General features: G+C 48.2%; 55 protein-coding genes (1 of these 55 only partly in view). 22 read left to right on the top strand and 33 right to left on the bottom strand.

Annotated features, from left to right (window positions below; all coding sequences use genetic code 11):
* The first annotated feature begins 53 nt into the window (after positions 1-53).
* The 5 genes from xseB (at position 54) to dgcS (ending at position 5,386) form a co-directional block, all read left to right on the top strand.
* Positions 54-293 carry an exodeoxyribonuclease VII small subunit gene (gene xseB, locus IE064_RS09680; protein WP_133038125.1) on the top strand — a complete coding sequence of 80 codons (240 nt, stop codon included), beginning with the start codon at positions 54-56 and terminating at the stop codon, positions 291-293.
* A complete protein-coding gene (ispA, locus tag IE064_RS09675) occupies positions 294-1,175 on the top strand; it encodes a (2E,6E)-farnesyl diphosphate synthase (RefSeq protein ID WP_189617630.1) in 882 nt (293 codons plus the stop codon).
* Positions 1,176-1,198: 23 nt separating this feature from the next.
* A complete protein-coding gene (gene dxs / locus IE064_RS09670; protein WP_189617629.1) occupies positions 1,199-3,076 on the top strand; it encodes a 1-deoxy-D-xylulose-5-phosphate synthase in 1,878 nt (625 codons plus the stop codon).
* Positions 3,077-3,205: 129 nt separating this feature from the next.
* The gene (locus IE064_RS09665) at positions 3,206-4,336 is read left to right on the top strand and encodes a patatin-like phospholipase family protein (RefSeq protein WP_189617628.1); all 1,131 of its coding nucleotides are present in this window, start codon (positions 3,206-3,208) and stop codon (positions 4,334-4,336) included.
* A gap of 171 nt (positions 4,337-4,507) precedes the next feature.
* On the top strand, positions 4,508-5,386 hold the full coding sequence (dgcS, locus tag IE064_RS09660; protein WP_189617627.1) for a diguanylate cyclase DgcS: 879 nt from the start codon (positions 4,508-4,510) through the stop codon (positions 5,384-5,386).
* A gap of 44 nt (positions 5,387-5,430) precedes the next feature.
* Here the strand turns inward: dgcS and IE064_RS09655 are convergent, their stop codons facing one another.
* Positions 5,431-6,882 carry a RimK family ATP-grasp domain-containing protein gene (locus tag IE064_RS09655; RefSeq protein ID WP_133038120.1) on the bottom strand — a complete coding sequence of 484 codons (1,452 nt, stop codon included), beginning with the start codon at positions 6,880-6,882 and terminating at the stop codon, positions 5,431-5,433.
* Between the two features lie 67 nt (positions 6,883-6,949).
* On the opposite strand from IE064_RS09655, the gene IE064_RS09650 reads away from it, so the two are divergent.
* A complete protein-coding gene (locus IE064_RS09650; RefSeq protein WP_189617626.1) occupies positions 6,950-8,053 on the top strand; it encodes a GNAT family N-acetyltransferase/peptidase C39 family protein in 1,104 nt (367 codons plus the stop codon).
* A gap of 32 nt (positions 8,054-8,085) precedes the next feature.
* On the opposite strand, the gene tilS is transcribed toward IE064_RS09650, so the two are convergent.
* From tilS to rpsB, 17 genes are all read right to left on the bottom strand, one after another.
* A complete protein-coding gene (gene tilS, locus IE064_RS09645) occupies positions 8,086-9,474 on the bottom strand; it encodes a tRNA lysidine(34) synthetase TilS (RefSeq protein WP_229799946.1) in 1,389 nt (462 codons plus the stop codon).
* The gene (dnaE, locus tag IE064_RS09640) at positions 9,474-12,947 is read right to left on the bottom strand and encodes a DNA polymerase III subunit alpha (protein WP_189617624.1); all 3,474 of its coding nucleotides are present in this window, start codon (positions 12,945-12,947) and stop codon (positions 9,474-9,476) included. Before dnaE ends, tilS begins: the two co-directional genes overlap by 1 nt.
* Before the next feature lie 85 nt (positions 12,948-13,032).
* Positions 13,033-13,650, bottom strand: a complete 618-nt coding sequence (gene rnhB / locus IE064_RS09635) for a ribonuclease HII (RefSeq protein WP_189617623.1) — start codon at positions 13,648-13,650, stop codon at positions 13,033-13,035.
* Positions 13,647-14,801, bottom strand: coding sequence for a lipid-A-disaccharide synthase (gene lpxB / locus IE064_RS09630; RefSeq protein WP_189617622.1), 1,155 nt, complete (start codon positions 14,799-14,801; stop codon positions 13,647-13,649). Before lpxB ends, rnhB begins: the two co-directional genes overlap by 4 nt.
* Before the next feature lie 13 nt (positions 14,802-14,814).
* Entirely contained in the window at positions 14,815-15,585 is a 771-nt protein-coding gene (lpxA, locus tag IE064_RS09625; protein ID WP_189617621.1) for an acyl-ACP--UDP-N-acetylglucosamine O-acyltransferase, read from the bottom strand.
* Positions 15,582-16,043, bottom strand: a complete 462-nt coding sequence (gene fabZ / locus IE064_RS09620; RefSeq protein WP_133038113.1) for a 3-hydroxyacyl-ACP dehydratase FabZ — start codon at positions 16,041-16,043, stop codon at positions 15,582-15,584. Before fabZ ends, lpxA begins: the two co-directional genes overlap by 4 nt.
* 32 nt (positions 16,044-16,075) lie before the next feature.
* Complete coding sequence (gene lpxD, locus IE064_RS09615) at positions 16,076-17,101, bottom strand: UDP-3-O-(3-hydroxymyristoyl)glucosamine N-acyltransferase (protein ID WP_189617620.1); 1,026 nt, start codon at positions 17,099-17,101, stop codon at positions 16,076-16,078.
* 3 nt (positions 17,102-17,104) lie between these two features.
* Entirely contained in the window at positions 17,105-17,599 is a 495-nt protein-coding gene (locus IE064_RS09610; RefSeq protein ID WP_165900084.1) for an OmpH/Skp family outer membrane protein, read from the bottom strand.
* A 62-nt stretch (positions 17,600-17,661) separates the two neighbouring features.
* Positions 17,662-20,145, bottom strand: coding sequence for an outer membrane protein assembly factor BamA (gene bamA / locus IE064_RS09605; protein ID WP_189617619.1), 2,484 nt, complete (start codon positions 20,143-20,145; stop codon positions 17,662-17,664).
* Between the two features lie 31 nt (positions 20,146-20,176).
* Entirely contained in the window at positions 20,177-21,559 is a 1,383-nt protein-coding gene (rseP, locus tag IE064_RS09600) for a sigma E protease regulator RseP (RefSeq protein WP_189617618.1), read from the bottom strand.
* A 16-nt stretch (positions 21,560-21,575) separates the two neighbouring features.
* A complete protein-coding gene (gene ispC, locus IE064_RS09595; RefSeq protein WP_189617617.1) occupies positions 21,576-22,763 on the bottom strand; it encodes a 1-deoxy-D-xylulose-5-phosphate reductoisomerase in 1,188 nt (395 codons plus the stop codon).
* Between the two features lie 5 nt (positions 22,764-22,768).
* On the bottom strand, positions 22,769-23,626 hold the full coding sequence (locus IE064_RS09590; RefSeq protein ID WP_133038108.1) for a phosphatidate cytidylyltransferase: 858 nt from the start codon (positions 23,624-23,626) through the stop codon (positions 22,769-22,771).
* Positions 23,627-23,646: 20 nt separating this feature from the next.
* Positions 23,647-24,462, bottom strand: coding sequence for an undecaprenyl pyrophosphate synthase (uppS, locus tag IE064_RS09585; RefSeq protein ID WP_229799944.1), 816 nt, complete (start codon positions 24,460-24,462; stop codon positions 23,647-23,649).
* Between the two features lie 95 nt (positions 24,463-24,557).
* On the bottom strand, positions 24,558-25,079 hold the full coding sequence (gene frr / locus IE064_RS09580; protein WP_242695048.1) for a ribosome recycling factor: 522 nt from the start codon (positions 25,077-25,079) through the stop codon (positions 24,558-24,560).
* Between the two features lie 65 nt (positions 25,080-25,144).
* Entirely contained in the window at positions 25,145-25,873 is a 729-nt protein-coding gene (gene pyrH, locus IE064_RS09575; RefSeq protein ID WP_189617615.1) for a UMP kinase, read from the bottom strand.
* Between the two features lie 70 nt (positions 25,874-25,943).
* Positions 25,944-26,819, bottom strand: coding sequence for a translation elongation factor Ts (gene tsf, locus IE064_RS09570; RefSeq protein WP_189617614.1), 876 nt, complete (start codon positions 26,817-26,819; stop codon positions 25,944-25,946).
* Positions 26,820-26,946: 127 nt separating this feature from the next.
* The gene (gene rpsB / locus IE064_RS09565; RefSeq protein ID WP_133038103.1) at positions 26,947-27,675 is read right to left on the bottom strand and encodes a 30S ribosomal protein S2; all 729 of its coding nucleotides are present in this window, start codon (positions 27,673-27,675) and stop codon (positions 26,947-26,949) included.
* A 367-nt stretch (positions 27,676-28,042) separates the two neighbouring features.
* On the opposite strand from rpsB, the gene map reads away from it, so the two are divergent.
* From map to dapD, 3 genes are read left to right on the top strand one after another with little or no spacing between them, the layout of a single operon-like run.
* Positions 28,043-28,843, top strand: coding sequence for a type I methionyl aminopeptidase (gene map / locus IE064_RS09560; RefSeq protein WP_133038102.1), 801 nt, complete (start codon positions 28,043-28,045; stop codon positions 28,841-28,843).
* 21 nt (positions 28,844-28,864) lie between these two features.
* Positions 28,865-31,438 (top strand): bifunctional uridylyltransferase/uridylyl-removing protein GlnD, encoded by a 2,574-nt coding sequence (gene glnD, locus IE064_RS09555; protein WP_189617613.1) that lies wholly within the window; start codon positions 28,865-28,867, stop codon positions 31,436-31,438.
* A gap of 14 nt (positions 31,439-31,452) precedes the next feature.
* Positions 31,453-32,277: a 2,3,4,5-tetrahydropyridine-2,6-dicarboxylate N-succinyltransferase gene (gene dapD, locus IE064_RS09550; protein WP_133038100.1), complete on the top strand. Its 825-nt coding sequence runs from the start codon at positions 31,453-31,455 to the stop codon at positions 32,275-32,277.
* 66 nt (positions 32,278-32,343) lie between these two features.
* Here dapD and purU read toward each other — a convergent pair whose 3' ends face one another.
* From purU to IE064_RS09535, 3 genes are all read right to left on the bottom strand, one after another.
* Complete coding sequence (gene purU / locus IE064_RS09545) at positions 32,344-33,180, bottom strand: formyltetrahydrofolate deformylase (protein ID WP_189617612.1); 837 nt, start codon at positions 33,178-33,180, stop codon at positions 32,344-32,346.
* A 98-nt stretch (positions 33,181-33,278) separates the two neighbouring features.
* Positions 33,279-34,784 (bottom strand): PTS transporter subunit EIIC, encoded by a 1,506-nt coding sequence (locus tag IE064_RS09540; RefSeq protein WP_189617611.1) that lies wholly within the window; start codon positions 34,782-34,784, stop codon positions 33,279-33,281.
* Positions 34,739-35,200, bottom strand: coding sequence for a flavodoxin (locus IE064_RS09535; RefSeq protein WP_189617610.1), 462 nt, complete (start codon positions 35,198-35,200; stop codon positions 34,739-34,741). Before IE064_RS09535 ends, IE064_RS09540 begins: the two co-directional genes overlap by 46 nt.
* Before the next feature lie 113 nt (positions 35,201-35,313).
* On the opposite strand from IE064_RS09535, the gene IE064_RS09530 reads away from it, so the two are divergent.
* Complete coding sequence (locus IE064_RS09530; protein ID WP_165900082.1) at positions 35,314-35,481, top strand: hypothetical protein; 168 nt, start codon at positions 35,314-35,316, stop codon at positions 35,479-35,481.
* Positions 35,482-35,492: 11 nt separating this feature from the next.
* Here the strand turns inward: IE064_RS09530 and truC are convergent, their stop codons facing one another.
* On the bottom strand, positions 35,493-36,302 hold the full coding sequence (gene truC, locus IE064_RS09525; protein ID WP_189617609.1) for a tRNA pseudouridine(65) synthase TruC: 810 nt from the start codon (positions 36,300-36,302) through the stop codon (positions 35,493-35,495).
* The gene (locus IE064_RS09520) at positions 36,280-36,597 is read right to left on the bottom strand and encodes a YqcC family protein (RefSeq protein ID WP_189617644.1); all 318 of its coding nucleotides are present in this window, start codon (positions 36,595-36,597) and stop codon (positions 36,280-36,282) included. Before IE064_RS09520 ends, truC begins: the two co-directional genes overlap by 23 nt.
* A gap of 104 nt (positions 36,598-36,701) precedes the next feature.
* On the opposite strand from IE064_RS09520, the gene IE064_RS09515 reads away from it, so the two are divergent.
* The 3 genes from IE064_RS09515 to IE064_RS09505 all read left to right on the top strand — a co-directional run bounded on the left by IE064_RS09515 (position 36,702) and on the right by IE064_RS09505 (position 39,101).
* Positions 36,702-37,715: a DUF3549 family protein gene (locus IE064_RS09515; protein WP_189617608.1), complete on the top strand. Its 1,014-nt coding sequence runs from the start codon at positions 36,702-36,704 to the stop codon at positions 37,713-37,715.
* Positions 37,712-38,089 carry a DUF3301 domain-containing protein gene (locus IE064_RS09510; protein ID WP_189617607.1) on the top strand — a complete coding sequence of 126 codons (378 nt, stop codon included), beginning with the start codon at positions 37,712-37,714 and terminating at the stop codon, positions 38,087-38,089. The genes IE064_RS09515 and IE064_RS09510 overlap by 4 nt, the downstream gene beginning before the upstream one ends.
* 781 nt (positions 38,090-38,870) lie before the next feature.
* Positions 38,871-39,101, top strand: coding sequence for a DUF2789 domain-containing protein (locus tag IE064_RS09505; RefSeq protein WP_189617606.1), 231 nt, complete (start codon positions 38,871-38,873; stop codon positions 39,099-39,101).
* Between the two features lie 3 nt (positions 39,102-39,104).
* Here IE064_RS09505 and IE064_RS09500 read toward each other — a convergent pair whose 3' ends face one another.
* Positions 39,105-39,467 carry a DUF3192 domain-containing protein gene (locus tag IE064_RS09500; RefSeq protein WP_133038092.1) on the bottom strand — a complete coding sequence of 121 codons (363 nt, stop codon included), beginning with the start codon at positions 39,465-39,467 and terminating at the stop codon, positions 39,105-39,107.
* 153 nt (positions 39,468-39,620) lie between these two features.
* Between IE064_RS09500 and IE064_RS09495 the strand changes: the two genes are divergently transcribed.
* Both IE064_RS09495 and IE064_RS09490 read left to right on the top strand, forming a co-directional pair.
* Entirely contained in the window at positions 39,621-39,959 is a 339-nt protein-coding gene (locus IE064_RS09495) for a hypothetical protein (RefSeq protein ID WP_189617605.1), read from the top strand.
* Positions 39,959-40,732: a Zn-ribbon-containing protein gene (locus tag IE064_RS09490; RefSeq protein WP_133038090.1), complete on the top strand. Its 774-nt coding sequence runs from the start codon at positions 39,959-39,961 to the stop codon at positions 40,730-40,732. Before IE064_RS09495 ends, IE064_RS09490 begins: the two co-directional genes overlap by 1 nt.
* Positions 40,733-40,735: 3 nt before the next feature.
* Here the strand turns inward: IE064_RS09490 and syd are convergent, their stop codons facing one another.
* Positions 40,736-41,383 carry a SecY-interacting protein gene (syd, locus tag IE064_RS09485; RefSeq protein ID WP_133038089.1) on the bottom strand — a complete coding sequence of 216 codons (648 nt, stop codon included), beginning with the start codon at positions 41,381-41,383 and terminating at the stop codon, positions 40,736-40,738.
* A gap of 59 nt (positions 41,384-41,442) precedes the next feature.
* Between syd and queF the strand changes: the two genes are divergently transcribed.
* The gene (queF, locus tag IE064_RS09480) at positions 41,443-42,300 is read left to right on the top strand and encodes an NADPH-dependent 7-cyano-7-deazaguanine reductase QueF (protein WP_189617604.1); all 858 of its coding nucleotides are present in this window, start codon (positions 41,443-41,445) and stop codon (positions 42,298-42,300) included.
* A gap of 39 nt (positions 42,301-42,339) precedes the next feature.
* On the opposite strand, the gene IE064_RS09475 is transcribed toward queF, so the two are convergent.
* Positions 42,340-42,573, bottom strand: coding sequence for a hypothetical protein (locus tag IE064_RS09475; protein ID WP_189617603.1), 234 nt, complete (start codon positions 42,571-42,573; stop codon positions 42,340-42,342).
* A 348-nt stretch (positions 42,574-42,921) separates the two neighbouring features.
* Here IE064_RS09475 and IE064_RS09470 point away from each other — a divergent pair, with 348 nt between their 5' ends.
* Together IE064_RS09470 and IE064_RS09465 are read left to right on the top strand one after the other, a co-directional pair.
* Complete coding sequence (locus tag IE064_RS09470) at positions 42,922-43,905, top strand: DUF4382 domain-containing protein (protein WP_189617602.1); 984 nt, start codon at positions 42,922-42,924, stop codon at positions 43,903-43,905.
* Positions 43,906-44,120: 215 nt separating this feature from the next.
* Positions 44,121-44,612 (top strand): glutathione peroxidase, encoded by a 492-nt coding sequence (locus IE064_RS09465; RefSeq protein WP_189617601.1) that lies wholly within the window; start codon positions 44,121-44,123, stop codon positions 44,610-44,612.
* Between the two features lie 970 nt (positions 44,613-45,582).
* Here IE064_RS09465 and ubiT read toward each other — a convergent pair.
* The gene (ubiT, locus tag IE064_RS09460) at positions 45,583-46,101 is read right to left on the bottom strand and encodes a ubiquinone anaerobic biosynthesis accessory factor UbiT (protein ID WP_189617600.1); all 519 of its coding nucleotides are present in this window, start codon (positions 46,099-46,101) and stop codon (positions 45,583-45,585) included.
* A gap of 139 nt (positions 46,102-46,240) precedes the next feature.
* Between ubiT and ubiU the strand changes: the two genes are divergently transcribed.
* Together ubiU and IE064_RS09450 are read left to right on the top strand one after the other, a co-directional pair.
* Complete coding sequence (gene ubiU / locus IE064_RS09455) at positions 46,241-47,242, top strand: ubiquinone anaerobic biosynthesis protein UbiU (RefSeq protein WP_189617599.1); 1,002 nt, start codon at positions 46,241-46,243, stop codon at positions 47,240-47,242.
* 10 nt (positions 47,243-47,252) lie between these two features.
* Positions 47,253-48,101, top strand: coding sequence for a U32 family peptidase (locus IE064_RS09450; RefSeq protein WP_189617598.1), 849 nt, complete (start codon positions 47,253-47,255; stop codon positions 48,099-48,101).
* 2 nt (positions 48,102-48,103) lie between these two features.
* Here IE064_RS09450 and IE064_RS09445 read toward each other — a convergent pair whose 3' ends face one another.
* On the bottom strand, positions 48,104-48,790 hold the full coding sequence (locus tag IE064_RS09445; protein ID WP_189617597.1) for a DUF998 domain-containing protein: 687 nt from the start codon (positions 48,788-48,790) through the stop codon (positions 48,104-48,106).
* Between the two features lie 536 nt (positions 48,791-49,326).
* Here IE064_RS09445 and IE064_RS09440 point away from each other — a divergent pair.
* Both IE064_RS09440 and olsF read left to right on the top strand, forming a co-directional pair.
* Complete coding sequence (locus IE064_RS09440; RefSeq protein ID WP_189617643.1) at positions 49,327-50,607, top strand: YjiH family protein; 1,281 nt, start codon at positions 49,327-49,329, stop codon at positions 50,605-50,607.
* A gap of 161 nt (positions 50,608-50,768) precedes the next feature.
* The gene (gene olsF / locus IE064_RS09435) at positions 50,769-52,481 is read left to right on the top strand and encodes a bifunctional ornithine lipid synthase OlsF (protein ID WP_189617596.1); all 1,713 of its coding nucleotides are present in this window, start codon (positions 50,769-50,771) and stop codon (positions 52,479-52,481) included.
* 41 nt (positions 52,482-52,522) lie between these two features.
* Here olsF and IE064_RS09430 read toward each other — a convergent pair whose 3' ends face one another.
* The 5 genes in view from IE064_RS09430 to IE064_RS09410 are tightly spaced (at most 1 nt apart) and all read right to left on the bottom strand, a layout consistent with a single transcriptional unit that may run on beyond the window.
* Positions 52,523-52,813, bottom strand: a complete 291-nt coding sequence (locus tag IE064_RS09430; protein ID WP_133038080.1) for a TapY2 family type IVa secretion system protein — start codon at positions 52,811-52,813, stop codon at positions 52,523-52,525.
* Entirely contained in the window at positions 52,810-53,217 is a 408-nt protein-coding gene (locus IE064_RS09425; protein ID WP_189617642.1) for a type IV pilin protein, read from the bottom strand. Before IE064_RS09425 ends, IE064_RS09430 begins: the two co-directional genes overlap by 4 nt.
* Positions 53,207-56,770, bottom strand: coding sequence for a pilus assembly protein (locus IE064_RS09420; protein WP_189617595.1), 3,564 nt, complete (start codon positions 56,768-56,770; stop codon positions 53,207-53,209). The genes IE064_RS09425 and IE064_RS09420 overlap by 11 nt, the downstream gene beginning before the upstream one ends.
* Complete coding sequence (locus IE064_RS09415; protein ID WP_133038078.1) at positions 56,767-57,219, bottom strand: pilus assembly PilX family protein; 453 nt, start codon at positions 57,217-57,219, stop codon at positions 56,767-56,769. The genes IE064_RS09420 and IE064_RS09415 overlap by 4 nt, the downstream gene beginning before the upstream one ends.
* A gap of 1 nt (position 57,220) precedes the next feature.
* Positions 57,221-57,671, bottom strand: partial view of a PilW family protein gene (locus tag IE064_RS09410; RefSeq protein ID WP_133038077.1) — the 3' end only. The gene runs 497 nt beyond the window's last position; the window shows 451 of its 948 coding nt (coding positions 498-948); its start codon lies off the right edge, out of view; it ends in the stop codon at positions 57,221-57,223.

Below are 57,671 nucleotides of genomic sequence, written 5' to 3'. Positions count from 1 at the left end.
CCGATTCAGATAGCTGGTATACTCTGTCGCAGTGTAAATCCAAGGAAACCAACGTGGCTAAAAAACCTGAAAACCTCAGCTTTGAAGAGTCCTTGAACGAGTTAGAGCAAATAGTAACCGAACTGGAACAGGGTGATGTGTCTCTGGATGATGCGCTGAAACAGTTTGAACGTGGTATCAGTCTGGTACGCGGCAGCCAAAGTAAACTGGAACAGGCGCAACAGAAAGTTGCCATCCTGCTGGCGGATGATCCCCAGGCACCGCTGAGTCCATTTGATGTCGAGGAACAATAATTGCTAACGGAAGCCATCAATCGCTGCCAGCAACGGATCAACCAGCATCTGAGCTCGATTTTCGACGCCATTCCTGAAAACGAACCACGATTAAAAGCTGCCATGCGCTATGGTGTACTGTTGGGAGGCAAACGGGTTCGGCCATTTTTAGTATATTCAGTGGGCGAAATGCTCGGGCTCAAAGCCGAACAACTTGATGACTGCGCGGCAGCAATTGAGTGCATTCATGCCTATTCACTGATCCATGACGATTTACCCGCCATGGATAATGATGAATTGCGCCGAGGTCAACCTACTGTTCACGTTGCCTTTAATGAAGCGACAGCGATTCTGGCCGGCGATGCTTTACAAACGCTGGCATTTGAGCTGATAAGTCGAAACGATTCAGGGTTTAACGCATCACAGCAGTTGCAGATGGTGCAGGTGCTAGCCAAAGCCTCTGGCTATCTTGGTATGTGTGGCGGTCAAGCCTTGGATCTGGCGGCAACCGATCATGAGATACCACTTGCCGAGTTGACTCGGTTGCATCGGTTAAAAACTGGGGCGCTCATCAGTTGTGCAGTAGAGTTAGCGGTTATTGCCGCTGATATTGCCGATACCGAAAAACGCCAGTTAATGATTTATGCCGATGCCATTGGCCTGGCATTTCAAGTGCAGGACGATATTCTGGATATCATCGGCAGCACAGAAGAGTTAGGCAAACCTCAAGGCTCCGATACTCGCGCCAATAAAAGCACTTACCCCAGATTACTGGGACTGGAAGGGGCAAAAGCCACCGCCGAGAAACTGCTGCAAGAGGCACTATCGGCCATAGGCAATTTGCCCTACAATAGCCGACTAATTGCTGAATTCGCGCGCTATATTATTGAGCGGCGAGTATAAAACTAGAGACAAAGTAGCTCCCTATGAGTCTGGATATCACTCAATTTCCGGTATTGGCACAGGCCAATACACCCGAAGAGTTGCGCCAGTTGCCACAGGCCTTGTTGCCGCAACTAGCAGACGAACTCAGGGCTTTTTTGCTGCAATCTGTAGGGCAGTCCAGTGGTCATTTTGCTTCTGGACTGGGTACTGTAGAGTTGACCGTAGCACTGCATTATGTGTACAACACCCCGTTTGACCGGTTGGTGTGGGATGTCGGTCACCAGGCGTATCCACATAAAATCCTCACAGGACGTCGGGATCAAATGCACACCATTCGTCAGAAAGGTGGCCTGCATCCATTTCCGTGGCGCGGTGAAAGCGACTATGACACCTTCAGTGTTGGCCATTCCAGCACATCGATTTCAGCAGCACTGGCAATGGCTATCGCGGCTGATAAAGAGCAAGCTGGCCGCCGGGTAGTGGCGGTGATAGGCGACGGCGCCATGACCGGTGGTATGGTGTTCGAAGCCATGAATCATGCCGGTGATTTGCATAAAGATATGCTAGTGGTGCTCAACGATAACGAGATGTCTATCTCGGAAAACGTAGGAGCACTCAACAAGCATCTGGCGCAATTAATGTCTGGCCGCTTCTACTCCAGTATTCGTGAAGGTAGCAAAAAAGTGCTGCAAGGTATGCCCGTCATCAAAGAGATGGCGCGGCGTACTGAAGAACATCTGAAAGGTATGATGGTTCCTGGCACTTTGTTTGAAGAACTCGGTTTCAATTACATCGGCCCCATTGATGGCCATGATGTCAATGCACTGGTAGAAACGTTGCGCAATATGCGTAATCTCAGTGGTCCGCAGTTACTGCACATCATGACCAAAAAAGGCAAGGGGTATGAACCGGCCGAGAAAGATCCTATCGGTTGGCATGCAGTGCCAAAATTTGATCCCAGCCAATTCCGCAAGCCTGCAGCGCAGGCAGGTTTACCCTCTTTCTCTGAAGTTTTTGGTAAATGGCTGTGTGATATTGCTGCCCTTGATGACAAAGTCGTTGGCATTACTCCGGCCATGCGTGAAGGTTCCGGCATGGTGGAGTTTTCCCAAAAGTTCCCAGAGCAATACTTTGATGCGGCAATTGCTGAACAACATGCTGTGACCTTGGGTGCAGGCTTCGCCTGTGAAGGCTACAAGCCAGTAGTGGCGATTTACTCCACTTTTTTGCAACGTGCCTATGATCAAGTAATCCATGATGTTGCCCTGCAGAAACTGCCGGTACTGTTTGCTATCGATCGTGGTGGTATAGTCGGGGCCGATGGCCCAACACACCAAGGCGCCTTTGACATGAGTTACCTGCGCTGTATTCCTAACATGGTTATCATGGCGCCCTCTGATGAAAATGAATGTCGGCAGATGCTCTACACTGGCTATTGCTATCAAGATGGCCCCACCGCCGTACGCTATCCCAGAGGCAGTGCGACTGGAGCTCATCAAGAGGAACAAATGACGGCCCTAGCAATTGGGAAAGGGGTTCTGAAACGCCAAGGTAAGAAGCTGGCAATTATCAACTTCGGTACCACACTAGCAACCGCGCTGGACGTTGCAGAAACGTTAGATGCAACGGTTGCTGATATGCGTTTTGTTAAACCGTTGGATGAAGCCTTATTATCGCAACTGGCTACCACACATGAGCTACTGGTAACCCTTGAGGAAAACGCCATTATTGGCGGTGCCGGCAGCGGTGTACTGGAGTATCTGGCGAGGAAACAGTTATGTAAGCCAGTGCTGCAGTTAGGTCTGCCTGATGAATTTATCAAGCATGGTAGCCCCCAAGAAATTTTGGCAGAGCTGCAACTGGACAGTCCAGGGGTATTAGGGCAAATCAAAGCCTTCATGGATCAACATCAGAGTTAAAGCATAAAAAAGCCAACCAACTAAAAAGGTTGGCTTTTTTATGTCATCCGTCCACCTGTCCTGATGCTTTAGCGCTATAGTTAAGCAAACAAAGCATAATAATGCGCGATGACGATTAGGTGACGGGGAATGGCAGTAAGGGAAAACTGTGCATTAATGTTAGGCGGTGGTGGGGCCAGAGCCGCTTATCAGGTCGGTGTACTAAAAGCACTAGTACAGCTATATCCCCGCAATCATGGTATTCCTTTTAATGTCATATGCGGGACATCTGCAGGTGCGATTAACGGTACCGCCATGGCCACACACGCGTCCTGCTTCCACTTAGGCGTAAAAAAACTGGAGTGGATCTGGCGGCATCTGCATACCAGCCGCATATACAAGGCTGCTATTCCTGGAGTACTGCAACACTTAGGCGCAATGTTGCTTAAAGGGATACAGACTGACTTGGCCAATACAGATGCGGGCAGTTTGCTGGACAATTCACCACTGCGCGATTTGCTGAATGAGCTTATTAACTTTGAACGCATTGACCGTAATATCCAAAACGGTCACCTCACCGCCATCAGTATTGATACTTCCTGTTATAACACCTCACAATCCGTGAGTTTTTTTCAAGCCAGCAGTGAAATAGAAAACTGGCAACGATCACGGCGCAGCGGCTTGCGCACTCGGCTGAATACTGAACATTTGATGGCGAGTGCCGCAATTCCGATGGTGTTCCCGTCGATTCGGCTAGGTAAATGGTATTACGGTGATGGTTCCGTACATCAGCTCTCCCCTTTGTCCTGCCCTATTCATCTTGGTGCCGATCGCATCATGGTGATAAACCTAGAAAGTCCGCACAAGCAACAACCAAAGGATCTGGAATACCATCCCAAGACAGCCACCATTGCTGGTCACCTGTTGGATACCATTTTCTCCGATACCCTGAACAGTGACATGGAGCGCCTTACCCGCGTTAATGGCACGTTAGCGTTGATCCCGCCCACCAGCCGCGAATTATTGAGCCTACGCAATATTGATACTTTAGTAATCAAACCCAGCGAAGATTTGAGTGATATTGCTAAACGCTATTACATGGAAATGCCATTCGCCATTCGGCGGCTGTTAGGGTTAATTGGTATCAACAGCCAATCAGATACCAGCATAGTGTCTTACCTGCTGTTTGAGAAAGCCTATACCGGAGCTTTGATTGATTTAGGTTACAAAGATGCCATGAGTAATCTGGAGGAGATTAAACGCTTTTTTAATCTCGGCTGATCCGTTTTCTGCCAGTCAAATTGGCTTATCGAAGTCAAAATTCTGACACGCCATTTATTTCATAAGTCCGCGCACCTACTCAGGCCAGGGAAATAATGGTAACGGATAAAAAAGGCACAAACTTTGCTTATACAAGTTCAATTACCTGTCAGCAGTAGTGGAGTAATCCATTTGGACTATATCAGCAATATTGGTGGTCATCGCGACTCACTGGAATCTTGGCACGATGACACACGTCATGTCACTGCCCAGCCCGATCCATTACAACTGTTGCAGAAACTCCACAGTAGCCTCGATCCGCGGACAGTTTTTGCCTGCTATGGCAAACAACTATTACAGTATCTGCCGCTTAGTGGCATTTACTGTAAGTTCGGTGAACTGGAACTACGTTGGGGACGCTTGAAAGGTATCAAGCTGATGCATGAAGTCCCCGTCGGTGACGCAGAAGCTGAACTGGAGTATTACCTACAAATGCCGCTCAGTATCGGTGAAATGCTGGTGCTACAGCAATTGGAGCCGCTACTCTCCCAACCCTTAAACAACGCCGTGCGCTATCAACAGATGGCATCGCAGGCGATGTTCGATGCATTAACAGGGTTAGGTAACCGCCACTTCTTTGGCCAGGCATTTCGGACCGTACTTGCGAGAGCACAGCGCAGTCGCAATCAGGTAAGCCTGTTGCTGTTGGATCTGGATAACTTTAAACAGCTCAACGACCAGATGGGCCACCATTATGGCGATAAGGCGCTGGTCAGATTCGGAGAAATTATTCGCCGCAGCATTCGCCGCTGCGACCAACCCTTCCGCCTCGGTGGTGATGAATTTGCCATATTGGTAGAAGGCGATGTTTCCGCGGCGGTCAGCATTGCAAACCGGATATTGCAATATATGCAGACTGAAACACTGTTCAATCAGCAAAATGTCACTTGCAGTATGGGGATTGGTGCCTGGCAACCCCATTTGAACCAGGATCAATTGTTCAATAACACAGATGCCGCGCTTTACCGGGCAAAGAGTGCCGGCCGTAACGGCTATGCGCTGGCCGAGTAAAGCACATAAAGGCGCCGAATGACGCCTTTATGTATCTGGGTCAGTTACAAGCCGCGCAGCTGAATTCTGCGCAGGAACTCGGTCATAATCCGATCGTACAGTAAATCGCCATAGAACAGATCTTCAATGCCGTGATCAATACTAGGATTGTCATTGATTTCAATCACATATGCTTGACCATCCACTTCTTTTAGATCGACTCCATAAAAACCAGAGCCAATCAGATTGGCAGATTTCAATGCGGTATCAACTATCTGAGCCGGTACACGTTTAAGGTCCTGGGCATCGTAACTTCCACTGCTGAATTTGCCATCTTTGTGATGTTCATATATCTGCCAGTGACCACGACTCATATAGTAGCGACAAGCATATATTGGCTGTCGATTTAGTATGCCAATACGCCAATCAAACGGCGTTGGCAAATATTCCTGCGCCAAGATTAGAGTGCTGTGTTCGAAAATACGTTTAGCTTCCGCCCGTAAACTATCGATATCTTTGACCTTAACCACGCCAAGGGAAAACGCACCATCGGGTACCTTGAGTACCGCAGGCAAACCTATCTGCTCCAGCAAGGTTTCCTCCCAGTGCGGGTCTGACTCATTGAGGATCAGACTCTTGGGGACTGAAATCTTGTGATTCAGCAACAATTCTGTCAAAAATACCTTGTTGGTACACTTCATAATGGATTCCGGATCATCCATGACCACGAGTCCCATTTGCTCGGCATTTTTGGCAAAACGGTAAGTAAAATTACTGATATTAGTGGTCGCCCGAATAAAGAGTCCGTCAAACTCACCCAGACGACTCATATCACGGCGTCCCAGTAACTGCATATCCATGCCAATACGGTTAGCCGCCTTGATGAAACGTTTGATGGCGCTATTATTGGATGGCGGCATTTTTTCATGCTCATCCACCAGCATCGCCATCTCATAACGATAGGATTTTTTGCGTTTAGGTGCGCGCCATACTTTTCGAGAAAAGGCCTCCAGATATATCGCAAACAGATCTTGCTCTGGATCGGTTAATTCCTGGAATGGAAAGGGGGCGATATGACTGACTTGCCATTTATCGCCCCCTTTAACCAGTTCCACATCCAGCACAGGTACGTTAAAGCGTTCAAAAATCTTGTGTCCAATCCGTTCCAGTTCCTCGCGCTCGCTGTGACCAAAAAACAGCTTAAATCGCAGACGGGTCTGTTCTGGCGACAGTCGGTCCAGTCCCGACTGTGGCAAACTGAAGAATCTGTCCTGTGACAGATCATTAATCGTCATCACTGAGGGGATCACCCGATGTCCTCTGGCTTCCGCCATCAGCGAGCAATAATATCCGGTAGTGAGATAATCATAACTGCGGCACAAATTCAGTACCTGCACACTGTTGTTATCGGTAAACGCCCCCATATTAAGATAATCGTTTACCGTTACCATACTGTCACTGGGCAGATAAGGTCGCCAGTCACTGGCGTCGTCAGTTACGATAAGCAGTTGTGCCATAAATAATTGTTGCCTCCCATATTGGTTGGGGATTAAATATCAGAAGTTTGTCTTCTATCTAAACATCATGGAAATACGTGCCGCTACACAGGCCGAACTTTCAGCGCTCGATCAACTGGAACTCTCCGCCTTCAGCGGTGACCGCATCAGTCACCGCCAAATGAAACGTTTTATTCAATCAACTCATGCGCGGCTGTTTGTCGCTATGGACAACGGTCTACTTGCGGGTTATGCCCTGTTGCTGTTTCACCGAGGAACTAACCTTGCAAGGTTGTATTCCCTAGCAATTGATGCCAAATGGCGTGGCCAGGGACTTGCACAGCAGCTAATGCATGAGTGTGAACAAGAGGCCATTCATAAAGGCTACATTACGTTACGCCTGGAGGTGCGCAATGACAATATTGGCGCCCGCCGACTGTATGAAAAATTAGGCTATAAGGTGTTGAAAGCACTGGTGCATTATTATGACGACCTAGCCGATGGTGTGCGAATGCACAAACGGCTGGATCCACCAGGCCCGAGTACCGTGTTAAAGATGCCCTTGTATGCGCAAACCACAGCATTCAGTTGTGGTCCTGCCAGTCTGTTAATGGCTTTTGCCGCCTTAAAAGCTGAGGCAGTTCCAAGCCGTATGGAAGAACTGCGGCTATGGCGTGAGGCCACCACCATTTTTATGACCAGCGGTCATGGCGGTTGTTCGGCACATGGACTAGCATTATCCGCACTAAGACGTGGTTTTGGCGTGAAGCTGTTCAGCCGTTCTGAGTCAGTACCTTTCATCGATGGCGTACGTGATCGCAATAAAAAGGCGGTGATCCAGCTGGTTCATGAAGATTTCTGTCAGCAACTACAGGCGCGCGGTATTAGCGCCCAGACTCGCGCCCCGTCGCCGGAGGAATTGCGAAAATTTTTGGCTCAAGGTGCGGCAGTGTTGCTGATGGTGAGTAGCTATCGTTTCAGCGGCGAAAAGGGCCCCCATTGGATAGTGCTGAGTGGCTGTAATAATCAGTTTTTCTTTTTCCACGATCCCAACGTAGAAAAAGCACGTGATGCCATTGGCTCCACTTATGTCCCCATCAGTGACGGTGAGCTATTGCAGGTGATGCGCTATGGGCGCCAGAAACAACTGGCATGTGTGGTGGTATTTCCGCAACTGCCCGAAACCCCTTGAGTTGCGGCGCGAGCCTCTCTAGTAAGCAATGACTAACTGACAGACAGAGTAACGCCTGGCTGCTGCGGCTCTGCCAAGACTCGTGTGTCAACCAATAATCCTGCAATCGCCAGCACCGAACCATCGACAGCGGTCAAGGCTGGTAGTCGAGGACGCAACCAGTATGGCACCTGCGCTTCCTGCCAGATTTTCTTCAGCTCGCGCGCTTTATTGCGGTAATGCGGATGGCACTTAAGGCTACCAGGCAAGCCGTAGCTGAGCGTTAACGGTGCAGCTAATGCTGCCAGTGCGATTCTTGGCCCGACATCGGTTAAACAGCCATTTAGTTGGTGCCAGGGGGGGGGGAGCGGCAAGTTCAGCTTACCCTGCTGCAATGCCTGCCGCTGTTCTAGACTCAGCGGCATCGATGGCGCGACTTCGGGCAGTTCAGTCATCGCATAAATATGACCATAAGCTCGCCGCAACTCCAGTGCTGCAAACTTAAGATGAACTTTGGCGTCGTCATCGCTTTGTAACAGCTGCAGCAATGCTTCATCTAACTGCACCCTAGATGGCAGAGGCAATGCTTGCCGCTCGATGAAGGCGCGCAGCAGTTGCCGTTGCCAACGTTGGGGAAGTTGCCGTAATTCATTAAGTGCCATCACAGGTGTTCCCGTGAACGCACACTTCTGCAGCAAAGGTTGCAGCTTTTCCTGGGTCACTTCATCCAGCAACCGCTGTTGTTCAGCACACAGGGCCGCACTGCGGCTGACGGTAGCCGCTAACTCCGGCCAGCGCATTTTCAGCCGTGGTACGATATCTCGGCGCAGGAAATTACGGTCATAGCGGATATTGTCATTGCTTTCGTCATGCACATAGCTCAGCGATAAGGCGGTTACCCGCGTCAAAATCTGCGCCCGGCCGACATTCAGCAAAGGCCGTAGCTGCCAGTAGTTGTCGGCAAACCGTTGGCAACTGCCCATTGCCGCCAGCCCTTTTGGCCCCTGTCCCCGTTTTAGCGCCAGCAATACAGTTTCCAGTTGATCGTCCTGATGATGTGCTGTTAACAACACATCGCCCGGTGCCATTTGTTGGAGAATCGCCTGATAGCGTGCCCGGCGCGCTTCCGCTTCCACACTTATTCGAGGGCCGAGCTGTAATTGGATCCGCAGGACCCGACATGGCAATGCCACTTTTTTGGCCGAGTCACAACAGTGTTGTGCCCATGTATCTGCGTGTTGGCTCAAACCATGATGTACATGTAGCAGATGAATACGTGAGTGCCACTGAGGAAATTGCGTGGCAAACTGCCCCAGTATGTAGGCCAGATATTCAGAGTCTGCGCCACCACTATAGCCGAGCCAGATAGCACCTGGCGGCGTTGGTAAACCCGCCAATAAGCGCTGTAACTCATCAATAACGGCAGACTCCGACAGTTGCATCAAAACAGGATCCTTACCTTATCGGTACCAAATAATGTCTCTAAAGCCAGCATCAATTCATCAGAGGGATTCACTCGCCAGTCATCAGCCAGTCGTAGCCGCCCCTTGGCATCAGCCATAGTGTAATTGATGAGCAGTGGCACCGTGCCGTTACGCCAAGGCAAAATTGTTTCATATAACTGGTTTAGTCGCTCTTCGGTCAACATGTCGTGTGCCAACGTCAGCTCCAGCGCTGAAGCAAAGTGACTCCGCGCCTCGCCCATATCAATGATCTGTCTGGCCGTCATGCGGTTGCCACCAGAAAAATCATCAAAGCTCACTTCGCCTTCACAGATGAGAATGCGATCTTTCTCTAGCAGATGGCTGTATTTATCAAACGCTTCGGTAAACAACATCACTTCGAGACGACCGCTTTTATCATCCAACGTCACCAGCCCCATCTTGGAGCCGCGCTTAGTGGTCATCACCCGGCAAGCCACCACCAATCCGGCAACTTTGACCGTTTTACCGCGCTCGGTAGGGTGAATATCTTTCAGACGCCCAGAAGTGTAGTGCTTCAGTTCAGACAGATATTGATTGATGGGATGACCCGTCAGGTACAGGCCCAACGTTTCCCGTTCACCTTCAAGCCAGATTTTATCTGGCCACGGCGCGCATTCGACAAACTGCTGACGGCAATCTTGGGGATCATCGTTGAGCAGGCCAAACATATCATCTTGACCGATGGCGGCGTCTTTGGCATGTTGCTCTGCCGCTTTCATGGCCTCAGGCAAGGTTGCCATCATAGAAGCACGATGCGGCCCTAACGTATCGAGAGCTCCAGCGCTGATCAGCCGCTCCATCACCCGACGGTTAAGTTTCTTCAGATCCACCCGCGCACAAAAATCAAACAGGTCTTTGAACGGGCCGGATTTGCGCGCTTCAATAATCGCTTCAACCGGACCTTCACCAACGCCTTTGATAGCACCGATACCATAGACAATATTTTGCTGCTCATCTACGGTGAATTTGAACAGTCCTTTGTTGACATCTGGCGGAAGGATCTTACGACCCATACGTTCACATTCATCCACCAAGGTGACTATCTTGTCGGTGTTATCCATATCCGCCGACATCACCGCTGCCATGAATTCTGACGGAAAATGCACTTTCAGCCATAACGTGTGATAGGACACAATGGCGTAAGCCGCTGAGTGAGATTTGTTGAAACCGTAACCGGCAAATTTCTCCACCAAGTCGAAGATCTTCATCGCCAATTCAGGATCAACGCCCTGACTGATGGCACCTTTACGGAACACATCGCGCTGTTTGGCCATCTCTTCCGGTTTCTTCTTACCCATGGCGCGGCGCAACATATCCGCTCCACCCAGCGTATACCCTGCCAGTGCCTGCGCAATCTGCATTACCTGTTCTTGGTAAACGATAACGCCGTAGGTGGGTTCCAGGATCTCTTTCAGACATTCATGTTCAAAGTCTGGGTGCGGATACGCCACTTTTGCCTGACCGTGCTTACGGGCGATAAAGTCATCCACCATGCCCGATTCCAACGGCCCAGGGCGGAATAACGCCACTAACGCGATCATGTCTTCAATATTGTCAGGTTGCAGGCGTTTGATCAGGTCTTTCATGCCCCGGGATTCTAGCTGGAACACCGCAGTGGTTTCGTAGCGTTTCAGTACCCGGAAAGACTCTGGATCATTCAATGGAATGCTAGCAGTATTGATTGGCGCTTTCCCTTCCCGCAGCATGCGTGGGTTGATCATTTCCAGCGCCCATTCAATGATGGTAAGTGTTCGCAAACCTAGGAAGTCAAATTTCACCAGCCCGGCGTATTCCACATCACCTTTATCAAACTGAGTAACCGGGTTTTTCCCTTCGGAGTCACACAGCAATGGCGAAAAGTCGGTAATGGTTGTCGGGGATATCACCACCCCCCCCGCATGCTTCCCCGAGTTACGGGTGACACCCTCAAGCTTGCGGCACATATCGATCAGGTCTTTAACTTCCTCATCACCATCATAGGCTTCCTGCAAAGCGGGTTCCGCGGCAAAGGCTTTCTCCAGCGTCATCCCGGGTTCCGCCGGGACCAGCTTGGAGATGCGATCCACAAAGCCATAAGGATGCCCGAGCACCCGTCCCACATCGCGGATTACCGCTTTGGCCGCCATGGTACCGAAAGTAATGATCTGCGATACCGCATCACGGCCATACATTTCTGCGACGTGATCAATCACCTCATCGCGCCGGTCCATACAGAAGTCGACGTCGAAATCGGGCATGGAGACACGTTCCGGGTTGAGGAAACGTTCAAACAGCAGGTCAAATTCCAGCGGGTCTAAGTCGGTAATCTTGATGGAATATGCCACTAGCGAGCCCGCACCGGAACCTCGTCCTGGCCCCACAGGAATACCGTGATCTTTGGCCCACTGAATAAACTCCATCACAATGAGAAAGTAACCAGGGAATCCCATCTGGTTGATAACTCTGAGTTCTACATCCAAGCGTTCATCATAGGGTGGCCGCTTAGCCGCGCGGACTGCTTCGTCGGGATATAGAAACTGCAAACGTTCTTCGAGGCCGGTTTTGGCTTTATGTACCAGATAATCCGCCGTAGACATGTCACCGGTGGGAAAATTTGGCAGAAAGTATTCGTGCAACCGTACCGTCACATTACAGCGCTTGGCAATCTCAACACTGTTGGCCAGCGCTTCTGGAATATCGGCAAACAGCTCGCACATCTCGGCTTCAGATTTAAAATACTGCTGTTCACTATATTTTTTCGGACGGCGTGGATCAGCGAGGGTAAAACCGTCATGAATAGCCACGCGGATTTCGTGTGCTTCGAAGTCGGCCTTGTTCATGAACACCACTTGATTGGTCGCTACCACTGGCAAAGCATTGGCGGCGGCGTGCGCCACTGCCAAATGTAAATAGCGCTCTTCATCTTGGCGCCCAGTGCGGATCAATTCCAGGTAATAGCGGTCAGCAAAGTGTTGCTGATAAAAACAGGTCAGCTCGTCCACCTGCTGCTGATTTCCCTTCAGCAGAGCCTTTCCCAAATCGCCCTCACGTCCGCCGGATAAAAGCAAGATGCCAGCATTGTGTTGCAGTAACCAGTCCTGATCGATAGCGGGTCGGTCACGTACGTAACCACGCAGATAGGATTTACTCAGCAGTTGCGTAAGGTTTTGGTAACCTTCATTATTCATTGCCAAGATGGTGAGATGGCAAAACTCATCATCAAACCCAGGAACACACATCCACACGTCAGCGCCAATGATCGGTTTGATACCACTGTCGTTAGCAGCGCTGTAAAATTTCACCAAACCACACATATTGCCTTGATCAGTGATAGCAACGGCGGCCATGTTCTCAGTGACGGTTTTAGCAACTATGGGTTTGACCTTAGCCAGACCATCACTCATAGAAAAGTCAGTGTGAACACGCAGATGTATAAAACGAGGTTCGGCCATAAGTTGGTTGTCTGTTTAACAATCTCTGTGGAATGAATGCCCTGCCGTTATGCTAAAACCTCTTGGCAAGGTCAACAAGTGTGTTTTATTCAAGTCCCAGTGCTAGTCGCACCGGGCGGAAACTACGGCGATGCTCCGGTAGCACGCCATACTGGGCTATTGCCTCAAAATGCACTTTGGTGGGATAGCCTTTGTGAGCGGCAAAACCATATTGCGGAAAACAGCGATCCAGTTCTGCCATCTCCCGATCCCGGGTGACTTTAGCAATGATAGAAGCTGCACTGATGGCAGCAATTAGCCCATCCCCTTTAATCACTGCGGCGGCAGGAATACCAAAATCTGGGGTGCGATTACCATCAACCAAAACTCGCTCAGGCCGCATAGTCAACCCAGCAACGGCACGCTGCATGGCCAGCATGGTGGCGTGCAGAATGTTCAGTTGATCAATCTCAACTGGCGTTGCCGCCCCCACTGCTACACAGAGCGCATTGTCCATGATGAGGTCAAACAGTGCATCGCGCTTCTTTTCACTAAGTTTTTTTGAGTCATTAAGACCCGCTATTGGCCGCTGAGGGTCAAGGATCACTGCCGCGGTTACTACGTTTCCCACCAAAGGTCCGCGCCCAACCTCATCCACACCAGCAACCAGTCCCTGCCCCAAGGCCTGTGCCGCTTCAGCGGATAAATCACGGTAAATCGTCATCGACGCGGCTCCTCTAGTAATGTCACCACGGCATCAGCCGCACGCTCACTGGCGTTTTGCCTGAGCATCTCATGCAATCGGGTAAATTCTGCCATCAAAGGCCGTGGATCCTGATTTAGCTGTGCGCTAACCGCCTCGGCTAGCTTTTCTGGGGTACAGTCATCCTGAATAAGCTCCGGCACCAGCGTCTTGCCGGCGAGCAGATTAGGCAAAGAAAATGTTCGAATTTTTACCAGCCATTTTGCCAGTTGATAGGTTACCGGACTGACCCGATAACCAACGACCATTGGCCGTTTTACCAGCATGGCTTCCAGCGTAGCGGTGCCTGACGCCAGTAAAATACAATCAGCCGCCGCCATCACCTCGCGGGAATGACCATCGACCAGATGTATTTCCAAGTCTGGTGCATATTGTTTCAAAGCGGCCATAAACTGCTCGCGACGCTGTGCGTTGACTAACGGGGTCACAAAACGGATATCAGGAAAACGCTGTTTAATCAGCGTCGCCGCCTCAACAAAAGGCTGAGCCAACATTTTAAGCTCGCCCCCACGGGAACCCGGCAGGATAGCCAGATATTCGGCGTCAGCGTCTAGCGCCAACGCCAACCGCGCCTGCTGTTTATCGCTTTCCAGAGGAATGCTGTCGGCTAACGTATGCCCGACAAAGGTACAAGGCACTTGGTAACGATCATAAAAGGCCTTCTCAAATGGCAACAACGCCAGCACCATGTTGGTCGCCTTAGCAATCTTAAAGATCCTTTTGGGCCGCCAAGCCCATACTGATGGGCTGACGTAATGCACTGTCGGGATGCCCCGCTGTTTCAGTCGCAGTTCAACGCCCAAATTAAAATCTGGCGCATCAATGCCGATAAAACAGTCAGGTTGTAGCTCGCTGAGTTGCTGGATCAGCGATTTACGCAGCTTAAGTAATCGTGGCAGGTGTGACAGCACTTCCACCAGGCCCATCACCGCTAACGCTTCCATCGCGAACAAAGACTCAAAGCCCTGAGCCTCCATACGCGGCCCACCGATACCGACAAAACGGGCATCGGGATAACGCTGCCTGAGCGCGGCGACTAAGCCTGCACCTAAAATATCGCCGGAGACTTCTCCGGCGACCATTGCAAAAATCCGTTGCGAGTGTTGCGTCATAAGCTTAATTGTCTCAGCGGATAATACCCCGCTCTGATGAGGTCACAAAATCAAGGAACAATTTAACTTTGGGTTGGCTAGCCGCATCTTCGGCCAGAACCTCGACAGCCTCAGCGACTGTCATGCTGCTGCGATACAGGGTTTTATATGCCCGCCGCAGCGCTAACTGCTCGTCTTTGGTAAAGCCTCGACGCTTCAGCCCTTCCACATTCAAACCTCTCGGCACGGCTGCCTGGCCGGAAGCCATCACAAACGGTGGCACATCTTGCAGCACCAGCGAATAACCCGCAGTAAAGGCGTGAGCGCCAATATGGACAAATTGATGTACCCCAGTCATACCACCAAGAATTGCCCAATCATCCACATGGCAATGACCGGCAATAGAGGCGTTGTTAGCCATAATAATGTTATCGCCCAGCACACAATCATGCGCCACATGCACATAGGCCATCAGCAAATTATTGGAACCGATACGGGTAACGCCTTGATCCTGCACGGTGCCACGGTGGATGGTCACTGATTCGCGGATGACGTTGTTGTCACCAATTTCCAGTCGAGTTGGCTCGCCAGCGTACTTTTTATCTTGGCAGTCTTCACCCACCGACGCGAACTGGTAGATCTTGTTACCCTTGCCGATAACAGTAGGGCCCTTGATTACAACATGTGAGCTGACCCAGCAGTCATCACCAATTTCTACGTTCGGGCCGACATAAGTCCAAGGGCCAATGGTGACGTTATTGCCAATTTTGGCATCAGGGTGAACAAAAGCTAATTTATCGATCACGAACGAATCTCTCTCCGAGCGCACATAATATCGGCGGAGCAAACTAATTCACCGTCCACGGTAGCTTCTCCGTAAAATACGCCAATTCCACGGCGTTCTTTGATCATTTTGACATCAAAACGTATCTGATCGCCAGGGCCGACCACGCGCTTAAAACGGGCATTATCGATCCCTGCAAAATAGTAAAGCACATTAGGAGAAGGCTTCTCACTCATGGTTTTAAACGCTAACAACCCGGTAGCCTGCGCCATAGCCTCTAGGATAAGCACGCCCGGCATCACTGGCTGGATCGGGAAATGTCCTTGGAAAAAGGGTTCGTTTATAGTGACGTTTTTAATGGCGGTCAGCGTTTCACCTGGCGTAAAATCCAGTACGCGATCGACCAGTAAAAATGGATATCTATGTGGCAAAAATGCCAAAATTTCTTGGATATCCATGGTGTTCAATTCATTAGACACGGGCTCTTTTCCTCGCGCCGTCACAGCGGCGTTTATTCTTCTGTATCCAGCCTTTTTTCCAACTTTCTGACCCGTTGGAACAACTCGTCCAACTGCCGGAAACGGACGGTATTTTTACGCCACAGACGGTTATCCATGGCCACAGTGGCGGAAGAGTATAACCCAGGTTCCTTAACATCGTTAGTGATGTTGGTTGCACCCGAGAGATGAACCCCATCTGTAATTGTTAAATGTCCAGAAATCGCACAACTGCCACCAATGATGCAGTATTTGCCAATGGTCACACTGCCAGCAAGTACGGTACAACCCGCAATTGCGGTATGAGCACCAATAATATCGTTATGGGCGATCTGCACTTGATTATCGATGATAACCCCATCATGAATCTCGGTGTGTTCCAGAGCGCCACGGTCAACCGTCGTACCGGCACCGATTTCGACGTTGTCACCAATGCGGACGCCACCGGTTTGGGGAATTTTGATCCAGTTACCACGCTCATTGGCATAACCAAAACCATCAGAACCCAGCACCACACCGGAATGAATAATGCAGTTCATACCCATGTGTACATTATGATACACAGTCACATTAGCCCACAGGCGGCTACCAGAGCCAATGATCACATCAGGGCCGATCACTGTTCCAGCGCCAATCTGGGTATTTTCACCAATCACCGTATTGGCACCAATGACCACATTGGCCGCAACTGCTACCCCGGTGCCGAGTTTAGCTGATGGGTGGATTTGCGCTGACGGGTGAATACCTTCTGCAGCATTGGGTGTGCTGTCCAGTAACTGAGCAGTTCTGGCAAAACCAACATAGGGATCTTTAACAACTAAAGCGTTACCTGGATAGGTTTCAGCCATATCCTGACTCAGGATAACAGCGCTGGCAGCCGTTACATCTAACTGATGCCGCAATTTAGGATTGGACAAAAAAGACACTTGTCCAGACACAGCTTTGTCGAGCGGTGCCACCGAAGAAACTACCTGTTCGGCATTTCCTCGGAGTTCTGCACCCAGATGCTCGGCAAGCTGTTTCAGAGAAACACTATTCATTGATTACTGGCCTTTGCTCAGGGCGTCAACCACCTTACTGCTGATGTCCTGTTCAGGCTTCACATAGATGACTGCACCGCGTTGCAGCACCATGTCGTAATTTTCTTTTTTGGCGATATCGTTGATAGCTTTCTGTACTTTGACTAACAGTTTATTCTGTTCTTCACCCTGGCGACGACGTAAATCTTCATCCAGCGCCTTACCTTTCAGCTGGTAGTCCGCCTTCAGTGATTCCATCTTACGTACCAGATCGGTTTTTTGAGCATCGGTCATCAGCTGCGCATCACGCTGCTGTTTTTCCAACAAACCTTTCAGCTCGTCCTGAAGTTTCTGCACTTCAGCCATACGATCACCAAATTCGCTTTTCAGCTGTTTGGTCACCTGTTCGCGCTGTGGGATCTGTTCGAACACGGCGCCCATATCTACTACAGCCAGCTTTTCCGCATAAGCAGCCATGGGTGCGCCAACCAACATCAGCGACACCAGTGCGCCGTTCATTAGCTTTTTCAAAGTTAAACTCCTTGTTGTGGTTTCAGCAATGCTTGCCGAGTTTATGTGTTTTAGAATGTTTTGCCAATATTGAACGAGAAGATCTCAGTGTCGTCATCTTCAAATTTCTTGATTGGCCAGGCAAGGCTGAACACCATGGGGCCCATAGGTGACAACCACTGCAAATTCAGCCCCCAAGACGATCTGATTCGCCCTGGATCACTGTAGTCAGCCAGCTTGGCAAATTCTTCAGCTGGCAAGGTACGATAAGCATCGTAATTAAACTCGGTATCCCAGACGTTACCGGCATCGACAAAGAAACTGGTACGTACAGAGTTTGAATATGCCTCATCCAAGAATGGCGTTGGAACAATCAGTTCCATACTGGCCGTTGCCAGCGCATTACCGCCGATAGAGCGACTGCTACGCACATAGATAGAGTTAACATCTCCGGGTAATGAACAACCATCTCCAGACGGATCGGGTGAGCAGTTGGCGCTGTCACGATACATATAGAATGCTCTTGGGCCTACCGAATTGGACTTGAAGCCACGCAGATAAGAGCTACCGCCGGTGTAGTAGTTTTCCCAGAACGGCAATATCTGATCATTATCATTGTACTTACCGTAACCATTACCGTAAGCCAAACGAGCACGGGTCAAGAACACAAAACTATGAGAGCGGTTCAATGGGAAATAGAAGTTGGTTTCGAAATCTGTCTTAAAGAACTTCAGATCTGAGCCGGGCACCGTCATACGACCACTCAAGCGCTGTGACGAACCATCGGTTGGGAAAGTACCACGGTCTAGTGTGCTACGCGACCAACCTAAACTGATTTCAAAGTTATCAAAGCTTAAATCTGAGTTCACCGCATCTGTATTGCGATAGATGTTATAGAAACGAACCGCCTGTTCATAATCAGAAGCATCGGAAATGGTGTTATGCCGATAACCGACACCAGCATTAATACGGTTAGTCTCGTTGATAGGGAAGCCAAGGCTAGTCATAACCCCATAAGAGTCATTCTTATAGCGTTCCAGATAAGCCGAGTTAGCATCGAATGCACTCCAGAACACACTACCGCCGAGACTGATACCATCTTTAGTAAAGTAAGGATCGGTATAAGACAGGTTGATACTCTTGGAATATTTGTTGGTATTCAGGGTAATGCCCGCCTGGTTCCCCGTTCCCAAGAAGTTGGACTGGGAAATACCAAACTGCAAACTCAGGCCAGATGCAGTACCGTAACCAATACCTGCGTTAAAGGAGCCAGAAGGCTGCTCTTTTACTTTGAATAGTACATCCACCAGATCGTCAGTACCCGCCACCTTTTCGGTTTCGGTATCAACGGTTTCAAAATAACCCAAGCGATTCAAACGCGTTTTGGATTGCTCTACCAGTGCTGAATTCAGCCAAGCCCCTTCCATCTGCCGCAATTCGCGACGCATCACTTCATCTGCGGTAACATTATTACCAGTAAAGTTGATGGAACGGACATATACCCGCTTGCCTGGATTGATATTGATGTTAAGGGTCACTTCCTTATTTGCATCATCAATCTCCGGCATGGTTTTTACTTCGGGATAAGCGTAGCCAAAACGACCGAGGAACTTGCTGTACATCTCTTCAGTGAAGGTCACATCAGCGCCGTTATACTGCTCACCCGCTTTCAATGGCAGGATAGTTTTTAGCACATCCTCACGCCCCATCAAATCGCCGGTCAGGTTTACCGCTTTCACTTTATATTGCTCACCTTCGTTAACATTGATGGTGATATATAAGCCCTTACGATCAGGCGTCATGGACACCTGAGTCGAGGTCACATCAAAGCGGATATAGCCATGATTGTGATAGAAGGTCTTCAGCGTTTCTAAATCTGCCTGTAGTTTTTGTTTCTGGTAACGACGTTCACCAAACAAATTCCACCACGCAACAAAGTCTTTCAACTCCAGCAGATTGGCTAACTCTTCATCACTGAAATGCTTATTGCCAACAAAGTTTATCTGGCGAATTTCAGCGGCCATCCCTTCGGTAAACTTAAACTTCAGCTCCACACGGTTACGTGGCAAATTGATGACCTGTGCATGCACCTTAGCGCCATATTTACCCACGCCGTAGTAGAAGTCCTGCAACGCCTTTTCAATATCAGAAAGCATGGTGCGATCAAGGGACTCACCCACTTTGACACCGCTATCGTCCAGACTCTGCTTTAGCTGCTCTTCTTTGATGTCTTTGTTGCCATCAAAGGTAATGGCACTGATGGTTGGCCTTTCACGCACCTGAACTACCAGCACATCACCATCACGGGAAACCTGAATATTTTCGAAGTTACCTGAGGCATACAGACTTTTAATGGCCTGCTGCAATTTCAGTTCATCCACCGTGTCCCCGACTTTGACCGGCAAATTCAGCAACGCGGCCCCCAAGGCGACCCGTTGTAAACCTTCGACTTGAATGTCTGTGACCTTAAAAGGTTTGAAAGTTTCGGCCCAACCATTCCCTGAAAAAGCGGCGCCGACCAGTAACATAGAGGCAAAAAGTTTATTTATTCGCATAGAGCACTTCTAATTATTTGTCAGTCCTTGCTCAGAGTCGGGCAAAATCATTGAAGAGGGCAATGCTCATCAATACCAGCAGCAACGCCGCCCCAAATCTGAATCCAATTTCCTGGATCCGTTCGGATACAGGCCTACGTGTGATAGCTTCAATCACGTAATACATCAAGTGTCCCCCATCCAGCACAGGCAACGGTACCAAATTAATGATACCGAGGTTTACGCTGATTAACGCGAGGAACCCCAGAAAATATACCAATCCAAAGGAGGCTGTATTACCCGCCCCTTGCGCAATCGAGATTGGCCCACTCAAACTCTTCAGGGAAACATCCCCAGTAAACAGTTTCCCTAGCATCTTGACGCTAACAGCGGTGAGCCGCCAGGTCTTCTGTGCTGCCATGGTGACAGATTCCAGTGGGCCATATTGCAACTCCAGTTGCATATTATCTGGCCACTTGGGCGCAATAGGTGACACCCCTAAATACCCTTCCATCGCACCAGTAGCACTCTTATGTGCTGTAGGCGTCACTGGCAGCACTAGCTGGTCACCATTGCGGCGGATAGTCAGTTGCAGTGTTTTATCCGCCGCCGCTTTAATCTGTGCCACAAAGCTTTGCCAATCTTGTAACGGCTTACCATTAATCGCCAGCAGGGTATCGCCTACTTGCAAGCCGGCTTGGGCAGCCGCACCACCTGTGACAACTTCGGCCAATGTCGGCACCACTTTAGGGCGGTATATCTCAAGTCCCAACGTGGTAATCGGTGACTCTTTATCGGGATCAAAATGCCACTTACTGATATCTAACTGATACGTTTTACCATTGAGACGAGCAGCATCATCGGAGCTGCTGATATCGCTCACAGGTGCCAGTGTCAACGACAAAGACGGTTCGCCGATGTGGCTTACTAGGGCGAGATTGACCTCTTCCCAGTTTCTGACCGCTTGCCCTGAAACCGCCACAATCTGCTGCGGATGTTGCAGTTGCATCACCGCTGCAGGACTGCCCGAACGTGTAGCTTCTATCACGGGTTTTACCGTCGGCACCCCAATCAGGTACATAAAATACAGGGCAATAACGGCAAAAATGAAATTAGCAATCGGACCGGCTGCCACAATAGCCATACGCGCCCATACACTCTTGCGATTAAAGGATTCATGTTGCAGCTCTGGAGGAACCGCTTCAACACGCTCATCCAGCATTTTAACGTAACCGCCAAGAGGGATCATCGCGACGACATATTCCGTTCCATCTTTACCGATTCGGTGCCAGATGGCTTTACCGAAACCGATAGAAAAACGCTGCACTCGCACACCACAGCGGCGGGCCACATAAAAATGTCCGAATTCATGGGCGGTGATCAAAATCCCTAATGCAACAATAAAGGCACCGAGATTCCACAAAAAAGCTAGCATCAGCCGTCAATTATCCTCAATGGCAAAGCGCCAAGCCCTTACGGGCACAGACGCGGGCTTCGTAGTCGAGAGCAAGAATATCAGCAATCGAGTCAAGTGGCGATTGCAGGACATGCTCCAGACAAAATTCATTAACTTTTGCGATATCGGTAAAGCGGATCGCCCCTTTCAGGAAGTGCTCAACTGCCACCTCATTAGCAGCGTTCAGCACTGTAGTGGCTTCCTGTCCAGCCCGACAGGCGGCCATCGCCAGTTTCAAACAGGGGAAACGCGTATAATCCGGTTCGCAAAAGCTCAATTGTCCGACTTTGAAAAAGTCTAAAGGTTCCACGCCGGAGACAATTCTGGCGGGATAGGCCATACAATGAGCAATTGGCGTACGCATATCAGGATTTCCCAATTGCGCAAGCACGCTGCCATCTTGATATTGCACCATAGAATGGATCACGCTTTGCGGGTGGATCACCACCTGTAACTGGTCAATTCCGGCGTTAAATAACCAGCGAGCCTCCACATATTCCAGACCCTTGTTCATCATGGTCGCGGAGTCGACGGAAATCTTGGGCCCCATCGACCAATTCGGATGCTTGATTGCCTGAGCAGGGGTTACCGCAGGCAGACTGTTGAGTTCCGCGTGAAGAAAGGGTCCACCAGAACCGGTGAGTAAAATCTTGGAAATACCCGCGACTTTTAGATTACAACGGCCAATTTGTTGCTGTGCGTCCTTTGGTAAACACTGGTAAATGGCGTTATGCTCACTATCAACGGGCAGCAAGGTGGCGCCATATTTAGCAACGGCGTCAATAAATAATCTACCGGACATTACCAAGGCTTCTTTGTTGGCAAGCAGCACCCGTTTTCCCGCTTTCACGGCCGCGAGGGTTGGCGCCATTCCGGCAGCGCCCACAATTGCCGCCATCACCGAATCTACTTCTGGGCGTGTGACCAAATCTGCTAGTTCAGACTCACCACTGGTGACTTCAATGTCTAAGTCAGCAACTTCTGCTCTCAACGCTTGTGCCGCATTGGCATCGACCATATGCGCCACCTTAGGTTGGTGCCGACGACACAAAGCCACCATCTTACTGACATTAGTGTTGGCTACTAGGGCGAACACATTAAAGGCGTCGGGATTTTCCGCTATGACACTCAGCGTGCTGGTCCCGATTGAGCCGGTCGCGCCTAAAATAACCATGTTCTGCATTTTCATTACATCCAGAAAGCAATATAAAGAAGCGTAAATATCGGCAGCGCAGCTGTGAGACTGTCAATACGGTCAAGCACCCCGCCATGTCCCGGCAGAATATTGCCAGAATCCTTGATCTGTGCCACACGTTTAAACATGCTTTCCGACAGATCGCCCAGTGCGGAGGCCAATGCCGTAAACAGCACCACACCGATCACTAGCCCTAACTCCTGTTCTGGGGAGAAATACATGACAATGCCGACGACTATCAAGGTGGTAAGCAATCCTCCAATAAACCCTTCCAATGTCTTTCCTGGGCTCACATGCGGCGCAAGCTTTATCCGACCGACGGCTTTACCCGCAAAATAAGCGCCTGAATCCGCCGCCCACACAATTAACATCACTAGCAATACCAGCACGCCGCCCCAATAAGGATCGGTTGTGCTACTCAAGGACTTAAGTGCAATAAACGAGGCAAATCCGGGTAATAATGTCAGTTGACCAAACATGGATTTAAGCATAGGACTGCCTTGCCACCAGTTGGCACTACGAGGATAGAACAACACCAGCAATAATGACACCAGCCACCAACACGCACCGACTAGGATCACCGCCAGCATAATCGGGTGTAGATGACCACGAGTCCATACGGCATCTGCTGGCACCAACAGATTGAGTGCTACCAGCACTATGCCAAGGGTTAGCGTGAAGCTCCACTGCGTGACGGTACAATCTTTATCTATAATATGCCCCCACTCCTTGGCTGCAATCAAAAAAACCGGCACTAACACCCATGAAAAATAGTTGGCTGGCAACAGGAAGATGGCACCAAGTACCAGTGGGATCAGCCAAATTGCAGTTATTATTCGTTGTTTTAGCAAAAAACTTTCCTCTTCCTGGGCTATATATTGCGTATTTTTTCGATCTGATTCCCGGTCAACCCAAAACGTCGTTGACGGCTACTGAACAATTCAATCGCCTGACAAAATGTCTGTTCGTCAAAATCGGGCCAAAGTGTATCCATAAACACCAGTTCGGCATAAGCAGCCTGCCATAAAATAAAATTACTGATGCGGTAGTCACCACCAGTGCGGATCATTAAATCAACTTCACCCTGGTTTTGCATGCATAAATGCTCTGCTAGCGCTGATTCGGTCAACTGACTGCTGGTCATTTCACCAGTTGCCACTTTTTCCGCCAGGGTTCTGGCAGCCTGAACAATATCCCAACGTCCACCATAATTAGCCGCCACATTCAGGATCAGCCCTTGGTTGTCGGCAGTATAGGCTTCAGCCGCACGGATCTGTTTCTGTAAACGTTCGGAGAAACGGCTGGTATCGCCAATGATGTTGAGCCGCACACCGTTGGAGTGCAACACCTTGATTTCACGCCGGAGGACTGTAAAAAACAGCTCCATCAACAGGCTGACTTCCTGATCGGGCCGCCGCCAGTTTTCGCTAGAAAAGGCAAACAGGGTTAATGATTTGACCCCGAGTTTTCTGGCGGTACTGACCGCTCGCCGCACAGCTTTGACCCCCGCACGATGTCCAACCACCCGCGGTTTGCCCTTGGCCTGCGCCCAACGCCCATTACCATCCATGATGATAGCGACATGATTAGGAATCGTCTGCTTCACCAAGTCGGACAACTGCTCTGGTAAATGCTCCGATGTCTGACACTCCGTTGTTAAGTCATTAGACGATGAAGCGGCGTCCATGTTGGATGACATCTAGTTTACAACCCTTATAAATAGACAAACGCCGTGTAGTATAACGCTACACGGCGTTTCAACTCTAGTTTAACAAGCCAATATCAGACTTCCATCAATTCGGCTTCTTTTGCAGTCAACAGCTCATCAATCTTCTTGATATGCTGGTCAGTCATCTTCTGGATTTCATCTTCGCTACGGCGCACATCATCTTCAGTGCAAACTTTGTCTTTTTCTAGCTTTTTCACTTCAGAGTTGGCATCACGGCGAACATTACGTACCGCCACACGACCATTTTCCGCTTCGGCGCGTACCACTTTTACCAGATCACGACGACGCTCTTCCGTCAGCGCTGGTAACGGAATACGGATAACAGTGCCAGCAGACATCGGATTCAACCCGAGGTCGGAAGACATGATGGCCTTTTCTACCGCTTGGATCATGCTACGGTCAAATACACTCACTGCTAACGTACGGCTGTCTTCAATGGAAATATTCCCCACCTGCTTCAGCGGTGTCAGCGTGCCATAGTAAGAGACCTGAATTGAATCCAGCAAGGCTGGATGTGCACGTCCAGTACGTACCTTGGTCATCTGTGCTTTGGTCGCTTCCACACATTTTTCCATGCGGGACAGTGCATCTTTTTGAATGGTATCAATCACGTTAGAGTTCCTTTTAATGCAAATTCAGATCAAGCTTTTACCAGCGTGCCTTCTGACTGATCGCCCATCACCACCCGTCGTAAAGCACCGGGCTTATTCATGTTAAACACCATGATAGGCATATTGTAATCACGCGCCATAGTAAATGCCGCTAAGTCCATAACTTTCAGTTCTTTATCAAGTACTTCATTATAGCTGAGCGTTTCGTACTTAGTGGCATCGGGGTTTTTCATCGGGTCATCCGAAAACACCCCATCAACCTTAGTGCCTTTTAGCACGACTTCTGCTTCGATTTCAATCCCGCGCAAACAGGCCGCCGTGTCGGTAGTAAAGAAGGGATTGCCCGTTCCGGCAGATAAGATAACGACCCGACCAGACTTCAACAAGCTGATTGCTTCAGCCCAGTTGTAAGCATCACAGACACCATTTAGCGGAATTGCCGACATCAGACGAGCATTAACATAGGCACGGTGCAGCGCATCTCGCATTGCCAGACCGTTCATTACGGTGGCCAGCATACCCATGTGATCACCCACCACCCGGTTCATACCGGCTTTAGCAAGACCCTCGCCACGGAACAGGTTACCGCCGCCAATAACCACCCCGACCTGGATACCGAGTTCCACCAGTTCTTTGATCTCCTGGGCCATACGATCCAGTACTTTAGGGTCGATACCGAAACCTTCATCGCCCATCAGGGCTTCACCACTGAGTTTCAGCAAAATACGTCGAAATGCAGGTTTGGGATTGGTGCTCATGTTATTTATATCCTGGTCATAACAAGACCGCAGCGGTTGCTGCGGTCTTCAAGGTCACGGTAACAGTCGATTAAGCCTTTTTAGAAGCTGCAATCTGGGCAGCGACTTCTGCAGCAAAATCTTCTTCTTTCTTCTCGATACCTTCACCCACTTCAATACGGGTAAAGTTGATCACATCGGCACCTTTCTGCTTCAGCAGGTCGGCAACAATGATCGAAGGATCTTTCACAAATGGCTGACCAGTCAAGCTGACTTCACCGGTGAATTTGGCCATACGACCAGCAACCATTTTCTCAGCGATCTCTTTTGGTTTACCGCTCTGCATCGCGATTTCGATCTGGATTTCTTTTTCCTTCTCGACCACTTCAGCAGGAACGTCAGAAGGCTTCACAAACTGTGGGTTAGACGCCGCAACGTGCATTGCCAGATCTTTGGCCAGCTCAGCATCGCCGCCCTTCAGTTCAGTGACCACGCCGATACGGCTGCTGTGGATATATACGCCGAGGTTTTCACCTTCAAAACGGAATACACGACGTACATTGATGTTTTCACCAATCTTGGCTACCAGTGCTGCACGGGTGTTTTCTACAGTGTCACCATCCAGATCAGCGGCCAGCAGCTCGTTGATATCAGTGATATTGTTAGCCAGCGCCAACTCCACGACTTTGTTACCAAATGCCAGGAAGCTAACATCACGGGCAACGAAATCGGTTTCACAGTTCACTTCCAACAACACGGCAACGTTGCCTTCGCTCTTGGTCAGGATCACGCCTTCTGCTGCAATACGACCGGCTTTCTTAGCCGCTTTTACAGCGCCGCTCTTACGCATATTTTCGATAGCCAGTTCGATATCACCATTGGCTTCGGTCAGGGCGTTTTTGCAGTCCATCATGCCTGCACCAGTACGTTCGCGCAGTTCTTTAACTTGGGCAGCAGTAATTGCCATTGTTAAATCCTCAATTGATAATTCGACAAAAGTTACCGGGTTATCTTATAAAACAGGGGCCATATGACCCCTGTTAACCATCAGATACCGCGGTTAATAAGGGGATGTTGCCATCACGCCTTACTAATTACTCAGCTTCGATAAAACCTGCTTCTTCAGCCTGCACAGCCAGATCTTGGCCGCGACCGCTGTTTACCGCTGCGGCAACTGAATCAGCATACAGACGGATAGCGCGCATAGCATCATCGTTACCAGGGATAACATAGTTAACGCCATCAGGAGTAGAGTTGGTATCTACCACTGCAACGACAGGGATCCCTAGGTTGTTGGCTTCTTTGATAGCGATGTGTTCATGGTCTGCGCCGATAACGAAGATGGCGTCAGGCAGGCCACCCATGTTTTTGATACCGCCCAGAGATTTTTCCAGCTTGTCCAGCTCACGGCTGCGCATCAACGCTTCTTTCTTGGTCAGCTTGTCAAAAGTACCGTCTACAGACTGAGTTTCCAGATCTTTCAGACGTTTGATTGACTGACGAACAGTTTTCCAGTTAGTCAGCATGCCGCCTAACCAGCGTTTGTCGACATAGAACTGATCACAGGAAATAGCAGCTTCTTTGATAGATTCACTGGCAGCACGCTTAGTGCCTACAAACAGGATCTTACCTTTTTTGGAAGCTACATTGCTCACGAAAGCCAGCGCTTCGTTGAACATTGGCACGGTGTGCTCGAGGTTGATGATGTGTACACCGTTACGAGCACCAAAGATGAATGGCTTCATCTTAGGGTTCCAGTAACGGGTCTGGTGACCGAAATGTACACCGGCTTGGAGCATATCGCGCATAGAAACTGTAGTCATTTTCTTTACCTTAGATTAAAGGGGTTATACCTCCACGAATCCCATATTCCCGACCTTTAAGGCACCCCGGGAAATGTGTCGACTCGTGTGTGATTTAGTATTTAACACAATTGCCATGTATAATGGCCGCCAGCTTTCATCTAGACTCGAACGCTTTCTGGCTTACGCCGCTGAAATCCGCCGTTTCCTAGAGTCAAACATAACGGCGCGCTTTATACCATAAAAGCCCGGAAAACACAAACGCGAAAGGCCCCACAAACGCGGTCTTTTTTGATGGGTCAAACGAGCGTATTATCGTTCAACTCCCACTGTTTTAACCTGATTTAACCGGCCACATTGTGATGGGTTCCGGTGCTGAGAAATCGCTATGAGTATTACTATCAAAACTGCTGAAGAAATTGAAAAAATGCGCGCAGCTGGCAAACTGGCAGCAGACGTCTTAGAAATGATTGAGCCCCATGTCAAACCTGGGGTCACCACCAATGAACTGGATCGCCTTTGTGCCAAATTTACTGAGGACAATGGCGCAATTTCAGCGCCACTGAACTATCACGGCTTTCCAAAATCTATTTGTACCTCCATCAACGAAGTGATCTGTCATGGCATTCCCAATGATGAACCGTTACAAGACGGCGATATCATCAATCTGGATATTACGGTCATCAAAGATGGCTATCATGGCGATACCTCGCAGATGTTTATGGTCGGCGAAGTGAGCCCAAAGGATCGCCGCCTCTGCCGCATTGCTCAGGAATGCCTGTACGCTGCTATCCGCAAAGTGCGGCCAGGCATGCAGTTAGGAGAAATAGGTACCATCATCGAAAAGCTGGTGAAGTCCAGTAAGAGTGGCGCAGACAAATTTTCCATCGTGCGTGACTATTGTGGCCACGGCATTGGCAAAGGCTTCCACGAAGAACCACAGGTAGTCCATTACCGTAACAATGATCGCACCATCCTCAAACCTGGCATGTGCTTTACCATTGAGCCAATGATTAATGCTGGCCGTTACCAAACCGTGCTTAATGAACAAGATGGCTGGACTGTCACTACGGTGGATGGTAAAAAATCTGCTCAGTGGGAACACACCTTACTGATCACCAATACTGGCGTGGAAGTACTGACATTGCGTAGTAACGAAGATTTCCCTCGGATCATCAATCATGTGTGATGTAAGCAACTAAGGACAATAATGGTCACTGCGCAAGCCGCCAAAGCCGCTCTTAGCGAAAACCTGCAGCACCTACAACTCAGGTTTGCCAATCGCGACAAAATCACCGAGTTGGTTGCCGAACGCAGCCGCTTTGTTGACCAACTGCTGATACAGCATTGGCAACAACTGGGACTAAGCCATGCCGGTATTGCACTGATCGCTGTTGGCGGATATGGCCGAGCCGAGTTGCTGCCACACTCCGATATTGATTTGTTGTTTCTGATGCCAAACCATGCGGGCGCAGAAGCAGAAGCCCGGCTCAGCGAATTTATCGCATTTTTATGGGATACCGGGTTAGAGATAGGCCATAGTGTCCGCACTTTGGAGCAAACGCTAGAACAGGGACGCGCCGACATCACCATCGCCACCAATTTGTTGGAAGCACGACTGTTGGTCGGCCCCGAAGCCGCTTTTGACCTGCTATACGATAAGATCCGTGAACAGCAATTTTGGCCGTCCAGCGAATTTTTCCGTGCCAAACGCGATGAACAGCGACTGCGCCACGCCAAAGCCAACGCCTTTGATCTAGAGCCCAACATCAAAACTTGTCCAGGCGGGCTACGCGATATTCAGACCATTGCCTGGGTTGCCATTCGGCATTTCAACGCCGCCAATCTGCGGGAATTGGTCGATCACGAATTTCTAGAACCTGCGGAGCTTGACGAACTACTAGAATCGCAGAATTTCTTGTGGGAACTCCGCTTTGCCTTGCATATCGCCACTGGCCGTGATGAAAACCGCCTGCTATTTGATGTGCAGCGACAGGTGGCGGAACTGATGGGTTATGAAGATGCGACCCAACTAGCCGTTGAACAGATGATGAAGCGCTATTACCGCACGGTACGCCGGGTAATGGAACTGAACGAAATGTTACTACAGCTGTTTAAACGTGCCACATTGGGCGATGGCAGCGCCTTGGAAATTCAACCGATTGATCAGCATTACCAGCGCCGAGGCCCCTTTATTGAAGCGTTGCAGGCGTCACCGTTCCAGCATCCTGAAGAGTTACTAAGACTGTTTCTGTACGTGGCGCGTAACTCCAACATTCTTGGCATTTATGCTCCGACACTGAGAGCGCTACGCAATGCTCGGCGCGATCTGGTGCAACCACTGCTGGAACATGAACAGTGTCGCGAAGCCTTTATGGAAATTCTGCGGCATCCCCGCGGCATAAAAGCGCTATCGCTGATGCACAAACATGGTATTTTGTCCGCGTATCTCCCTGCTTGGCGTAACATTGAAGGTCAAATGCAGTTTGACCTATTTCATGCCTATACCGTTGATGAGCATACCCATCGCCTGCTGCTTAATATTGAGCACTTCTCACAGCAGGAACAGCGTGATGAATTTCCGTTGGGATCAATTTTAATCAACCAGTTGCCCAAAAAAGGCCTTCTGGTATTGGCGGCGATTTTCCACGATATCGCCAAAGGCCGGGGCGGCGACCACAGCAAACTCGGTGCGGCCGATGCGCTGGAATTTTGCAAACTGCACGGGCTTAATAGCCACGATGGTCGGTTAGTCAGTTGGCTGGTAGAAAACCATCTGGTGATGTCGATTACGGCGCAACGCCGGGATATTTCAGATCCAGAGGTCGTGGCCCAGTTTGCGGATAAAGTCCGCGATGCCTCACATCTCAGTTATCTTTACTGCCTGACAGTGGCCGACATCTGTGCCACAAACGAGCACACCTGGAACAGTTGGAAAGGCTCACTGCTCAGAGATCTGTATTTCTCAGCACAGCGAGTGTTAGCGCGGGGCAAAGAAAAACCGGTTGATATCAGGGCCCGAGTGCGTGAACACCAAGCTAAGGCCAAGAAAGAACTGTTACGTCGGGGGCTGAAAGAAAAGGCCATCGACAGCCTGTGGCAGCGCTTTAAAGCTGACTATTTTCTACGCTATCAACCCAACCAGATAGCCTGGCATGCGGAAGCCATTCTCAAACATCGACAAGATGAACCACTGGTGCTGGTCTCCAAACATATGACCCGCGGTGGCACAGAACTGTTTATCTATTGTAAAGACCGGCCGCGACTGTTTGCGACGGTTATGGCGGTACTCGATAACAAAAATATCAACGTGCATGATGCGGGCATTATGACGACCAGAGACAATTTTGCCCTCGACAGCTTTGTGATCCTGGAACAGGATGGCACCGCAGTACAGGCACTATCGCGGATCCAGAGCATTCGCAAAGCGTTGGAAAAAGCCTTATCCGGCGATACCACCAAAATGCCCAAGTTCCGCAAGATGGCGCGCATTATGAGACCGTTTAGTGTGCCGACTCAGGTGACCTTCCTGCCCAGTCAGAAACACAGCACCAGCATGATGGAACTGATTGCCCTTGATGCCCCGGGGTTGCTCGCCAAAATAGGTGACATCCTGTACCGTTGCGGCATCACCCTGCAATCCGCCAAAATTACCACCATTGGTGAGCGTGCAGAAGATTTCTTTATTCTACAGACAACAGAAGGTCAGGCGCTGGATGAAGTGCGCCAACAACAGCTCAGGGAAGCGCTGATAAGTACCCTTTCCAATCAACAGACACAGTAAGACGGGAGTAAGTTATGGAGGCGTTACGCCAACGTATTGAAGCGGCATTTGAAACCCGCGCACAGATAAGTCCGGCAACGGTAGATGCTGCCCTGCGTGCTGATGTGGCGCATGTCATCGATATGCTGGATCGCGGTGAAGTACGTGTTGCCGAAAAAATCGATGGTGCCTGGCAGGTACATCAATGGCTGAAAAAAGCCGTATTGCTGTCATTCCGCATTTTTGATAACGGTGTCATTGACGGTACCGAAACCCAATATTTTGACAAGGTACCGATGAAGTTCGCCAGTTACGACGATGCGCGCTTTCGTGCCGAAGGCATTCGCGTAGTGCCGCCAGCCGCGGCCCGCAAAGGTTCATTTATTGCCAAAAATACGGTATTGATGCCGTCCTACGTTAATCTCGGCGCCTATATAGACGAAGGCACCATGGTCGATACCTGGGCTACTGTGGGTTCATGTGCCCAAATTGGTAAAAATGTGCATCTTTCCGGTGGCGTTGGTATTGGTGGCGTGCTGGAACCCTTGCAGGCAGGCCCCACGATTATCGAAGACAACTGCTTCATCGGTGCCCGTTCTGAAATTGTAGAGGGGGTTGTCGTTGAGGAAGGGTCGGTCATTTCGATGGGAGTCTTCATTGGACAAAGCACTAAAATCTACGACCGTGAAACCGGAGAAATCCATTATGGCCGAGTACCTGCAGGCTCGGTAGTTGTCGCTGGTAGCTTGCCATCCAAATGTGGTAATTACAGTTTGTATGCCGCTATCATAGTGAAAAAAGTCGATGCCAAGACTCGTGGCAAAGTCGGCATCAACGAATTGTTGCGTATTGTTGACTAAGCAATGACCACACCATCAACAAACCCGCCTGATGGCGGGTTTGTTTTGGCAAAATCACTACTTAATCTACTTAAATACTAGCGTCTTGTTACCGTTTATCACCACCTGGTTATTCAGTACCAACGCCAACGCTCGGCTGAGGACACTTTTTTCCACATCACGTCCCGCCTGAGCCATATCCTCAGCACTGTAACTGTGATCCACCGGGATCACGTCTTGCTTAATAATCGGCCCCTCATCGAGACTGTCATTTACAAAGTGTGCAGTCGCTCCGATAATTTTCACGCCGCGCTCCCACGCCTGGCGGTATGGATTAGCACCAATAAATGCCGGTAAAAAGGAGTGATGAATATTGATGATCCGGCCTGGGTAGTGACTCACAAATACTGGAGTCAAAACCCGCATAAACTTCGCGAGCACTAGGTAATCGGGCTGATACGGTGTGATCAGCTGCAACAACGCTTGCTCGTGTTCTTCCCGGCTCAGGCCTTCATGGGTCACGTAATGAAAAGGCACATTGAACTTGTCCGCTAACGGCGCCAACGTTTGGTAATTACCAACAACCGCAGCAATATCCACATCTAAAGCACCGTAGTAGGCTTTCATCAACAGATCACCTAAACAGTGGGCTTCTTTAGTTACTAACACTACTATCCGCTTACGACCGGCATCGATCAGGCGCATCTGATTTTTTGGCGGTAACACTTGTTCAAGATCAGCGAGTAACTGAGACTCGTGAAACTCGCCTTCCAGTTCGGTCCGCATAAAGAAACGCTGTTGCCGATTATCAACGAACTCACTGTTTTTGATGATATTAAGCTGGTGCTTGAAACAGACACCAGTGATTTTGGCAATGAGGCCACGCTCGTCGGCACAGTCCGTCATCAGAATTTTACGCTGCATTTCCTTCCCCGAAGTATATCTCGACTGAGGAATATGCCATAGCAAACCGAAAAATGCCGCACAAATCCCAATAAAAGTTGATTATTACTATAAAAAATTTAACCGACATGCTGATCTAGATGACGCTGCATTATCTGACGCATCGCTTCAGCCTTAGTGCCAAACACAACCTGAACGCCTAAGCCCATGACAATGACCCCTTTGGCACCCAACGCCAACAAGCGCGATTTGTCCACCAGCAAAGGGTCAATAACGTTGAGTCGTAAGCGCGTCATACACGCCCCGAGATAGTGGATATTAGCGGCACCGCCCAAGGCGCTGATAAGTCGCAGCGGAGTATCGCTATCGTCAGTTGCTAACGGTTGCCGCGGAGCTGAGCCAGCGTCTTTTAACGGTTCCAGTCGTCCAGGGGTCTTCAGGTTAAAAACCATGATTGCAGTACTGAATATGCCGTAATAAAGCACCGCCGTTAATGGCCCCAGAATCAACAACCAACCGGCATTAGCAGAATTGTGCCACATCAACACCAGATCCAATGCGCCCTGAGAAAAGCTAATACCATAATGGATCCCCAGCATCACACAGATAAGATAGGCAAAACCACACAGCAACGCGTGTAATAGATAGAGCACAGGGGCAACAAACAAAAAAGCAAATTCGATCGGTTCGGTAACACCGGTAAGCCAGCTAGTTGCAGCGGCAGACAACATAATACCGGCCACCCGATTGCGTTCACTTTTGTCCGCACAACGCCACATTGCCAAAGCCGCAGCAGGTAAGCCCCACATTTTAATCAGATAGCCGCCAGCAAGATTGCCCGCCTGAGGGTCGCCAGCGAGGTAACGGGCAATTTCGCCTCTGATAACTTCACCATTGGCGGAATATTGTCCAAACTCTAAAAAAAACGGCGCATTCCAGATATGATGTAAACCAAGCGGCAACAATAAACGTTCAACCGTGCCGTAAAGCGCAAATGCCCACTGTGGTTTTTGATAAACGGCCCAATCAGAAAACTGTTGAATATAATGTGCCAATGGCGGCCAGACATAAGAAAATAGCCATGCCAGCAGTAATGCCAGCGGCAGCATCAACAGTGGCGCACTGCGTCGGCCTTCAAAAAATGACAATACCACGGGCAATTTCACATATTGACTGAGATATAGCGCCAGACAAGTTGCCGCTCCAAGCACCATTCCCCCGGCAATTCCGGTATCAAGCGTATTGCTCCCAAGGAGCATCATCTCCGGCAATTGCTTGTCTGCAACCAATACGCCCAAGCCAGCCGTAAACACCCCATAACCAAATACCGCGCTGATTGCTGCAGCACCTTGATCGCGGCAAAACCCCACCGCAATAGCCACAGCAAACAGCAACGGCATAATAGCAAATACAAACTGACCGACATTGGATAACAACGATGACAATAATGGTGGCATCGCCGAGGAGAGCGAGCCCGCCAGGCCGATCATCAAACCTGCCGCTGGCAAGATAGCAATTGGGGCTAACAACGCCTGACTAAGATGCTGGGCGAACTTGAACCAATGGGTATTGAGCCAGTTTAATGACTGACGGAGGTGGCCAGTGGCAGCCAAGTTTCGAGCCATTTTAGCGCCTCAGTTTCGGGTTCCATGGTTTCACAGGCATCGATCTCCAAGCGTGCACCAACACGCTTTGCACCCAGTTCACTCAGCAGCGCATCCATCTGTTTACCACCACCACAAAACGTATCATAACTGGAATCACCTAGTGCAATGACCGCATAATGCAGTTGCGATAAGTAAGGAGCGCTGTCTTTCATCATCGCAAACCACGGCATGATATTTTCAGGCAAATCGCCATCACCAGTCGTTGAGGTGATCACCAGCAACAGTTCATCTTCAGGTGGTACAAATCCAGTCAACTGCTCAGGTTGCCACAACTGCACTTGCCACCCTGCGTCAGCCAATGCGTTATCGAGCGTTTCCGCAACATATTGTGCACTGCCATAAACTGATCCGAACACTATGTTGATTTTTTTCATGCTATACTTCGCGACCGGGAAATTACCTTCCCAAAATACTTTATCGACTGCCCCGCCTGCAACTAGACCAAAGCAGCCGAACACATTTATTCAGTCCATAAAGGAACGCAGTAATGCGCCAGAGTAGCCGCCAGAAATTGCTGAAACAACACCAACGTATCACCCATACTCGCAAAATCTGTTACTTCCAAGCCGTTCGCCAGCAGGACGAACACCACCATCACTTTACCCTTGATGCCTACATGCCACTATTGGACATGATGCAGCAACGCAATAAGTAACCTGTGATGAACTATGTTCCAGCAACCATTAATGAGCGGCTGGAACATAGTTCATCATCCTCCCAGCCCAAAGCAGTAAAAATTTGCTGCCATTCTGGCTCTGGTTCTGTAACCACCGACAGCTCTGTACCAGTCACTGGATGTATCAGCGACAACTTTTGTGCCAGTAACCACATCCGATTAATCCCGAAATATTCACGAAAAAAACGGTTCTGCTTACCGTCACCATGTGCAGTGTCGCCAATAATGGGGTGGCGCAGATGATCCATATGACGTCGCAGTTGGTGTTTGCGACCAGTGAGCGGCTGTAACCGCAGTAGTGCAAAACGAGAAGTCTGATAGCGACCTGATGGAACGGGAATTTCAGCGTTGAGCAGAGGCTCATAGCGGGTAACCGCAGCTTGCATTTGTGGGGGGTGAGAGGCCATTTTATCTGCCACCTCATCCAATTCCTCTTTTAACGGATAATCCAGCACACCGCCTTGCAACATATTGCCGCGTACCAGCGCCAAATAGTATTTGCTGACCAACCGCGATTCAAACTGGACACACAATTGATGCGCAACTGTGCTGCTTTTGGCAAACAACAATACGCCGGAAGTGGGCCTATCTAACCGATGAACCGGATACACATGGCATCCCACCAGATCGCGGGTCATCTGCATGGCAAAAAATTTTTCATGGCGGGCAAGGTAGGTTTTGTGCACCAATAGTCCGGCAGGTTTATGAATAGCCACCAGATACTCATCTTCGTACAACACCCGGATAAGTGGCGCGGTTTCTTCCGCAGGCAGTACATCACTTTCCACTGAGCAGTTCATCCAGCATCTCCAACACTAAAATTAAATCGTGCGTTGCCGGCTGTTGCGCCCACACATAATGAGCCATAGGTGCCACTGCCATTTTCGATGGTAACGGGAGTTGTTGCTCAACCAAATGCTGCATCTTTGGTAGAAAAATAAACTGTAACCAATGCTCAAATGGTAAGGCATCACAGGCAAAAGGCGCTGTACTGGCAAGGGCCATATCTGATGGGCGATTTTCGCTCCACATTTGCAAGCGCTTCAGCTCATGTTCAATGGTCTGCAGATGTTTTGCTGTTTGCTGATAAGACATCTGTCCCACACTATCCCCTGCAATTAATTAGGGGCTTATCATACCATCCACAACAGCTTATCCCTATAATGCCCGGCAATCTTAGCTGGCATCCCGGATCTCTTATGCACACAATTTCTACGTTTGGCGAGCTGTTAAGCGCGGCGAAGAGTCAATATCTGATCTACGATATGGGCCGTAGGGTTCAACCGATTGATGTTATGGCATTTCGGCAGATTGAAGCACTGACATCACCTTACCCGTTCCCGATACAAGGGCACGCGTGTTTCGCATTGGTGTTCTGGGAGCATGCTGCCACACCTTTTATCTGGTTCTTGAAACTGCCGCTAGATGAACAAGGCTTATTGAATCCGGCAGGACGTAGCCAATTCATTGAGATGTTACTCGACGCCATGGGAACGGATCTCAAGCAAGAGCTGACAGAAGCGCAGCAACAACGGCTGGCCAGCCACCCATTCAGCTATCGACCAGCACCGGAAAAACTAGCGTTATTTAACGCCTTGGTGCGTCGCCAACTTGGGCAAGCCGCATCCTCTCAATATGAATATGCATGCCAGTATCTATCAGGAAAGGTCAGCCGCGATCAATGGCAAGCCGTAGGTCTTCAGGGATTGGCCGATATTTGCGCCCGAGCCGAGCTGCTAGATCATCCGGAGATGTTATTAAGTGCCATTGATTCAGCGGCGATGGAAGTTCAAATCGCTTTATGCCAATTACTGGAGCACATGACGATTTCGCCACAGCTGGCACAGCACATTACACAATCACTATCGTTGCGCGACAGTGCTATTCAGCCTTTTTTTATAAGGGCGTTAGCGTCACAGCCGCAACACTGCGCCAGCGCCATAATGACGATTGCTGCGCAGCAAAACCTAAGTCAAGAATGTTTGCTGGCTGTTGCCGCACGTTGCTGGTTAGTGCTGAAACAAGCGCCATGCCGCAAAATTTTTCTAGAATCCCTAGCGTTACAAACTCAGGACTTCTTTAACAGGATCTTTGCTGATATTGTGGCGATTCCGGCAATTCGGCCGTTGCTGTTAGGCGAATTACGCAACCCGGATCGGAGTGTGCAACTCAGTGCCGCTATCGGTGGACTCTTCAGGAACACGCAACAATGATGACTGATTTTATTTTAATGGCTGGCGTTGTGGTAATTACAGCATTTTTCTGGCAGTTACGCCAGATGGCTGAGATTTGTCGCCAATTTGCCGAACGTGAAGTTCAGCGCCAACGAGTGCAACTTTTATCTGTGGCCATGAATGCCGCGCGCCCGAGTCTTAGTGCTGGCTTAGGTTGGAAAGCAAGTTTTCAATTTGAATTCAGCACTGATGGTATTAATCAGTTTAAAGGGCATATCCACATGCTCGGGAAACGCATTCAAAAAATTGAGTGGCCGATATTTCCCGAACCTGACTGGGAACAGGCTCCGACCAGTCGAGGTAAGGTCGGCGGAGGTTGTGGTAGTAGCTGCAGTTCAGGTGGATGTCACTAACTATCAATGGCGATCTGTGACATAAAAAAGAATGGGCGCGACTCACTGAGCCGCGCCCTTCTATCACTTTGCTAAGCCTTCCTGCTATGCAATTGCGTCCCTGCTCCATCCTTGCGAATGAGATGCGTCCATTGCTCCCTTACCTTCCTGGTGAGTCCCTGTACCCAAGTACCAGTCCCTTCCAGCCGATAGTTCCTTTTACCGGTCATTGCTTAATCCGTAAGCGTGTCCCGTTTCATCCCTGAGCATCCTGCGGTAACGTCCTGTACTTCGTCCTGATGAGAGTTTCATCATGAAACTCCGCTTTCACTTCCATGTTTACCCGACTTCATGTCAGCATACATTCCCTGTATCATCCCTGAACCCTGCATCCCTTCAGTTGACTGTCTTCCTGACAATCTCCTTTAAGTACCGTTCCGTGGACGCTTCAAATATTACCCTAAAGGGGTACCGAAATAGCATCCACACGAATAGACAACATTTGCCACACAACTGCAACACTGATTATTTTAATCGTAATAATATGATTTATATTGGTTTATGTATAAATAGACCGATATGTCAGCCGCAATATTTCTGAAAAGTCTCACACACTTGTAAGATATATCTCACAAACGGCCGGGCTATTCTGGAATAGCCATATAGAGTAGACACTATATCGCATCAACTTTTCACTACCACAATCTGTGCGAGTCCGTACTTTATACTTACCTGTTTAAGGCGGATGGATGGTTCGGTAGTTGATATACTTAAATTATCGGTAATGAAAAGGAGCCGCGATATGGACACCAGTCAAAATAATATGGTGACGCTTTTCCAACAATTGGGACTTGAAAGCAGTGAATCCGCAATAAAGGATTTCTGCAAACGCCATTATCTGCCTAAGGAGGTTCTGCTGGAGGATGCTCCGTTTTGGACACCGGCACAACGAGCCTTTTTAAAAGAGTCGTTAAATGCCGATGCCCAATGGGCAGAAGTCATTGATCACTTAGATATATCTTTGCGACGCTAAGCCTTAAAGCTGTTCATAAGCTTTGTCACCCCAACCGAGTAACAGATGTTGCTTGAAGATTACGGGGGTGCATTCATCCTTGGTCGTCTTACCATCGCTGTGTACATGTTGAGTACGATAGTACAGCACTTGAACCGCTTCGCCATGTGCCATAAAAGCCTCACTAAAATCTGCAGGTCCCATTATCTCTTGGACTTTCTGCTGCGACATGCCTAACTCCAATTGGGAAATCAACTGCTGATTCTTATGTTGCAATGCCTGCCATGAGTTATTGTCATGCCAATCCTCATCACCCCCAACATTGACCACACATGCAGTTAGGCCTAAGCTGGCGAGCCCTAATAGGGGGAATAATGCTTTATTCATTTGGTATCCTTGGTATTTGTTAGACTTAATTCACACATCAACAGCTTAAGCAAATCACAGACCAATATTTTTATTATTATTTTTCATAATGTTATGATAATTCACTAAAACTAAAGTCACCTGTTAGACCAATGAATGAGGTTTTCAACCACTATGTCGCATGAACTAGTTCCGGTAATCGCTGCTGCAATTGCCGTCAGTCAAAATGGCCAGACGCCAACGTTAGCCTTGGTAAAAGCAAAGGTGGGCGGCAAAATACCAATGCCAATGCTGGTTGCCGGCTTACAACGATTTAAAATGATGTCAGAGAGTGAAATCGCCAGTTTTTCTACTTTACCAGAGGTGACGTCTAACCATACTTCATCGTCACCATCGACAGTGACGCTGCAACTTGAAGATCTACAAAAGCAGATCAATGCATTACGGGAACACTGCCAACAATTGGAAAACCGACTGCTGCAATTAGAACAACCTGTGCGGGAGCAGGACTGATGTTTGTTAGTGAATTGCGCTTTGATTGCTTCGCAGACACAACCATCTCACTCGCAGAACAAGCCATTAATAATCTGCTTGAGGCTTGGCGAGCTAATGGGCAAGTGTTAGGCCGCGAGTTTGCAATAGCCTTGCATGAAGGTTCGTTCCGGGTACGCGTATTATTACCGGAAGATCATAGTTTAGCTAATCGCCACAACAGCCCTTGGGCCAAACAAGCAATTTCTCAGTTATCACAGGCGAAACTACTGGCTCCCCGAGAAAAACTCCTCGGACAAGATATTAATTCAGAAATCAGTTGTAGCGAGCCACCATCTTGGCAACTACTGTATACCAGCTACGTGCATATGTGCTCACCATTACGGAGTGGTGACTCCTTATTACCAATCCCCTTATATCAGCTACCCGCCACCTTCAATGGCGATCATAAACAACTCATTCGCTGGCAAACGGAATGGCAGGCTTGTGATGAACTGCAAATGGCGTCAGCCACCGCCGCGGAGTTTGCCGCCTTACATGAGCTAAGTGATATCGACAGTGACCTGTTCCGCAGGGGCTGGGATCTGCGTGGTCGCATTGAATATCTGACAAAAACACCAACCTATTACTATTTGTACCGGGTCGGAGGCAAAAGTCGCGAACAAGAGTTACAGCGTCCCTGTCCTCGTTGCGGCAACCATCACTGGTACCAGCCTGAGCCACTGCTCGAATTATTTCATTTTCGCTGTGACAACTGCCGAATCGTCTCTAATCTTTCCTGGGACTTTCAGTAAGCACTAACGCTTACTCAGCAAATTATGCCACATACGCTTAAGACTATTAAAAATCCCTGGGTGTGAGGCGGTGGACGGAGTGCCGCTATGTTCCTGATATCTTTCTGCCGGTGCCACTCGCGGACTAAGCAAAGGTAAGAAGGTTGCCAAGCTATCCGCCAGTCGCTCACTGCCATTTTCTCCTGGCCGTTCCCGCCACACAGAGCCATCAAGGTTATCGACCGTCAACATGTCATCTTGCTGATGCAATATCCCCACAAACCAAGTCGGTGCTTGCTTGAGTTTTTGTTTCATCATCAGATGACCAATAATGTTTTCCTGCAGGTATTCGAAATCTTTGTCATTCCATACCTGCAGCAGTTCTCCACTGCCAAATGGCGAATCAAATTGAATGGGACCTGCAAAAAAATGTCCGTAAAAATGCTCAATATCCGGATGTAAGGGTAAAGATAACGCTTCACTGATATTCGCAAATGATGCTGGCATTTCACGACTGACGGCTTGCCACTGCACGGGATCTTCTTTCTCCCCATCTAAAATGCAGCGTGATACCTCACCTTCTGCATAGTAACGCGGAAATTCCCCCAGCACCGATTGATAACATTGTTGGTACCTGGCAAATAATTGTTCAAGAGCCTCTGTACAAGACACTTAAGACCTCGTGTAATTAGGGTATAATGTTTTAATATTTTGGCACGAAACCACCATTGATGACACAGAATCAACCCCCTTATGACAACGCTGAGGCGCTGGCCAATCTGACACTGGGCAAAGTCACCCAATACCAAGCACATTATTCGCCAACGCTGCTTCAGCCAGTGCCTCGGAAATTAAACCGTGACGCACTGTCGCTAACTGAACCAATGCCCTTTAAGGGCGTAGATATCTGGACTGCATATGAGCTGTCTTGGTTGAATAGTAAAGGCAAACCTATGGTGGCGATAGCTGAAGTGCAATTGGATGCCAACAGCCGCAATCTGGTGGAATCAAAATCGTTCAAACTATATCTCAACAGCTTCAACCAGACCAAAATTGAATCTATTGAAAAACTTCAACAGCTGTTAGAAGCCGATCTGTCACGCTGTGCAGAGGGAAATGTAGAAGTGCACATCATAGAACCCAAACAATTTGCATCACTGCGGATTAAAGAACTGCCAGGGACTTGTATTGATGAGCAAGATATTGAAGTAGTTGAGTATTCGTTTAACTCTGACTGGCTGCGAAACAGCACCGACAGCAAACAGATGGTGGCGGAAACACTTACTTCCAATCTGTTGAAATCCAATTGTCTGATTACCTCACAGCCCGATTGGGGAAGTGTGATGATCCGTTATCAAGGGCCCAAAATAGATCGGGAAAAACTGCTGCGCTACCTAATCTCCTTCCGACAGCACAATGAGTTTCATGAACAGTGTGTGGAACGAATATTTAACGACCTTAAACGCTACTGTAAGTGCAGTAAACTCACCGTATATGCACGCTATACACGCAGGGGGGGCTTAGATATCAACCCATTTCGCAGTGATTTTGAGCATGCGCCGGAGAATCAGCGTTTAGCGAGACAATAACGTCAAGCGTAAAGGAAGCAAACCGCCACTGTTCTGTGTCTAGGGTATCAACCATAAAATGTGCAATTCTGGCATGTTTTCAACATCAACGGGCTGACGTTCTCCAAGCGTAAGCCCCAAATGCCCGTCAGCGAATAGGGTATAAAAATGGGACCATTGGTAGTCATCTGCTAAGTCATAGCCCCCCGAGAACGTTCCTTCGCTGCCCCGTCGGCCCGTTGCTTTCACATAAGACTCTTTCAACCCCCATAACCGATAAAATGCAGAGTCCAATATATCACCCGATAATTCTTGAAGTTACATCCACTCTATCTGTGCGAAATAGAGTTGAACAATTCCCAGTACACTGCGTTTGTTCCTCGGCACCTCCACGTCAACACCAACTCGGTTCGATTGGAGTGTAACACACAGCCCACGCTCAATAGGCCAGAGCCCCACCATTGCCACAGCGGCAATTTACTATACTGAAAACGCATCCGCTAATGATTGTAAAACAGCCGAAATCGCTTATCTGCATCTAGTGTTCAGTGGTGGTTAAGCATGTTCGACTTACGGTGTAAACCGTTTTAAATGTTTGTAAATGCCTTTTTACAACGCAGATGGTTTAAATGGAGAAACTCGATGACACACAGCAAACTTACAGTTCTAACGCCAGTCATTACCTCATTGATGCTGGCCGCTTGTGGTGGCAGTGATAGTCCCGCGTCCGTCAACACCGCAAAGGTGTCTTTTGCCGTATCCGATGCCCCAGTAGACAATGCCCAACAGGTAGTCATTGCCTTTGATAAAATTGAGCTGGTCAAAAATGGTCAGGATAATATCGTCCTTGATGTCACGGGCCCAAATGGCGCCAACTATCGGCAGTTGGACCTGATGCAATATCAGGGGACTGACAGCAGTATGATCATCACAGATCAGAGCATTCCCACCGGTACTTATGACAACCTCATCTTACATATTCTTGATGAATCCACGGGCTCAGATCTGAGCTATGTCGTCGGTGAAAATGGTCAAATTCCGCTCAAGCAACCCAGTCAAAAACTACAGCTAGGCAGCTTTACCGTCAGTCAAGATAGCGTGCAAAGCTTCACTATCGAGTTTGACCTCCGCCAATCCTTGGTTGAAAACCGTAATGGCGGACGTTACAACCTAAAACCCCACGGGGTGAAAATTCTCAATAATGCCGCCGTTGCAGCATTATCGGGCAATGTTGACGTGAACTTGTTCAATGCTGGCAGTTGCAACAACGACACGGGGAATTTTGTCTACCTCTACCCGGGGCACAATCTGGATCTGACCAAACTAGCAGACAACTATGATCCCGCAACCAATACCACCGCATTACCTGAGGGAGTCATTGCCCCCTATGCCTCCACCGACGTCATGTGGGTATCGGGAAACTACGGTAGTTATAGCTTCGGTTATGTACCTACCGGAGATTATACGGTGGCATTTACGTGCAGCAGCGAGAATGATGATCCGGATCAGTTTGACAGCATCACCATCCCAGATCCCGCAACACAATTTCATGAAATTTCAATCACCGCAGGTCAAAACCTGCAGCAAGACTTCAATGAAGTAGCCGCGCCAACAGCATCTCGGTGATGTAAACCGGCAGCAGAGGTAGAGTAATCGCCTCTGCTGCCGATGACGACAAAATACCATCTGCAACATTCACAAGCTTAAGGCGCTACAGCATTATTCCGCTAAACTTATGGCAGATTTCTCTAAAAACAATTTAAATTGTTCACAATATAGTTGTCAGCAATATTGATGACCGACTATACTCGCAAAAGGCCAACAACAACTGGGCGATGCCAATGTATAACAGCGTTTATGACTTTGAAGTAACAGACATTACAGGCAAAACAGTTAACCTCTCACGCTATAAAGGCAACGTATTACTCATCGTCAATACTGCCAGCAAATGTGGATTTACACCTCAATATGAAGGGTTGGAACAGCTGTATCAAAAATACGCTGCACAGGGGCTGGTCATCCTAGGCTTTCCCTGTAACCAATTTGGTTCGCAGGAACCTGGTGACAACGAACAGATAAATCAGTTTTGTCAGTTGAACTACGGTGTCAGCTTTCCTATGTTTGCCAAAATTGCTGTCAATGGTACCGATACCCATCCGCTATATCAGTGGCTAAAGCAGCAAGCTCCCGGCTTGCTAGGCTCACAAGCCATCAAATGGAACTTCACCAAGTTTTTAATAGGACGTGATGGCAACGTTGTCGCTCGATATGCTCCTGCCACTAAGCCTACGGCATTAGAGAAGCAACTAACTGAATTATTAGCTGTAAAATAAAAATGATCGACTTTTAAATAATTTCCGGAACCTTTTTAGATTAACTGGCTCCAACAATATGAGCAGAGATTATTTGTTCATCATTCTCCCTAGCGGGGCTTCTAGCGCGGTCCCAATTGATCCAGATGGATCAGAAGGCAATCCAATACGATTGCCTTTTTTTATATTTTTTCGTCACTGGTGGAACTGACGGCCCCCGCGGATGTCTCAATAACAGAACCGATAATTCTGGTGTTCCCTTTTAACCGGATGTCCCACTATCGGATTCTACTCCTTGTAAATTCCTTCTTTTTCGGCAACCGGATGGTTGCCGTTTTTTATCATAGATAAATAACAAGAAATTTTTAACTCTGCAGGAACTTTTTCTAAAACAATCTATCTGACTAGATAAGACGTAGTCTTGTGTTTCATCATCTCCCTTTGGCAAGCATTGTTCTAGCGCGCGATGATTGTCTATTCCAATGTGATTGAAGTTGCGGCAACCTAATGGTTGCCGTTTTTTTAATATCTAATTTTGATATTAAAATTATTTTTAATATATAAAACAATGAGTTATAAAATTATTCAGTAAAATTTTGCTTTTTTTAACTAAAAATCATGCACTGAAATGAACTATTTTAGCTAGCACCAGTCTGATTTTATGAAACGGATTTTCGTGTTCATCATTAATCTCCCTTGTAAGATGCAAGGTTCTAGCGCACGTTGCATCTTTAGTTAAATCCCTCTGGCAACCTTTGGTTGCCATTTTTTTGTTCCAAGTGGTAACTAAAGGACGATGGTTTACATTCAATAAAATTTCACAGTATTAAGAAATATTCACAGTATTAAGAAATATTAGGGAACTAATTTGGCAAACAGCACTCATAAAGGACGATAGGTTTTGATTTTCATCATATCCTCCCTTTTGAATAGCGCGATTTTCAGAATGTGTGTCTGAAATGTTAAGCGACCCGGTTGGGTCGCTCTTTTTTTAAATCATCTGTACATCCGTCCTGGAAGTTGTCTGTAACCACTGCATGGATTTTGCTAGCTTGTCCAGCAACGTTTGGACAGCCAGCGGTAAACGTTGTAAATCAATCGCTAGCAGCAGATTCTTTACTTCAAGACCAAATTCAGTATCGCCTTCGATACACAAGCGACGTTGGAAAAACAATGTATCGGGATCCTCTTTGCCAGCGACAACCAGCAATAAATCACTGCTATTGGCACTAAAAGTCACTTTGGGAGATGTCACTGGACGCACTGAGAAATGTTCGCCGAAGCTGACTTCAAATGAAAATTGCAGATCCGGAACAGACACCGCCACCCAACTGTCAATTAGAAAATCCAGTTCTCCTTCTTTAATCTGTTCCGCCAGCAGATGTTGTAACAGTTGTTCCAATACCTTGGCCTTCGCTGAAAAGGGAACGATGGACAGTGGTTTTGCGGCTATTTTAGGCGCTACAGTTAACAGCTCCTTTGCCATCATGGACAACAGCTCACCACGCATTCTTTATGCTCCTTAAAGGGTTACCAACTTGGCATTTTAGCCACAATTTATGATCTCAAACCTGTTTTACATCAATTCTTCAGAGATCAAACACCGATACACTTGCCCCTTTCGTATCGATAAGGGAGCCGCTGACGACATGGAACTTCTATGCCCTGCTGGTAATCTGGCATCGCTAAAAGCCGCGCTAAACGCCGGTGCTGATGCAGTTTATGTGGGCTTAAAAGATGATACTAACGCCCGCTCATTTGCCGGACTCAATTTTACCCCGCAAAAACTGCAGGAAGCCGCCCATCTGGTAAATAGCTGCAAGCGAAAATTCTATCTCACCATCAATACCTTTCCACAGCCAGGACAGGAAAAACGTTGGTATCAAGCGATTGATTTAGCTGCAGAGAGTGGTGCTCACGGCTTGATTGTGGCGGACATCTCATTGCTGGATTATGCGCACCAGCATTATCCAGAATTACCGCTCCATCTTTCGGTACAAGCCAGCGCAACGAATCTGGCAGCCCTCAGTTTTTATCAGCAACAGTTTAACATTCAGCGAGCAGTGTTACCTCGGGTGCTTTCAATAAAACAGGTAAAGGATCTCGCTAAAACCAGCCCGGTAGATCTCGAAGTCTTTGCCTTTGGCAGTCTGTGCATCATGGCGGAAGGCCGTTGCCAGTTATCCTCTTATGTAACAGGCGAATCACCCAATTCCGGAGGTTCCTGCTCCCCAGCTCGCCATGTGCGCTGGCAAGAACAAGGTAACAGCCGACTGACCCGACTCAATGATGTGTTGATTGACTGCTCGGGCATTAATGAGCAGATGGGCTATCCAGTAGTTTGTAAAGGCCGATACCTCACCGAAGACACAGAGGCGCCACAGTTTCTACTGGAGTCACCGACAAGCCTCAGCACCCTGGATCTGATCCCAGAACTCGCGGCAGCAGGTGTGGTGTCGTTGAAAATCGAAGGACGGCAACGAAGCCCTGCATATGTAGAACAAGTAACCAAAGTCTGGCGGGCAGCGCTAGATAAATATCTTGCCGCTCCCGAGCGTTATCAAGCCCAGGAAAATTGGCAAGCGGCGTTAGCCAAGGTATCGGAAGGGCAAACCACCACACTTGGCGCCTATGAGCGTAGCTGGCAATAGGAAGTAGTTCATGAAAATTTCGTTAGGGCCACTGATGTACTGCTGGCCCAAATCCGATGTGTATGCATTTTATGAGAAAGTTGCTGACAGCAATATCCCACTAGTATATCTGGGAGAGACTGTCTGCACTCGGCGTCGCCAAGTGAAATGGAGTGATTACTTAGCGCTGGCGAAGCTGCTGCAGGCGTCAGGTAAACAGGTAGTACTTTCCACGATGGCGTTAATCGAAAACAGCTCGGAACTGCCTGAATTGCGTAAACAGGTAGCAAATGGGGAGTTTATGGTTGAGGCCAACGATATGGCCGCCGTTGCTATAGCTCAAGAATTGAACCAACCATTTGTCTGCGGCCCGAGTATCAATAATTATAACCGCGCCACGCTGGACAAAATGGCAACGTGGGGCATGCAACGCTTTGTAATGCCAGTAGACCTGTCAGGTGAATGGTTAAGGCAAGTATTAACCCCCAGCCCCAGTTATGAAGCGGAAGTCATTGGCTATGGTCATTTACCGCTAGCACATTCTGCCAGATGCTTTACTGCTAGGCTTAAGGGACTAACGAAAGACGGTTGCGACATTGCCTGTGCACAATACCCGCGCGGAATATTGGCACAGACACAAGAACACCAACCTTTGCTACGATTAAATGGTATTCAAACACAATCTGCGAGCTGTTGTGATTTACGTCAGCAATTAGCGCAAATGGAAACGATGGGCGTTTCATGGTTCAGGGTATCGCCCTACTCTCAGGATTGCATTAGCGTTGCTAACGCATTAATAGCAGGAGAAACCGCGCCGTTAACGGCTGACGCTTGCAACGGCTATTGGTTCAATGAAGCGGGAATGAGGCGGGTTGTCTAATCCTAAGATTGCTCCAGTGAGCGCAAACGCTCAAAAAGCAACACCGCTAACCACAGAAGAAAACATCCCAAGCTAATCCATTGCAGCAGTGCCGGCCACCATAGTGTTGGCCGGACACCTTCCAGCACCATCTCGTGATAAAAAGGTCGGTTGCCCTCGGTAAAATCCAGCCCAAATAGTGGCAAAAACAGAAAGATGCCGAAACTAATACAACTCAACAAGGCGGTAATCCATCCCCAACGGCCATTACTTGCAGAGAGTGTTAATGTCTGATTCACCAAGTAAACCAGTGTGCTAATACAACCGAAGATAAAGAACCACTTCAGCATGAACACATGCAGGTGATAAACATTAACCGGAAACAGCCCGATACCAGCTAAGGTCATACAGCTAACGGCTAGACACAGAAAGCTCATAGCGCCAGTAATACTTCGGGAAAGCTGTAACGAGTAAAGACAGAAAAGCACCAGGCACAAACTACCAAAAAACAGCCCGCCATTTAATGCGACTGCAAAAGGAGAATGACCGTAATTGCCCAATTCGCTCATGGTGTGATTGGTCAGTCCGAAACATTCGTCGCCAAAAGCATCGTAACCAATAATCGAAATTATCAGGCCAAGCAATAGCCCCAGCAGTCCGATGAGCCCGAACCCCAGCGCTAGTTTGATCAGACGCTGTTTTTTTTCCATCGTAATTATCGTCCCCACTATGCCAGTGAACTGTCTATGCCTCAAACGCGTCACTGATTCCGATAATATACCGGATAGCGTCAAGCAAAGGTACATTGTTACAAACTGATATGCCACCTAGCAAAGTAACAATTCGCGATGATCGTTGCACAAATGAGGACTTTTGCTCATTTATGACAAAAAATATTGAAAACTTTTTTAATTACAACTGACTGCCGCTACACTCCCGGGAAGTCAATAACAGTCCAGGTCGCTAGCATATTCCAGATTCCATAACGCATTTTTAGTGACAATACAGTGCATAAAAATAACAGTTACTCACAGATAGTGTCGCGAGGATAACAGACAAATTTACACGGTCAGCGAGAGGCGGTAACCTTGTGCCTTTATTGCAAACAATTCTGCATAAATTTGCATGGCCGACAGGCCAGATTTAAATAATAACAACAGGCCTTAACGTGACCAAATCTCAAACTCATAGTCTGAAGACAGCACTAACCTTTATCATCCCATCATTAATTGGGGTGTTGCTGTTTATGACCCCCATCAGTTTTCAGGGGGCGATTACCATTCCAGTGGCAATCTTGGCAAAAGCATTGCAGCACCTGTTAAGCGACTGGCTCACCACGATTATCCTGACAATATCGTTGTTGATGGCACTGGCAACCTTGCTAACTAAACTGTTTCGGCCGAAAGCAATTCGTACTCACCATTTCCTCAATGCATTGCTGAACATCAACCCGTTCTGGCTAGTGGTTAGGCTTACGGGGGCAGTGTTTATCACGTTGACTTTTTTTGGTATTGGTCCTGAAGCTATTCGCTCTGCTGATACTGGCGGGCTGGTAATGAATGATCTATTACCCGTGCTATTTTGCGTGTTTTTCTTTGCCGGATTGCTACTGCCACTGCTGCTGAATTTTGGCTTACTAGAGCTGTTTGGCACGCTGTTAACCACCATTATGCGGCCGTTATTCAATCTACCTGGGCGCAGCGCTATTGACTGTATGGCATCCTGGCTTGGCGATGGTAGCGTTGGTATTCTGCTCACCAGTAAACAATATGAAGACAATTTTTATACACAACGGGAAGCTGCCATTATCGGTACAACATTCTCGGCTGTATCAATCACTTTCAGTCTAGTGGTGATAACGCAGGTAGGGCTGGAAGCCATGTTTGTGCCCTTCTATCTAACGGTATGCCTAGCGGGTGTGGTAGCAGCGGTTGTGGTTCCCCGTTTGCCGCCTCTGTCTTTGAAAAAAGATCTGTATCTGAATGGCTCTTCGCGAAAAAAAGATGATGAAGCCGTGCCTGCTGGCCACCATGCCTTATCCTGGGGAATACAGTTAGCGTTAAACAAAGCAGCGCACACCGGTGGCCCACTCAAGGTTGTGGAAGAAGGCTTCAAAAATGTCATCGACATGATTTTTGGCATTATCCCTGTGGTAATGGCCATTGGTACTATTGCATTAATGATTGCGCAATATACGCCGGTTTTTGACTACCTCGGCATGCCTTTCATTCCGTTGCTTGAATGGCTGCATATTCCTGAAGCAACCGCGGCATCCAAAACCATCGTGGTTGGGTTTGCCGATATGTTTATTCCGTCAATTCTCGCCAGTAATGGCATACAGGCTGAAATGACCCGCTTTATCATCGCGGCGCTGTCAGTGACGCAACTGATTTACATGAGTGAAGTCGGTGCATTACTGATTGGCAGTAAAATTCCGGTTAACGCTTGGGAACTCTTCATTATTTTCCTACTGCGTACACTCGTTACATTACCGGTAATTGCCGGTATGGCACATCTGTTTTTCTAACATACCGGAGGAACCGCGAGTTGTTCCTCCGCGCTCTTGTTTGTCATAAGACTGCCATCCATCGTTCATACGACGGTCAATATCTGGGCTTATTGTCTGACTGAATCTGCCTAAAGTGTTTTCGCTTCAGGCCACCTAACGCTTCAGTTTGGGACATCACCATGATATTTACTGTCGATAAAGTCATCGAAGACAACCTACCGCGACTGAATAATGCACCTTGGTTGGCGAAGCCGACGAAAGCGATGTTGCGCTATCTGCTCAACGAACGGCAGTGTAATGAAATAGCAAACCAGTTCAGCCACTTAAAGGGAATAGATTTTGTAGAACAGGTGCTACAAACCTTTAATATCAGTTACACCGTCCCCGACGTACAACTGGAAAACGTGCCGCCGCAAGGAAGATTCGTCATTTTTGCGAATCACCCTATTGGCTCTCTTGATGCGCTGGTGTTGATAAAACTGTTAAGTGAAGTACGTTGCGATCTCAAAGTGGTCGCCAATGAGCTGTTGATGGCGCTGGAACCTTTGCACAACCTGCTACTGCCAGTTCGCAACATGACAGGCGGTACCCCCAGACACTATCTGGAAAATATCCATGAGCATCTAATGAATGAAGGTGCGGTACTGATTTTTCCCTCCGGTGAAGTATCGAGGTTGCGCCCAAATGGTGTACGAGATACCCGTTGGCACAGCGGCTTTCTGAGGATGGCGATCAACTGTGATGCCCCATTACTCCCGATGTTTGTTGATGCACACAACTCGCCTACCTTCTACGGGGCCTCGATGTTGTACAAACCGTTGGCAACGCTGTTACTGGTTAAGGAGATGTTTAAGCAGGCTAACGCTACCCTGCCGGTTCGTATTGGGGAACTGATACCTGCAGAGGCCGTGAACGGTAATGATTTCCCGCTAAAAACCAAAGTGACGTTGCTGAAAAACCATTTATATCGCATCGGCAAAAACCGTCCGGGGCTGTTTCGGACACAACGAGCTATCGCCCACCCTGAAGACCGATTAGCCCTTTATAAAGCGCTAGCTGAGTGTGAACTTCTTGGTGAAACTCAGGACAATAAACAGATATATTTGTATTGCCATCAAGGTAGCAATCCCATTATGCGGGAAATTGGCCGTTTGAGAGAGATTGCTTTTCGAGCTGTCGGCGAAGGTACCGGTGAGCGTCGAGATACCGATCAGTATGATCCCCACTACTTACATTTAGTGCTGTGGGATCGGTCAGAAATGGAAATTGTGGGGGCTTACCGTTTTGCCAGTGCGCAACGACTTCATGACCGAGGACAGTCGCTTTACAGCGAATCACTATTCCAATATCAACCGCAATTTTCTGAGTATTTTAGGTTTGGCTTAGAGCTAGGCCGTAGTTTTGTGCAACCTAAATACTGGGGTAAACGTAGCCTTGATTATCTGTGGTATGGAATTGGCGCTTATCTCGCTAAAAACCCGCAATATCGCTATCTGTTTGGTCCAGTGACCATCAGCAATCAGTTACCAACGCCTGCGAAAGAGATGCTAGTGCATTTCTACCTGTCACAGTTTCCAGCACAGCCACTGGCAGTTTCTTTCCACCCTTACGTTTTACCACCAACAAGGAAACAGGAACTGGATGAGATGTATCAAGGGATGGACTATGAACAGGCGTTTAAGCAACTAAAACAAACATTAGCCAGCATGGGGGCAGCGGTGCCAACCCTATACAAACAGTATGGTGAACTGTGCCAACCCCACGGCGTACAATTTCTGGCATTTGGCATTGATGCGGCTTTTGCAGATTGCCTTGATGGGCTGGTGTTAGTCGATCTTGAAAAATTAAAAGATAAAAAGCGCCAGCGTTACATTCATGGGCAGCAAATTTAGAACGTCTATGGCTGGATATGCTGTCACAAATGGCAGTTGGCTTATCTAAGTGTCTTTTTATCCAGCGCTTTGGCCTCGGCTGATGAGAATTCTTCCGATAACAGAGTGCATTCTTTTACGTCCTTAACGTAATAGGCTTTACCTCGGTTATCTTTACGCTTCGATGCGACCAGCTCCGCTTGCTTAGTCGGCAAGTCCTGTTCCTTCCAACGATAAAAGGCAATCTCCGGCCCATTTGTCGTCAGCAAATAACACTTATAACTCTGTTTGGCTGCTATCACCGGAGTGCTGCCAAGCAACAGCAATAGACTCAAAATCATATATTTACTCATTTCCAGCACTCCGCAGAGGGGCCTTTAACCCCAGTATCAGTTAGCGTAATGGTAGGACATTTAGTATCCCGCGTTGCCTGAGAACCTTGCGGGGTTGCTGTTAAAGTAAAACTATCGGTGCCAGCCGAATCCACACTGTACAACTTGTTGTCGGTTAGGAAGGGATCTGCGCTCAATCCTAGCTTAGTCATATCTTCAGCGTAAGAACGGTTATCCAAATAATATTGTTCCTGTAGATTAGCCACTCGCAGCAATGCCGCCTGCCCCTCAGAACGATTGCTATGCGTTATATAGTCAATGTACGAGGGGTATGCAATTGCCGCCAAGATCCCAATAATCACCACCACGATCATCACTTCAATCAAGGTGAATCCAGCAGCTGTTGTCTTACGTTTAATGTTCATTAACATGGTAATAAATCTTATTAGTTGTTAGCCCGACATCCAGATTAACCGTTCCAGAACACTGTCCGTCAACACAATTGCCCCGGCCGATGATCAGCGACAAGGGCGGATTGTCAGCAATGTCGTCAGCAAGCGGAGGCGTTATTAGCTTAGGCGGCTGCGGGATACAATTCTCGCAAATATCAATATATTCCTGAGAAGAGCGTCCTCCTTTGTGTAAATCAAAGATATAAAGGCGCCCTTCAGAAGAGATTTGACAGGTATTTTGCGGATTATCCAAGGACGGCGTAAAGGAGGTGAAATACACTTTCCCCTTAAAAATTGTCGCAGGTGACAGACTTTTCTCGCCAACGCCACTGAAATTAAAATACCAGCCCAATTTGGTCCCAAAAGCCAAATTATCGGCATCGGTGCTGGGTGATGCAGAAGTCACATCGTACAAGTTGGTTAAATCAATCGGATCCGGTATCGATGCTCCACTAGCACCGAAGGTCTTGGTCACAACATTACGATCTTGCAATACAAAAAACATGTCGTCGGTCGTTGTCCCTAATGGCGACGCCCGGTCACCACTACCAAGCGTTACCGCGTCGTAAGGCACATTCTGAGATGCGACAGTGGAGGTAGTACTGCCTGAAGCATCGGTGTAAGTAATTGTGGAAACGTTAGTAAATTCAGTTTGAGCAATAACCGGCTCGTAGAAAAAACGTCTATTGTTTGTAAGTGAGCCACCTAATGACGCAAATTTAAAGGCGCTCCATGCGCTAGTGTCAGTTGATGGCATATCCATACGCCAGACATTACCACCTAAGTCAGCCGCATACATTCTATCGGTAACACCGTCGCTATTACTGTCCAGCAACGCTATCGACCCCGCAATACTATCAGTAATGCCAGGTAATGCTGTTTGCCCTCCAATACCGAAGGTGTACTTCAAAGTCCCCTTTTCTGCATCGACAATATAAACATCCCGCCCCAAAGAGTTACTACCACTGCCAGCGTCATAGCCGATGTTATAACCGCCGCCAAAGATAATAACCGGATTGTCATTCCCTGGGACTTTAGTCACAACCGGGGTTGACCAGGTTTGCCCGAGTTCAGCGAAACCAGTTGAACTACTATCTATATGCCACATTAAACTAGGAGCTTCGGGATTGGTCACATCTAATGCATAATAAGAACTTCCCCCGCGACGCAATCCAACAAAGAGCCAAGCTTTTTCTATAGAACCATCACTAGCTCTTTTAATATATGAAACGGGAGAGCCGTCAATACCGTAAACACTGTGACCATTTGAATAATCATTGTCCCTTAGGGTTTGGACATTCGCTAGCATATTAAAGGGCATAAAAGCCCAGCTTTCACTAACAGAAGCACCAGCGTCCTTAAACGCATGGAACATACCTTCGTTAGTGCCAACAAAAATATAAACCCCATTAGTGCCACCATAATCTATCGCCAGTGGCTGAGAGTGCATTGGGTCGCCCATAATATCACCGCGAATACCGCCATAGTCGGTAGACATAGGGGTGCCGTCACTATCAAGATCAACGTTAAAGCCCTTGAGCCACTCAAAAGCTTTATCGAGCTGAGCGGAAGTAGTTGAATTAGGGTCTTCACTCATATTCATTAACGAGAAGAGATTTGCATCTCCCCCAGCATAACTTGATGCTGTTGATTTATTTAATGCGGCTAACGCACCAGAGGCACCAATGTTGCTTAGCAACTTCCTATGTGCGGGATCTATTTGCCGAGCCGCACCACCATCTTCCACATAAAAGCCATCAGGTTTAGGACTACAACTACTCCAAAAACTACAGGCAGTTTCTTTAATACCGCCCGTTGCTGAAATGGCATTATTGCCATTTACATCGACTAATGTGCCACTGGCATTAATTTTAAATTTCTTCAAATTACCAGCCCAACGTGGTCCATGGTTAGGCTCAAACAAGGCATAATATGCAGCATCCAGTGTTCGAGTAGGATCAGCATTACTATATGCCACCCCTGGAGCCGAAAATCGCTGACCTTCGTAGGTAATTTGATCTAACGCATTGCTAATGGCGTTTTGTAAAGTGGTTACGTTATTGGCTGCATAATACTTACCGCCACCTCTTTTGGCGGTTTCAATTAACAATGGTTCCGCAACTGAGTTTTCATCTAAAGCAAAGCCTATTGTATAAGTTTTCACTTGTTGGAAAGTATCTGTAGACAGTACCTGGTCATGCCAATACATATAACTCGCTAACGCTGGCATATAACTTTTTATTGGACGACCATATTTATCATAATCATAGGTATAGGCAGCATAATCACCATTATCTGTCTTTTTATCCTGAGTCGTACCCAAACTGCGACTTCCAACTAAGTTTTGAATTCGCTGATCAGCGGAGTTATCTAGCGTGGGTTCACCATCAGTGATATATATAATGTACGCAATATCACTGCAGTTACTCATTGGCGATTCATAGAGACCACCAGACTCAATACTGGCATCATAAGGTGGTTTATTCCCTTTATAGTTGAGGCTACTGTAATTACTATCAGCATGAGCAAAGGTCACACTATTATTGCTAAAATAACTGTATGCCTCATATAGTGTTTCGCAAAGTGGCGTGTTCGTTTCGGCTGGAAGACCTACGATGGTATCAATGAGATCTTGTTTTTCTGAAGCATTTCTAGGACGGATACCTGCAATAATACGTCCGCCATCTCTATCTCCCTCATTAGGGTAATCGAGGTTAAATATCGCCAAGCCAAAGTCTACGGCAGACATACTGCTAATAACCCCCGTAATGGCTTCTTTGGCTATATTTAACCGAGAAATATCTACAGCACCGGTATCAGTGCCGTGATACCAACGTAAATAGTTATCAGTGTATAAAGTCACTAATGGCCCACTTGCAAACAGATCACTTAGATTTTGCTGAGAGGGGCTGCCCCAAGGATAATATGTTCGCGTTCCCCAACGTCCGCCGGAACTGGTATAGACGTTATTCTGAGGAAAGCCATCATCATATCCAGTTAAATCATTATTATTACTGGCATTGCCAGCTTCAATATCTTCAAAACACTCGACTGGATTATTCGTATTGGCACCGCTGTTATTTGCTAAAGGTTGCCAAGTTCCACGATCACTACCAGAACTGTAATACTCTCGCACATATCCGGTAAAGCGGCCGTAGGTCGCTAATGCTTCTCTGGCAGCAGCACAACCGTTTAGCAATTCATTAAAACGTGTAGATTGGGATGGACTATCAGGATTCGGAAGTGACATGTTGTCAGTGCCCGTACCAACCGTCGCATAGATCATATTACTTTGGTAGGAGTGAGAACTACCGATGGGGGGATAAGTAACGGTTGGATCATAGCTACCTTTAATCTCGGTTTCTAAGGTATCCATTGATGCCGAATTATCAAAAATAATTAATACCTTAGATTTACCGTTATTTGCGGGAGCGAGTAAATATAGTTCAGTATCATCGGCCCAACTGCTCCCAAAACTTACCACCAAGGCAACAATGAAAGTACAAATTGTTTGCTTGAGCTTCATGATCCACTCCCATTCAGTACTTCTTGTTCCATACCTTGTGTTACCTCAATAACACCCATGTTGTCACGCCCATAGGTGACAGTGCTGTTGGCTTGTAACCGCCGACATACAATAATATTGGTACCACTCGCGGCCCCTGAACGCTGACAACCAACATTTTCAGGTGTTACCCCTTCTGGTAACGGTGTAAGTGTCTGTTCTCCGCCAAATAGCGCACTGTTTTGTACGTCTGATAGTGTCGCCAGAGTTGCTGCAGTAGTTGCATTCATAACCGCCGCCAAACCGCCATCCGCAGCAGCCTTAGCTTCCATTCGTTCGGAACCAGCACCCGCCATGCGCAAAGACTGTCCGGCATTTACCGCCAGCGCCACACCTATCACCGTCATCACAACAAGTAAGATCAGTGCAAAAAAAAGGACGATGCCAGATTGTCGCTTTAAACCTTTCATATCAATTCCTAATCAATACCGGATTTTCGAGCAGAATGGTGGTGGACAACACTTTGCGACGAAAATGATCGTTAAAAGGACCAAGCTCCTTGTCACCAAGCTCATAGGTAATGTCATTGGTATAACTGCTGTCCTGATCTACCGTGCGCACTAACAGAAAAATCTTGACGGCAACAATGCGCTGAAATGACTGGTTATCCCACATCATGTCGGTAACGTTTTCCACCGGCAAATAACTGTCGGCAGTATCATCACCATCGTCATCATAACCGTAGAGGATCCGCATATTCTCTATGCCTTCAACCAACTGCTCTTCATTATTCATACCCGTTTCAGACAAGGCTTTACGACTGAGTACCGGCACACCATTTAAATTCTGAATGAAATAAATGTGGTGTTGGTACTCCCAGACCCGCTCATTAATCAGTGCGGGATCGGCGGCGGCTCCAAAA

Origin of the sequence: Shewanella fodinae, from assembly GCF_014651955.1 — a bacterium.
Taxonomy (GTDB): Bacteria; Pseudomonadota; Gammaproteobacteria; order Enterobacterales; family Shewanellaceae; genus Shewanella; species Shewanella fodinae.
This window is presented reverse-complemented; position numbering and strand designations above follow the sequence as displayed.

What these genes read in the sequence shown, in the direction of transcription:
- dnaE (WP_189617624.1), bottom strand. Translation starts at nt 12,947, where the DNA reads ATGGCCGAACCTCGTTTTATACATCTGCGTGTTCACACTGACTTTTCT.
- IE064_RS09420 (WP_189617595.1), bottom strand. Translation starts at nt 56,770, where the DNA reads ATGAAGCTCAAGCAAACAATTTGTACTTTCATTGTTGCCTTGGTGGTA.
- lpxD (WP_189617620.1), bottom strand. Translation starts at nt 17,101, where the DNA reads ATGAATAGTGTTTCTCTGAAACAGCTTGCCGAGCATCTGGGTGCAGAA.
- dxs (WP_189617629.1), top strand. Translation starts at nt 1,199, where the DNA reads ATGAGTCTGGATATCACTCAATTTCCGGTATTGGCACAGGCCAATACA.
- dapD (WP_133038100.1), top strand. Translation starts at nt 31,453, where the DNA reads ATGGAGGCGTTACGCCAACGTATTGAAGCGGCATTTGAAACCCGCGCA.
- IE064_RS09450 (WP_189617598.1), top strand. Translation starts at nt 47,253, where the DNA reads ATGAAAATTTCGTTAGGGCCACTGATGTACTGCTGGCCCAAATCCGAT.
- IE064_RS09425 (WP_189617642.1), bottom strand. Translation starts at nt 53,217, where the DNA reads ATGAACATTAAACGTAAGACAACAGCTGCTGGATTCACCTTGATTGAA.
- glnD (WP_189617613.1), top strand. Translation starts at nt 28,865, where the DNA reads ATGGTCACTGCGCAAGCCGCCAAAGCCGCTCTTAGCGAAAACCTGCAG.
- purU (WP_189617612.1), bottom strand. Translation starts at nt 33,180, where the DNA reads ATGCAGCGTAAAATTCTGATGACGGACTGTGCCGACGAGCGTGGCCTC.
- IE064_RS09540 (WP_189617611.1), bottom strand. Translation starts at nt 34,784, where the DNA reads ATGGCTCGAAACTTGGCTGCCACTGGCCACCTCCGTCAGTCATTAAAC.
- IE064_RS09535 (WP_189617610.1), bottom strand. Translation starts at nt 35,200, where the DNA reads ATGAAAAAAATCAACATAGTGTTCGGATCAGTTTATGGCAGTGCACAA.
- IE064_RS09415 (WP_133038078.1), bottom strand. Translation starts at nt 57,219, where the DNA reads ATGAAAGGTTTAAAGCGACAATCTGGCATCGTCCTTTTTTTTGCACTG.
- olsF (WP_189617596.1), top strand. Translation starts at nt 50,769, where the DNA reads ATGATATTTACTGTCGATAAAGTCATCGAAGACAACCTACCGCGACTG.
- IE064_RS09490 (WP_133038090.1), top strand. Translation starts at nt 39,959, where the DNA reads ATGTTTGTTAGTGAATTGCGCTTTGATTGCTTCGCAGACACAACCATC.
- IE064_RS09445 (WP_189617597.1), bottom strand. Translation starts at nt 48,790, where the DNA reads ATGGAAAAAAAACAGCGTCTGATCAAACTAGCGCTGGGGTTCGGGCTC.
- uppS (WP_229799944.1), bottom strand. Translation starts at nt 24,462, where the DNA reads ATGGACGCCGCTTCATCGTCTAATGACTTAACAACGGAGTGTCAGACA.
- queF (WP_189617604.1), top strand. Translation starts at nt 41,443, where the DNA reads ATGACACAGAATCAACCCCCTTATGACAACGCTGAGGCGCTGGCCAAT.
- rnhB (WP_189617623.1), bottom strand. Translation starts at nt 13,650, where the DNA reads ATGACGATTTACCGTGATTTATCCGCTGAAGCGGCACAGGCCTTGGGG.
- IE064_RS09510 (WP_189617607.1), top strand. Translation starts at nt 37,712, where the DNA reads ATGATGACTGATTTTATTTTAATGGCTGGCGTTGTGGTAATTACAGCA.
- IE064_RS09430 (WP_133038080.1), bottom strand. Translation starts at nt 52,813, where the DNA reads ATGAGTAAATATATGATTTTGAGTCTATTGCTGTTGCTTGGCAGCACT.
- IE064_RS09440 (WP_189617643.1), top strand. Translation starts at nt 49,327, where the DNA reads ATGACCCCCATCAGTTTTCAGGGGGCGATTACCATTCCAGTGGCAATC.
- IE064_RS09500 (WP_133038092.1), bottom strand. Translation starts at nt 39,467, where the DNA reads ATGAATAAAGCATTATTCCCCCTATTAGGGCTCGCCAGCTTAGGCCTA.
- tilS (WP_229799946.1), bottom strand. Translation starts at nt 9,474, where the DNA reads ATGCAACTGTCGGAGTCTGCCGTTATTGATGAGTTACAGCGCTTATTG.
- rseP (WP_189617618.1), bottom strand. Translation starts at nt 21,559, where the DNA reads ATGCTAGCTTTTTTGTGGAATCTCGGTGCCTTTATTGTTGCATTAGGG.
- IE064_RS09610 (WP_165900084.1), bottom strand. Translation starts at nt 17,599, where the DNA reads ATGAACGGCGCACTGGTGTCGCTGATGTTGGTTGGCGCACCCATGGCT.
- bamA (WP_189617619.1), bottom strand. Translation starts at nt 20,145, where the DNA reads ATGCGAATAAATAAACTTTTTGCCTCTATGTTACTGGTCGGCGCCGCT.
- map (WP_133038102.1), top strand. Translation starts at nt 28,043, where the DNA reads ATGAGTATTACTATCAAAACTGCTGAAGAAATTGAAAAAATGCGCGCA.
- ubiT (WP_189617600.1), bottom strand. Translation starts at nt 46,101, where the DNA reads ATGCGTGGTGAGCTGTTGTCCATGATGGCAAAGGAGCTGTTAACTGTA.
- pyrH (WP_189617615.1), bottom strand. Translation starts at nt 25,873, where the DNA reads ATGAGCACCAATCCCAAACCTGCATTTCGACGTATTTTGCTGAAACTC.
- IE064_RS09495 (WP_189617605.1), top strand. Translation starts at nt 39,621, where the DNA reads ATGTCGCATGAACTAGTTCCGGTAATCGCTGCTGCAATTGCCGTCAGT.
- IE064_RS09470 (WP_189617602.1), top strand. Translation starts at nt 42,922, where the DNA reads ATGACACACAGCAAACTTACAGTTCTAACGCCAGTCATTACCTCATTG.
- IE064_RS09520 (WP_189617644.1), bottom strand. Translation starts at nt 36,597, where the DNA reads ATGTCTTATCAGCAAACAGCAAAACATCTGCAGACCATTGAACATGAG.
- ubiU (WP_189617599.1), top strand. Translation starts at nt 46,241, where the DNA reads ATGGAACTTCTATGCCCTGCTGGTAATCTGGCATCGCTAAAAGCCGCG.
- IE064_RS09650 (WP_189617626.1), top strand. Translation starts at nt 6,950, where the DNA reads ATGGAAATACGTGCCGCTACACAGGCCGAACTTTCAGCGCTCGATCAA.
- IE064_RS09505 (WP_189617606.1), top strand. Translation starts at nt 38,871, where the DNA reads ATGGACACCAGTCAAAATAATATGGTGACGCTTTTCCAACAATTGGGA.
- lpxB (WP_189617622.1), bottom strand. Translation starts at nt 14,801, where the DNA reads ATGACGCAACACTCGCAACGGATTTTTGCAATGGTCGCCGGAGAAGTC.
- IE064_RS09465 (WP_189617601.1), top strand. Translation starts at nt 44,121, where the DNA reads ATGTATAACAGCGTTTATGACTTTGAAGTAACAGACATTACAGGCAAA.
- tsf (WP_189617614.1), bottom strand. Translation starts at nt 26,819, where the DNA reads ATGGCAATTACTGCTGCCCAAGTTAAAGAACTGCGCGAACGTACTGGT.
- ispC (WP_189617617.1), bottom strand. Translation starts at nt 22,763, where the DNA reads ATGCAGAACATGGTTATTTTAGGCGCGACCGGCTCAATCGGGACCAGC.
- IE064_RS09665 (WP_189617628.1), top strand. Translation starts at nt 3,206, where the DNA reads ATGGCAGTAAGGGAAAACTGTGCATTAATGTTAGGCGGTGGTGGGGCC.
- frr (WP_242695048.1), bottom strand. Translation starts at nt 25,079, where the DNA reads ATGGAAAAATGTGTGGAAGCGACCAAAGCACAGATGACCAAGGTACGT.
- truC (WP_189617609.1), bottom strand. Translation starts at nt 36,302, where the DNA reads ATGAACTGCTCAGTGGAAAGTGATGTACTGCCTGCGGAAGAAACCGCG.
- IE064_RS09515 (WP_189617608.1), top strand. Translation starts at nt 36,702, where the DNA reads ATGCACACAATTTCTACGTTTGGCGAGCTGTTAAGCGCGGCGAAGAGT.
- IE064_RS09655 (WP_133038120.1), bottom strand. Translation starts at nt 6,882, where the DNA reads ATGGCACAACTGCTTATCGTAACTGACGACGCCAGTGACTGGCGACCT.
- rpsB (WP_133038103.1), bottom strand. Translation starts at nt 27,675, where the DNA reads ATGACTACAGTTTCTATGCGCGATATGCTCCAAGCCGGTGTACATTTC.
- IE064_RS09530 (WP_165900082.1), top strand. Translation starts at nt 35,314, where the DNA reads ATGCGCCAGAGTAGCCGCCAGAAATTGCTGAAACAACACCAACGTATC.